The sequence below is a fragment of the Granulicella sp. L56 genome (assembly GCF_009765835.1).
Classification (GTDB): domain Bacteria; phylum Acidobacteriota; class Terriglobia; order Terriglobales; family Acidobacteriaceae; genus Edaphobacter.
Genome location: NZ_LMUS01000003.1, coordinates 1 through 56,541 on the forward strand (window position 1 = coordinate 1; position 56,541 = coordinate 56,541).

Here is a 56,541-nt window from a genome sequence, read left to right on the forward strand (position 1 = left end):
GCGGCGACCACCGAGACGATCTGAATGACGGTTTTGAGCTTGCCGATCTCGCTGGCCTGAATGGTGAAGCCTTCGGTCGCGGCGATCGAACGCAACCCGGAGACGAGAAACTCTCGCCCTATGACCAGAACGGCGATCCACGGCGGAACGACGCGCGGATTGTAAGCGACCAAAATAATAAAGGCCGCGCTGACCATGAGCTTATCGGCGAGCGGGTCAAGCAGCATTCCCGTCGTCGTGATCTGCTGGCGCCGCCGCGCGAGGTAGCCGTCGAGCCCGTCGGTAATGCTCGCCAAAATAAAGACGATGGAGGCAATCACTTCCTGCTCGCCGCCACGCAGGCCCACGGCTCCATGACCACCCGTCCACGGAAAAGCGGGCGAGAGTATCCAGAGCAGAAGGGGCACGCAGGCAACGCGGCTCATCGTGATGGAGTTGGGCAAATTCATGCGCAGACGGTCGAAAACGGCGTGGGAGGATATACCGCCCAATGATAGTAATTCTGCCACATCGGGGATAGCAGCGGCGTAAAAGCCATGCAGACCTCTTATCTGGAAGACGACCCTCGCGGCGAAATTGTTGCCCCCTTTACCGATTCTTCTTTAAATCTCAGCTCGCTTCGACAATAAATCTCCTGCATTCAACATCTCTCTCGTATTCCCCCTGAAATGCCGATAAAGAGACCGTACGCCACGACGGCTCAAAGAGTGTCCCAAATGTCGATTCAAAGCTTCGCCCTGAAGACGATCACCCTTATCGCATTGATATCTGTGTCTCTCCCGGCGGCGACGCAACAGCTTTCGACCGACCAGACCACGAAGAATGAAGTCAAGACAGTCGCGACATCCCAGACAACAGCCGTCGCAACCAGTGTCGTCCTCACGATCTCTACAGCGTCTACGATCTCCTATGGCGAGGACGTTGGCGGCTACGCGCTGGTCAGCTCCAGCGATGGCACCCCCTTATCGGGGACAGTGACGTTTTACGACGGTGCAACAAACATCTGCACGATACCGGTGACCCAGACGACAAGCTGCCCTGCCGGTGCCGGAACCGGATTTGTAGCCAGAACCCACATGCTGACGGCGGCATATTCCGGAGACTCCAACCATCTACGCTCAACTTCGAATGGTGTGCCGGTCGTGGTCTTACCCGACGTAACGACGCTAAGCCTGACCAGTTCCATGAATCCGGCAAGCTATGGGAACAACGTGGCGTTGACTGCCACCGCACGAGGAAACCATGCAGTTCCTTCAGGACAGATCGAATTTCTCGATGGAACAAATCTCATTGCAACCGCCACGCTGAACCCGTCCGGCACAGTGTCGATAACACAATCTGCATTAGCGTTGGGGACACACCCAATAACGGCCAGATATACGGCAACCCAGAACTTCGGAGCCGCCGCGAGCACCATTCTCAACCAGGTCATTCAGCCTTCAACGGGAATGGCGACAGCAACGACTCTGGCTTCCAACGTAAACCCTGTAGCAACGGGACAGAGCGTGACCTTCACCGCCGATGTCGCGACCGTGGGGCAAACGCTTGTGCCTACCGGGACTGTGACATTTCTGGATGGAAGTACGGTCCTGGGGATGGCGCCTCTAAACGGCTCTGGGCTGGCCACCTTAACCACCTCTTCCCTCGCGTCCGGCAGCCATACGATATCGGCTAACTATGTGGGTTCCAGCATTACCGCGGCAAGTTCATCCACTCCATTGACAGAGACAGTGAACGGCACCTCGTCGTCAGCCCCTTTTACGTTGACCGTAGCAGGCACACCAACCGTCATGACAGGACAAGGCGTGAATCTCGTGATTACCGTAGCGCCGCGAGTCGGCACCATTCAGCCGGTGCAACTCTCATGCGGCGGACTACCGGCAGAGTCTGCCTGCACCTTTGGCAGCACGACACTTCCCACAAACGGCGGCACCACCAGCCTGCAGATCAGCACCATGGCCCCGCATAGCTGCGAATCGGATACACCGTACTCGCAAAACGCAGGGATACCCTTCGCTGGCCCTGCACTTGCTGGTTTGATGCTGTTCTTTCTTCCGCGCCGCCGACGTAAATCGATGAAGAACCTGCTGATGGTTCTGGTCGCAATCTGCGGCATCGCGTCGCTCATGGGCTGCGGAAACTGCAGCGATCTGGGAACGCGCCCCGGCGACTATACCATTCAGATCGTCGGCACCTCAACGGGAGCCGCTACCAGTAAAGTCGTCACGAAGATCACGCTGCATGTAACCGTCCCGTAGCGCCTATGCGTACATACCGCGCTGCTTGGTCGTATAGGCCACGCGGTCGATGGCCAGCATATAGGCAGCGATGCGGTTGTTGACGTTGTGGGCCTTCGCATAGGCAAGTACGTCCTGAAAGCTGTCGGCCATAATGCGGTCGAGCCGCTGGTTCACCTCGGTCTCGGTCCAGAAATAGCCCATCCGGTCCTGCACCCACTCGAAGTAGCTGGTCGTGACACCGCCAGCGTTCGCGAGAATGTCGGGAATCACGAAAATACGCTTGTCGGCGAGGATGTCATCGGCAAGCGTCGTCGTCGGCCCATTCGCACCTTCGCAGAGGATGCGGCAGCGCAGCTTGTCTGTATTCCTGCTGGTGATGACGTTCTCTGTCGCCGCTGGAATAAGGATCTCGCAGGCATAGGTCAGCAGCTCATCCTTGTCTGCCGCCTCCGCTTCGGCAAAGCCGTTGATAGTGCCCGCGCGCTGGCGGTGCTCAATCAGCGCAACGATATCGATTCCGTTCGCGTTATAAAGTCCGCCATCGTATTCAGCGATGCCGATGATCTTGTAGCCCTTCGCCGCAAGAATGGCCGCCGCATTGGAGCCGACGTTGCCAAATCCCTGCACGATCACCCTGCAATCCTCGACAGACATGCCAAGATGTTTCAACGCCTCATCGCATACGACGGAGATGCCTCGCCCCGTAGCCTCGCGCCGCCCGCGAGAGCCGCCGATATTGACCGGCTTGCCCGTCACAACCGCGGTGCAGGTCTGCCGCGTGTGCATCGAATAGGTATCCATAATCCACGCCATCGTCTGCTCGTTGGTGCCCACGTCGGGGGCGGGAACATCCTTCTCCGGGCCGATGAACTCTATCAGCTCGGCGGTGTAGCGCCGGGTCATCCGCTCCAACTCTCCCTGCGACATCTTTCTAGGGTCGCAGATGATGCCGCCCTTGGCTCCGCCAAACGGAATATTGACCACAGCACACTTCCAGGTCATCCAACTGGCCAGCGCTCGCACCTCGTCGAGCGAGACATTAGGCGCATAGCGAACACCACCCTTGCCGGGGCCGCGCGCAATCGAGTGCTGAACGCGGTAGCCCGTGAAGACCTCAATCGATCCGTCGTCCATGCCTACGGGGATGTAAACCGTGATCTCGCGAACCGGCAAGCGCAGCACCTTCATAATGCCAGCATCAAGATTGAGCTTTGTAGCGGCAATATCGAATCGAGCGGCTTGCGCCTCCCACGGGTTGGTCTCCTGCTCGATAGTAAGCGTCTGCATGGCCGTAATCCTCTCCTTGGTTGGCAATCTCAGCGTTGCTCCAGCCAAACCCCGAGGAGTATAGGCTTAGCCGCTGAAATTGTGCAATCCAACCAATAGTTAGACGCAGACCAGCGGCAAACAAGAAAATCGGCCGCAGTTATGATGGAGGCAGCCATGCCGATTGCCGATACCAATTCCCTACCCTCTGCCAGCGACTTTCTAAAGCTGAGCCGCAAGCACTCGCTCGTGCCCGTCTACCGCACAGTAACGGCAGACCTCGAAACGCCGGTGTCGGCCTTTCTGCGCATCGCAGCCGAGGAGCCGGAGGCATTCCTGCTCGAATCGGTCGAAGGCGGCAAACACGTTGGCCGTTACACCTTCATCGGCATCCAGCCCTATAAAAAGATCGTCTCGCGCGGCACGCACATCACCGTACAAGAAGGTCGCCGCCAGCGCACCTTTACCGGCGACATCTTTCAGGAGCTAAAGGACGCGCTCAGCGGCCATATCCCGGCAAAGCTTCCCGGCCTTCCGCCCTTCACCGCAGGCGCAGTAGGTTTTTTCGCCTACGACGTCGTGCGCCAGATCGAAAAACTGCCCTCGCTCGCCAAAGACGACCTCGGCGTTCCCGACGCCTGCCTCATGTTCTTCGATCAGGTGCTCGCCTTCGACCACGTGAAGAAAGAGATTCACCTGATCGCGACGGTAGACCTCACACGCGAGGCCCGCGATGGCGCCTACCAGCGAGCAGTCCGTCGCTTGAACCGAATGGAACGGAGCCTCGCAAACGCGCTCCCCACAAAGCGTAAAAAGAAGCCTGCCGGAAAGTTTGTCCTGAGCCCACAGACATCGAAGGCCGCCTTCATCAAGTCCGTCAACAAGACCAAGGAGTACATCGCCTCAGGCGACGTCTTCCAATGCGTTCTGTCGCAGCGCTTCGACTGCGTGCCAGGAGTCGATGCCTTCGAGGTCTACCGTGCGCTCCGCATCGTAAATCCATCGCCCTACATGTACTTCTTGCGCTTTGGCATGGATGCCAAACCCGGCAAGAAGCCAACCGCAGCGCACATCGTAGGCTCTTCGCCTGAGTTGCTGGTGCGCGTGCACGGCCGCGAGGTCGAGTACCGCCCCATCGCCGGAACCCGTCCCCGCAGCGCCGACGAGGCCGAGGACGACGCCTTCGAAGCCGACCTTCGCTCCGACACCAAAGAGGTCGCCGAGCATATCATGCTGGTCGATCTTGGGCGCAACGACGTGGGCCGCGTCAGCGAGTACGGCTCCGTCAAAGTAAAAGACCTGATGTACGTGGAGAAGTACAGCCACGTCATGCACCTCGTCAGCACGCTCGAAGGAAAACTGAAGCCGGAGCTTGCGCCCATCGACGCCTTCCGTTCCTGCTTCCCCGCCGGAACCCTCAGCGGAGCGCCGAAGATCCGCGCCATGGAGATCATCGAAGAACTGGAACCCACACGGCGCGGCGTCTACGGCGGCAGCATCCTCTACGCCGACTTCAACGGCAACCTCGACTCCTGCATCGCCATCCGCACGCTCTACATGAACGGAGAGCAGGGGCACATTCAGGCCGGAGCCGGAATTGTCGCCGACTCCGTTCCTGAAAAAGAATTTGAGGAGTGCCGCAACAAGGCACAAGCAGTGGTTCGTGCGATCGAACGCGCCCGAAAAAGCTAATCCTCTTCCCTTTCGTGATGCAGCGCCCACCAGACGCCGCCAATAATCTGCGCTGCTCCAATGGCACGCGTCAAATTCGGTTTGTCGTGGAGCTTATGCATCATGTCTCGCCAGACCTTGGGGCCATGCTCCCAGGCCAAAGCATCATGACGAGGACAAACGACAGCCATGACGCCATCTCCAATCAGGGCCATGGCAGTGAAGTGTTTCCAGCGTTTTGGTGTAAGCAGCATTCGAATCACCTCTGCGGTTAGATGTTGCATCGCAACCGCTTGTTGTCCGGATTCTGGATTCGGCTCAAGGCTGGTAAAGGTAAACTCATCTTCGTGGACTCTTCGTACACGCTGAAGCAGCGCATCGCCCTCGCTATCGTGCCACGCCTTGCGAGCGCCATCATCTGCTGCCTCGGCGTCACTCTGCGTTATGAAGACGTCTGTGACCCCGACACCCTGCCCGGCTACGACACCGCGCCGCCCGCCGTCTATGCCTTCTGGCACCGCTGCCTGCTTGCCTCGGCATGGCGATTCCGCAACCACGGCGTCACCATCCTCATCAGCCGCAGCTTCGATGGCGAACTAATCGCCCGCACCGTCGAGCGTCTCGGCTTCATCGCCATCCGCGGCTCCAGCTCCCGCGACGGAGCCGCCGGTCTGCGCAACCTGCAACGCGCTTACGTTGCCGGACACTACTGCGCCATCACCGCCGACGGCCCTCGAGGCCCCGCACAGATCGCCAAACCCGGCGTCGTCCAACTAGCCAAGCTAGTCGACAGCACCGTCGGAGCCTTCTACGTTCATCCCCACAGCGCCTGGCATGCCAACTCCTGGGACCGCTTCCTCATCCCGAAGCCCTTCTCCCGAGTCACCGTAGCCTGGACCGCCCAGGTCCCCGCCGACCAAACCGCCGTCCAAACCGCCCTCGACCACTCCGTAGAACTAGCCCAATCCAGTTAATCCGGGTGCCCCATGTCCGGATTCTCGGACATGGGTGATAGCGCCTAACATTACCGATCTTGCAGTAACTAAAATAAAGCCAGTGCGTGTAACCGACTTCCATTTCGACCTCCCCGAAGAGCTCATCGCCCAATCGCCTCCACCGGTTCGCGGCACCAGCCGTATGCTCCGTCTCGACCGCCGCACCGGCGAATACAGCGACGACTTCTTCCGCAACCTCCCCGAAATCCTTCGCCCCGGCGACCTGCTCATCCTCAACGACAGCCGCGTCATCCCCGCGCGCCTCTACGCCACCCGCACCGGTCTCCACACCCCGCAAAGTTCTCCCAATCCCAGCGGACGCATCGAAGTCCTCCTCACCCAGCACCTCGGCGGCGAAGACTGGTCGGCCCTCGTCCGCCCCAGCCGCAAGGTCCAGCCCGGCGAGCATCTCCACTTCCACGACGCCAACGAAACCAAGCCACTCCTCACCGCCGAGATCCTCACCGCCGGAGAGTTCGGCGAACGCACCCTGCGCTTCGCCCCCACGTCAGACTTTCAAGCCGTCCTCGAAAAGATCGGCCACATGCCGCTGCCGCCCTACATCCACCGCAGCGACACCTCCGAAGACCGCGACCGCTACCAGACCGTCTTCTCCCACGAACCCGGCAGTGCAGCCGCCCCCACCGCCGGACTCCACTTCACACCGGAGATCCTCGAGCAACTTAAACAAAACGGCATCCAGATCGAGACCATCACCCTCCACGTAGGCCTCGGAACCTTCCAGCCCGTCCGTGCCGAAAATCTTGCCGACATCCATCTCCACGCCGAGCACTACACCCTCCCCGCCGCCACCGCCACAGCCATCAACGCGGCGCTGGCAGAGGGCCGCCGCATCATCGCCGCCGGAACCACCACCACCCGCACGCTCGAACACTGCGCACAACTGGCCAACACCGATCCCTTCGAGCCGCACACCGGACTTCGCCTTCATCCTCACTCCGGCTCCACCGAAATCTTCATCAGCCCCGGCCACAAATTCCGCGTCGTCAGTGGCCTGCTCACCAACTTCCACCTGCCGCAGTCCACGCTGCTGATGCTGGTAAGCGCCTTCGCCGGAAGAGAACAAGTCCTCGCCGCCTACGCCCACGCCGTCCGCGAGCGCTACCGCTTCTTCTCCTACGGCGACTGCATGTTGCTCCTCTAGAAAATCAATTCATCTACTTAGCCCTATAATCATCAGCCAGTGATCGAAAAGTATGAATCCAGACGAATCCGCGTCCAAATACGTCACGTCCTCTTGGATGTTTGGGATCCTATTGGAGTAAAAAACGTTTCGCATGCTCAAGATGAATATGACAGTTACATAGGAAGACTTTACGAACTGCTGGTAAGTAAATCTTCAGATGCAACGCTGATCGATTATCTTTTTGGGGTTGTCCACGACGAGATGGGACTGGGCGCTGCAAGAAAATCTGACATGGCGAGTACTGTGGAAGCGCTTCGACGAATTCAACTGCCATAGATTGAACTGACTGCTGCAGTCCGTGGTCGTATTTACGCCAACGCGCTACCATCAAACCACCATGCCTGACGCAAAAAATACCGCCGAAAAACCGCCCATCTATCTCCTCGACAGCATGGCCTTCATCTTCCGCGCCTACCACGCCATGCAGCGCCAGCGGCCCATGTCCACGCGCACCGGCATCCCCACCGCAGCGACCTATGTCTTCGTCAACATGATCAACAAGCTGCGCAAGGACTTCCAGCCCCACTACCTCGCCGCCGTCTACGACCTCTCCGGTCCCGTCTTCCGCGATGAGCGCGCCAAGGAGATGAAGGGCGTCAAAAAGTTCAACATCAAAACCCAGCAGTTCGAGGTCATCGACTACGCAGGCTACAAGGCCAATCGCGCCGAGATGCCGCAAGACCTCGCCCAGCAGCTTCCCTTCATCCGCCGCGCCCTCGAAGCCTTCCGCATCCCCATCCTCAGCTACGAGGGCTTCGAGGCCGACGACGTCATCGGCACGCTCTCCTGCAAGCTCTCCGAGCTCGGCCACAAGGTCTTCGTCGTCTCCTCCGACAAAGACATGATGCAGCTCGTCAACGACGGCGTCTCCATCCTCAACCCGACCAAGGACAACCTGATCCTCGATCCTGCGGGAGTCGAAAATATCCTCGGCGTCCCTCCAGCCCGCGTAATCGACGTAATGGCACTGCGCGGCGATGCCATCGATAACATCCCCGGCGCACCCGGTATCGGCGACAAAGGCTCCGTCGAACTCATCCAACAATTCGGCACCGTCGAAGCCGCGCTCGACCGCGCCGAAGAGGTCAAAAAGAAAACGTATCGCGAATCGTTACAAAATAATCGCGACAATATTTTGCTCTCCAAAGAGCTCGTCACCATCCACACCGGCGTCCCCATCGAATTCAGCATCGAGGACATGCTCACCCAGCCCATCGACAACGCCGCCAGCCGCGAGCTCTTCTCCGAACTCGAATTCACCACGCTGCTCAAAGAGCTGGCCCCCGCCGTCGACAACGCACCCATCACGTACATCACCAAGCCCACGCAAGAGCAGATCGCCGCCCTCCTCACCGAAGCCCGCACCATCGACAAGACCACCGGCAAACCCCACGGTCTCGCCATCGCCATCTTCGAAGACGCCCGCGCCATCGCCGAAGAAACAACCGCCGACCCCAGCGAAGAATCCGCCGAACCCGAGCCGCCGCCCGCCGAAAACCTCTCCCTCTTCGGCGCACCCGAACCAGCCGCAAATCCGGGTGCCCCAGGTCTCGATTCTGAGACCTGGGTTTCCGCCACCGGCGAATCCACAGACCCCGCCTGCAAGCTAGGCCTCGCCGTCGACTCGCACACCTCCATCGAAGTCTCCCTCGACGCTCCCGGCATCAAGGAAGCACTCCTCGACGCCACGCTCCCCAAAGACGTCCACGACCTCAAAGCTGTCCACCGCGCGCTCGAACCTCACGGCATCACGCTCGCCGGAGTCCGCAACGATGTCATGCTCCTCAGCTACCTCGTCAATCCAACCCACGGATCGCATACTCTAGCAGACGTCACCGCACGCTTCACTAACCGCGCCCTCGCACAAGTCACCAAGGGCATCGTCTCCAAAGACCTGCTACCCGAAGCCGCAAACGCAGTCCAGCGCCTCGCTCCGATTCTCCGCGCAGAGATTGAAACCTCTAAAGTTACAAATGTCTACGACACCATCGATCTCCCACTCGTAGCCGTCCTTCTGCGCATGGAGCAGGCCGGAGTCCGCATCGACCCCACCGTCCTCAACGACATGTCGAACCGCCTCGCCATCGAAATCGATAATCTGGCTGAACGAATTTATACCGAGTCCGGCCATCGCTTCAACATCAACTCCCCCAAGCAGCTAGGCGACGTTCTCTTCAACAAGATGCTTCTCCCCAAGCCGATGAAGTACGGCAAGGGCAAGGTAGTCTCCACCGCACAGGATGTCCTCGAAGAGCTGGCCGAACACCACACCACACCAGCGCTCGTCCTCGAATACCGCCAGCTAGCCAAGCTGAAAAATACCTACCTCGACCAACTCCCCAACCTCGCCGACCGCGAAGGCCGCATTCACACCACCTTCAATCAAGTCGGCACCGCAACCGGACGCCTCTCATCCACCAACCCAAACCTGCAAAACATTCCCGTCCGCACCGCGGTAGGTCGCGAGATCCGCGCCGCCTTCATCGCGGCTCCCGGCAACGTCCTCATGTCGGCGGACTACTCGCAGATCGAACTCCGCCTCATGGCCCACTTCTCGCAGGACCCGCTTCTGCTCGACGCCTACCGCACCGGCAAGGACATCCACACCCTCACCGCAGCCGAGGTCTTCGGTGTCGACGCCGCGACCATGGATAAAGAGACACGCAACCGCGCCAAAGCGGTCAACTTCGGCATCGTCTACGGCATCAGCCCCTTCGGGCTCAGCGCCCAGCTCGGCATCGACCAGAAGACCGCGAAGCAGTACATCGAAACCTACTTCGAGCGCTACGCCGGTGTCCGCCGCTTCATCGACGAGACCCTCGAGACCGTCCGCCGCGATCAGGCTGTCCGCACCCACTTCGGACGCGTCCGCCCCATCCCCGACATCCAGTCCCGCAATCCCAACATGCGCGGCTTCGCCGAGCGCACCGCAGTCAACACACCGCTGCAAGGCACCGCAGCCGACCTCATCAAGCTAGCCATGCTCCGCATCGATCAAATCATCCGCGACCGCAAGCTCAAATCGCAGATGACCCTCCAGGTCCACGACGAACTTCTCTTCGACGTAGTCCCCGAAGAGGCCGACGAACTACAAAAGCTGGTCAAGCAGGAGATGGAACAAGTAGCCGAATTCACCGTCCCCATCATCGCCGAGGTAGGCATCGGCCAGAACTGGCGCGACATCAAATAAGCCCGTCGAGAAAAATATCTACACTCGCGAAATTTCACGGGCGTCCCCGCGCAAGCCGGAGTAAGATGCTTCCCTATCAGGCATCGTGAGGCGCAATCGTGGGCAACTGGAACAACTTCTCGAATACGCTGAACGGATACGGTTACTCCGTCCAGATGCCCCTTGGTTTTATGTCCATGCCGCCTGATCCTATGAGCGGAGGAATCTTCGCATGGCCACCCGGCTCGACACCGCCGCCCAATAGTCCTGCGCTTATATGGATTCTTCCGGTGATGCCGCCCTACCTGCCCGGCCTGGTGCAGCACTATTACAACTTCGACAACCCTATGGTCGCCGCCTACAACGCCCAGAGCCTCGGTCTGCTGAGCGTATTGCGCATCACACCGTTGCGCCAGACCAGCCTGAACGGCGTTACGACCCTGGTGCGCGAGTTCGATGCTCTCTCCATGGATGGAAATTCCATACGCATGAGCGCCATGCTGCTGCAAGGCCCCTTCTCTGCTGTACAGTGCGTCGTCGGCATCAGCCTCTGTCGCTGGGTAGAATTCGCCGGTTCGACGCTTCAGTTCATAGCCAATCTTCAGTTGAATGGGACCTCGGCCGCTCCCGGCGAAGTCCGCACCCTGATCGACAAGAACAATCTGAACCATGTAGAAATGCAACTGGTCAACGCCGACAGTTCCGTAGTGACTCCCATCATGACCCTGCCTACCACCGTCGGCCAGTCACAGATATTCGAGATACACGTTGCGGCTGGGGGTTCCCTCTCTTTCGGAGACGTAAAAGGGACCAATGTTCAGATCGGGGACCACAACATCGTCCACACCTAACAAGGGCCGCGTACACGAGAACGAAGCGAGGAGATTTTTATATGTCGAATATCCAAATGGGTACCGTATCCGGAACCAACGTTCAGGTTGGCGACAACAACACCCAGAACGTCACCATGAATCAAGTTGACCGCGACCAGATTCTCAGCCTACTGGACTCGCTCCATCAGCAGATTCAACAAGCTCCTATTCCTGAAGAGGCCAAGCAGGCGATCACACAGCAGGTGCTGCCCAGCATGCAGGAGGCTGCCAAACAGCCCGATCCAAAACCCGGACTCGCCAAGGGCCTGGAGGATCTCAATAAAAATCTAACGAACGTCAACACCGCTGCCAGTTCCGTGTCTGAAATCGTAGGAACAGTATCTAAAATCGCAGGCATCATCGGTATCGGCGTCAAAGTAGTGGCTCCCTTTCTAGCTGCATTTTTGTAGAAGGCTCCTCATCGCATATGGCCTGACTGATACATGATCGTTTACACTGGCGAACTCGTTGCAAAGATGAAGAAATCGCCAACCTAATTTCACAAAGCATTTGGATAGGTAAATGAACAAAAGAGAATTCCTCAAAGCCTCAGGCGCTATCATCACCGGAACCATGCTGTCCCGCGTCGCCCCAGCCGAACCAACTACCAACGCCGCCGCCCACCGCACCAACTGGTCCGGCAATCTCACCTATCACACCGACCATTTGCTTCAGCCCACAACCGTGGAAGAGGTCCAGCAGGCGGTCAAGAGCTGCACCAAGGTCAGAGCCCTCGGCGCGCGCCACTCCTTCAACACCATCGCCGACAGCAACTTCAACCAGATCTCCGTCAAAGCCCTTCAGAACATGTCGGTCGATGCCAAGGCCCGCACCGTCACCGTCGGCGGCGGCGTCACCTACGGCGGCCTCTCGCCATGGCTCGACTCGCAAGGCTTCGCCGTCCCCAATCTCGCCTCGCTGCCCCACGTCTCGGTCGCCGGAGCCTGCGCCACCGCCACCCACGGCTCCGGCAACAAGAACGGCAACCTCTCCACCTCCGTCGCAGCCGTAGAGATCGTCACCGCCGACGGCAACCTCGTCCACATCTCCCGCGAAACAGACGGCGACCAGATCCTCGGCGCTGCCGTCGCCCTCGGCGGCCTCGGCGTCATCACCAGCACCACGCTCGACGTGATCCCGCGCTTCGATATGGCACAGGTCGTCTACGAAAATCTCTCCTTCGACCAGCTCGAGCACAACCTCGAAGCCATCTTCGGCAGCGGCTACAGCGTCAGCCTCTTCACCGACTGGCAAAAAAATCGCGCCACCCAGGTCTGGATTAAGAGCCGCCTCGCCCCCGGCGGCAAGGCCGACATGCCGGCCCAGTTCTACGGCGCAACCCTCGCCAAACAAAAGCTCCACCCCATCACCGGAGCCTCCGCCATCAACTGCACCGAGCAGCAAGGCATCCCCGGCCCCTGGTACGAGCGCATGCCACACTTCCGCATGAACTTCACCCCCAGCAGCGGCAACGAGCTGCAAACCGAATACTTCGTCCCCCGCGACAAGGGCTACGCCGCCATCCGCGCCGTCGAAGAGCTTCGCGACCACATCACGCCGCATCTCTTCGTCACCGAGTTCCGCACCATCGCCGCCGACAACATTTGGATGAGCACCTGCCACAACCGCGACGCTATGACGCTCCACTTCACCTGGAAGCCCGACTGGCCCTCGGTCAAAAAAGTCCTGCCGCTCATCGAAGCCAAGCTCGCACCCTTCGATGCCCGCCCGCACTGGGCCAAGATGTTCACCATGCAGCCCTCGCACATTCAGAAGCTCTACGAAAAGCTGCCCGACTATCAGGCCATGCTCAAGCACTACGACCCCAACGGAAAATTCCGCAACGACTTCCTCAACACCAACATCTTCAGCGCTTGAACGCCTCTACTGCTGTAATGCGCTGTTCTCGTTCCCTTGGCTTAATGTCTGGCTGCGGCTGGTGGGGGAGAAGTTGCAGGCGCCGTTGTTGGTGCGGTGGCTGGTGCAGACGGAGGGAATTGTTTCACGAAGTATGCATAGATGTTCGGACGTATCGTCTGCAGCAGCCCGGGGTCGTTCGTAAACAGCATGAACGACTCGGCAAATAGCTCCTTCCAGTTCGTGTTGCCATAATCTGTTTCAGAGCCCTTCAATGTCATCTTCACACCCAGGCTGTTCACTCGCGGAGTCCTCGATTGGTCCGCAGTGATGCCATCTTTCTTGCCGGCCTTCCGAAACTCCACAGTGTAGTCATCCGGGTCCATGTCCCCTCCAGACAGGGCGTGGGCCTGGTTCAGTGCTCTCTGGGCCGCGGCATCCTTTGCGCTCGCCTCAAATAGCGCGTTAGCTTCCATGACGGGGCGAAAATCGTATCCGTGCCCAAGCTCATGGTTCAAGGTATCCCTGACCTGACCCGGAGTCTGGTCGGTGAACGCCGTATCGAACACGGTCATTGTGTTGCTATCCGGATCGAAGACCGCTGCCTCGCCCGAGGCAGTCTTCTTGTCCGCTGTTTCGTCCTTCTTCGGGGTAGTCTTCTTCTCTTTGTCTTTATCTTTTACCTCAGGAGCATTAGCCCGGTTGAACTTCATGCCCTCATTCAATGCTGATGCCGGAAGCAGGGTTAGAGCCTGGAACAGAAGCTGCTTGTCGCTGGCTGACCATCCCGATCCGAACTTGCACTTCCTCGCCTTAAAGTTTGCCTCGCCCGGTGCGGTCTCTAGAGCCTGAATCGGCCCCAACCCTTCAATCAGGAACACTTTCTGTTTCCCATGCTGCAGGTAGGTCATCCGCACCCAACGTTTCATCGGCGCAACCGGAAAACTCGCCGTCTGGTTCAGCGGGAAATGCTTCGGAGCCTCTCCCAGCAGATAGTTCGAGAGCGAATCCAGTTGTTTGCGGTACTTCTGTTCGATGGTGTCGGCGAAGACGGTCTGTGTATCCGTTTCGCCCGTGTATCGTGCCGCATCAGGATCGAACGCGTCCGTAACCCTGTCCGCGATGTTGGAAGGCAGTTCCTGGAATAGGGTGACCTTCTGACGTTCCGCCTCCGGATAGTCGGCTAATGAGGTCGGCAACGGGGCCTCCTGTTTAGGCGGCGGTGGCTGTTTGTCCTTTGGCGCCTGCTTGGGCTGGCGCTGCAAAATCAGGCTGGGTGCCGACCGATGGGCTTCATATTCGAGCGGACTATGTATGTCCCCCACTGCCAATACTCGCGCTGGAAGCGCCGAACGTTGTTGCACAACGTGCATCATCTCGTGATCCAGCAAATCTTTTCCAGACGGTCTACGCGGCTCAAATTCTCCGGAGTCGAAGACAACATGATGGCCAACCGTGTAGGCGGCGGCACCGACGGCTCGGGCGGATTGCGCGGCTTGCGGATCAGTGTGAATCCTCACACGAGAAAAATCGAAGTCCTTCCGTGCTCTCAAGTCGGCCCCCACGTCAGCGTCGAGAGGCTGGCCCGAACTCTGCAAAACCTCGTGAACAATTGGCGGAGCTGCATTCCTTGAGGAAGCAGGTTGCGCTGTGGCTTTTCGTTCGGGCGGCCATAAGGGGATATCTGCAAACCGAGGCGCAGGGTGGCTCAGTACATGGGTGTCGGTAGATTGCGCTGGAGGATGGCGAAACACATCCGTGCTCGTCGGCTTGGGCGAGAGAGGCTTCAGGGAAGGGCGGAGCATGGACGCGAAGAGGGAAGGCATCAGCGACCTCCTACTAGAACAGGATCAACGAAAGCAAAGGGTGCCCAGGATCCCAGTAATCGTCATTCTGACGTTGCCGCGGTTCCGGTTATTGGACGTCTTTCCATTCAAAATAGCAAATCGATTGCCCACAAAGCGGGTTGTCCGCAACCGACACGGCAAGCTGACGTTCTATCCAGAACGAACACTAAGCTAAACCGTTTCTGTGGTAAGTTTGGCAGCGGAGAAATATCGATGCCCTCGCTGCAACTGAACCGCACCCTCGCGTCTTTTGCCACCCTTATGCTCTTTTCTCTTCCCGCCATGGCCGCCAACCCGCTTCAGGTCAAAACCGACAAAGGCAAAGTAGAAGGCGCCTACACCACCGACAAGCAGGTCATCGCCTTCAAAGGCATCCCTTACGCCGCGCCTCCCGTCGGCGATCTGCGCTGGCAACCGCCTACCCCCGCAGCCAAATGGAAGGGCGTCCGCTCCGCCGCCAACTTCGGCTCGCACTGCGTCCAGTCCGGCGGCTATCCCGACATGGTCTTCCACGACCCCGGCCCCAGCGAAGACTGCCTCACCCTCAACGTCTGGACCCCCGCCAACGCCAAACCCGATAGCAAGCTCCCCGTCATGGTCTGGATCTACGGTGGCGGCTTCACAACCGGGGGCACCTCGGAGGGCCGTCAGGACGGCCAGTTCCTCGCCCACCGCAACACCATCATCGTCTCCATGAACTACCGCCTCGGCATCTTCGGCTTCTTCGTCCATCCCGAGCTCACCGCCGAGTCGACCCACCACGCCTCCGGCAACTACGGCCTCATGGACCAGGCCGCCGCCATCGAGTGGGTCAAGCGCAACATCACCTCCTTCGGCGGAGACCCCTCCAACCTCACCATCTTTGGCGAATCCGCTGGCTCCTTCGCCGTCAGCACTCTCATGGCCTCCCCACAGACGAAGGGCCTCATCTCCAAGGCCATCGGCGAGAGCGGCGGAGCCTTCTACAGCGGCGGCCTCGGCTACCAGCCCCGCGCCGTGCTCGAACAGCGTAACGTCGAGTTCGCCCAGACCGCCTTCGGCACCTCCAAGCTGGCCGACCTGCGCAAGCTCTCCCCCGACGATCTGGTCAAAGCCGCCACCGCCAAGACCACACCACCGCCGCCACGCTTCGGCCCCGACGTCGACGGTTACTTCCTGCCCGAATCCGTTCCCGCCATCTACGCCGCCGGACAGCAGGCCCACGTTCCTCTCCTCGCCGGTTGGAACGCCGACGAGGTCCGCTCCGCCGTCCTCTTCGCCAAGCCACCCGTCACCGCCGAAAGCTTCACCGCCCAGGCCGACAAAGAGTTCGGCGACCGCTCCAAGGACTTCCTCGCCGTCTACCCCGCTACCACCGACGCGGAAGCACTCGCCTCCGCCGGAGACTTCGTCAGCGACCGCTTCATCGCCTTCTCCACCTGGCGCTGGATCGAGGCGCAGATCCAGACCGGCAACTCTCCCGTCTACCGCTACTTCTTCACCCTCGGCAACCCCGGCGATCAGAACCACACCCCAGCCATGGGCGCCTTCCACTCCGACGACATCGAGTACGTCTTCGGCACCCTCGACTCCCGCCCCGGAGTCGTCTTGCGCCCCGAAGACCGCAAGCTCTCCGACCAGATCGGCCAGTACTGGACCAACTTCGCCCGCACCGGCGACCCCAACGGAACCGGCCTGCCCAACTGGCCCACCAGCACCCCCGCCGACCAATATCAGGTCATGCACCTCAACGCCAACCCCGAGGCCAAACCCGACACCTTGCGCCCCCGCTACCTCTTCCTCGACTCAGTCTGGGGCAAACCAAAACCCTGACCAAAGAGTCAACGAAACACTGACCCAAGCCCTGTATTTCGTCCAAACCACAATCACCACGTCATCTCGACCGAAGCCGCGCGGTTTTATCGCGCGGCGTAGCGGAGAGACCCCTGTATTTCGCTTTTGCTCGTTGCGTTGACGCTGCAACCCGCCACAATAAATAGTTGAAACGCAACAACTTTGCTGCCGTCTCCAACACCACCCTCCAAAAACCCCCAAGATAATCACTCAACCCCTCGCAACCTCTTTCCCCCGCTGATAGACTTAAAGTTCTGCGTCGACCATTCGCGCAACCAGTTCTCTCAAAGCGGCCCAACCGCCGCGAGCCATAAAAAGGAAGACTCAACCCAGTGGATCAGCAGACCAAGCAAGCGCTCAAGCACGACCAGTTCATCGACACCACCCAGCACGGCATCGAGTGGGCCAGCGAAAACCGTCGCACCGTCATCGTCGCCGGTTCTATTCTGATCGCGCTCCTCATCATCGTCGTCGGCAGCTTCGTCCTCTACAACAACCGCAGCAATGCGGCCTCGGTCGCCTACGGCGCCGCCATGCAGGAGTACCAGACCCCGCTCGCCGAGCCCGGCCAGCAGGTCCCTCCCGGCATCAAGACCTACACCTCCGCCGCCGAGCGCGCCAAGGCCGCCAATCAACTTTTCATGGCCGCTGCCGATAAGTACAGCATGGAGCCTGACGGAAAGACGGCCCGCTACTTTGGCGGCCTCACCTATATCGAAGCCGGCAACAACGCTGCCGCCGAGAGCACGCTGAAGCAGGTCGCCAGCGGATGGAACGGCGAACTGGCCTCTCTCGCCAAGCTTTCGCTCGCAAACCTCTATCGCCAGACCGGCGAGGATGCCAAGGCCGTCGACCTCTACAACGAGCTGACCGCCAAGCCCACCACCTCGGTCCCCGCCGGTCTCGCCCAGCTCCAGTTAGCGGAGATGTACGAGTCGCAGGGCAAGCCTGACGACGCCAAGAAGATCTACGCTAAGCTCAAGGACAAGGACGGTAAGAGCGCCGTCGGCATGCTCGCCGCGCAGAAGCTGAACCCCTCAGCCGAGCCCGCCGCCCTTCAGCGGTAACTCTCCTCTAAACTCGCTTCATCCAGCGGAGGCCGCTTCGGTCTCCGCTTATTCCCCACACAAAATATCCGTATATTCATGGACAAATACACCTTTTTCGGCCTAAGGTGAAGGCAGTAGTTTGCACCCGGAAGGCAAATCAAAGGGAGATCACCATGCAACGAATTCTCGTCGTTGACGATGATCGTCTGGTCGCAGATACCCTTGCGCTCATCTTCGTCAAGAGCGGCTTCGAAGCCAGAACTGCCTATTCGGCGGACGAGGCTCTCGAATCTGCACGCGTCTTTAATCCTCACCTGCTTCTCTGTGATGTCACCATGCCCGGAAGGGATGGCCTCGCCCTGGTTTGTGACGTCACCCGCGAACTTCCCTCCTGCCGCATCATCGTGCTGACGGGCTTCTATTCGAACCTCAAGAGCGTGCGCGAGCAATCCAGCAAGCTCGCCCGCCCCGTAGGCATCCTCACCAAGCCCTGTCATCCCGCTGACCTGCTGCGCGAAGCCACCACCATGTTGGCCGCCGCAAGCTAGCGGCTCATATCCGACTTCGGTCGCATCCTTATCTTCATCTTCCTTGGTCTCCTCCTCATCGTGACGGGGCTGGTCGTGCTCGGCCTTAATCGCAATTCGCCTAGAGGTGTAACTCTTTATCGAATCAGCTTTGCCCTATTTTGTTGTCATTCCCGAAGGGAATCTGCGTTTCTTCGGTGCCTGCATCACTACCCTCGGAGGGGAGCAGCCTAAATCGCCTCAATATCCCGCTGGGGCCGCCTCCCCGGAGACTTCAACTGGCGCGGCCGCGGCTGGTCGATCTCCTTCCCACTCGTTACCTGCCTCCTGCTCAGCGTCCTCCTCAGACTGATCCTCTGGGTCATAAACCACCTCCGCCGCTAACTTCAATCACCCCCACCCACGATGCTAGACTCGGCCAATGGGCGAAAAAGAAGAGAAGCCGCCAACCCTGGCAAACCTGCGCGCAGGCCGGGGAAAGCCGCGCACTGCAAAGCGCACCCCCATACAAGCCAACCTCCTCTTCACTCCAGAACCGGTTAAAGCAGGCACTAAATCGGGTGCCCCACGTCCGGCCTTTGAGGACGTGGGCGGAAGCAGCACAATCCTCAAACCAATCGACGAACCAACACCCACTCTTCCCACCCAGCGCCGCATCTGGACCGTCCGCGATCTCGTCATCGACATCCGTCAGCAGGTCGAAGGCGGCTATCCCGACCTCTGGGTCGAGGGCGAGATCTCCAACTACCGCCCCGCCCCCTCCGGCCACGTCTACTTCACGCTCAAGGACGGCGAAGCCCAGTTGCCCGTAGTCCTCTTCCGCCGCCAGTCCACCCTCCTCCGCTTCCGCCCTGCTGATGGTCTTGCGGTTCTCGTCCGTGGCCGCATCTCCATCTACGAAAGCCGGGGCCAACTCCAGCTCATCGCCGAAACCCTCGAGCCCCGCGGAGCCGGAGCCCTCCAACTAGCCTTCGAGCAGCTCAAAGCCCGTCTGCTCGCCGAAGGGCTCTTCGACGCGGACAGCAAACGTCCCCTCCCAGCCTTCCCGCGCTGCGTAGGCATCATTACCTCGCCCACCGGTGCCGTCATCCGCGACATCGTCAACGTCGCTCGCCGCCGCCACGCCCGTCTTAACCTGCTCGTCTACCCAGCCACCATGCAAGGCACGACTTGCTGCACCACGGTAGCCGCCGGAATCCGCTACTTCAACGAAAACCCCTCGCTCGTCGATGTCATTATCCTCGCCCGCGGCGGCGGCTCCATCGAAGACCTCTCCGGCTTCAACGACGAGTCCCTCGCCCGCGCCATCGCCGCCTCTCAGATCCCCATCGTCTCCGCCATCGGCCACGAGACCGACTTCACCATCGCCGACTTTGTAGCCGACCTCCGCGCCCCTACTCCGTCCGCCGCCGCCGAGCTCGTCACCGCCGCCCAGCACCGCATCGAAGAACGCATCGACGCCCTCACCGCCCGCGTCCACCGTGCCGGACGCTTCCACCTCATCTCCGCCCGCCAGCGCTACGCTCGCCTCTCCTCCGAGTCCGTCCTCAACCGTCTCCGCGACACCATCAGCCGACGCGACCAGCGCATCGACGAGCTAAGCCTTCGCCTCGAAGCCGCAGCCTCGCGCCGTCTCCGCGTCAACACCCAGCTCTTAGGCACGCTCACCGACCGCCTCCGCCACCAGAACATCTCCATCCGTATCGCAACAACGCAGCGCCGTTTGCAGACAGTGACCGATCGCCTGCTTCGCACCGCAACCCGAACCATCTCTGCCAATCAAGCTCGCCTCGATCGCTCCACTACACGCCTCGAAGCACTCTCGCCGCTGGCCGTCCTCTCCCGTGGCTACGCGCTCGTCTATGCTGAAAACGGCATCTTATTAAGATCGGCTGCGGGCACCTCCCCGGGAGAAACCATTCGCGCCCGTCTGGCCGAAGGCACACTCACCGCAAAAGTATCGGACAATAAAAACAACGGAGATTTGTAACTCATGAAGAAGCTCTTTGGAACCGACGGCATCCGTGGCGTTGCCGGTCAGCCACCCCTCGACGGCCCTACCGTCTACGCCATCGGCCTCGCCCTCGCGCACACGCTCAAAGCCACGACGCACTCCCCCCGCGTCCTGCTCGGCATGGACACCCGCGAATCCAGCGACTCCATCGCAGCTATCCTCACCGCCGGACTCACCGCCGGAGGAGCCACCGTCGAAAGCGCAGGCGTCATCACCACGCCAGCCATCGCCTTCCTCACCCACACCCATCGCTTCGCCACCGGCATCGTCATCTCGGCCTCGCACAATCCCTGGCAGGACAACGGCATCAAGCTCTTCGGCCCCGACGGCTTCAAGCTTCCCGACACCACCGAGCTCGCCATCGAAGACGAGATCTTCCGCCACCTCGAAACCGCTGCCGCACCCTCGAACTCAAATCCGCAAGCTCCACCAGTCAACGAAGCCGACCGCGCCGAATACATCCGCTTCCTCCTCGCTGCCGTTCCCGACCTCTCGCTCGACAACAAGCGCATCGTCGTCGACTGCGCCAACGGAGCCGCCTCTTCCGTCGCTCCTCAACTCTTTGCCGGACTCGGAGGCGAAGTCGTCATCACCCACGCCAGCCCCGACGGCTTCAACATCAACGAGTTCTGCGGAGCTCTCCACCCCGACGTCGTAGCCGCCGAAGTCGTCAACCAGAAGGCATCCATAGGCATCACCTTCGACGGCGACGCCGACCGTGCCCTCTTCGCCGACGAGAACGGCCGCGTCGTCAACGGCGACGCCGTCCTTCTGCTCGCCGCCCGCGACCTCCAACTCCGCGGCCTGCTCACCAACGACACCGTCGTCGCCACCACAATGTCCAACATGGGCCTCGAAGCCGCGCTCAAGCGCAGCGGCATCGCCATGCTCCGCGCCAACGTCGGCGACAAGTACGTCCTCGAGCAGATGCTCTCCACCGGAGCGGCGCTCGGCGGCGAACAGTCCGGCCACATCATCTTCAACGGCCGCAGCACCACCGGCGACGGCCTGCTCACCGCGCTACTTGTCCTCGATACCGTCCACCGCAGCGGCAAAACCCTCAGTGAGCTGGTCGCCGATCTCAAGGTCTTCCCCCAGGTCATCGTCAACGTCAAGGTCCGCGAAAAAAAGCCCCTCGAAGCCATTCCCACAGTGGCCGAAGCCATCCGCGCCGCCGAGCAGGAGCTTGCCGACTCCGGTCGCGTCGTCATCCGCTACAGCGGCACCGAAGCCCTCTGCCGCGTCATGATCGAAGCCGAATCCGAACCGCTCATGCGCCACCACGCCAACACCATCGCCGACGCCATCCGCGCCGAGCTTGGCGTCTGAAGCCTTCACACAGTCCATCGAAGTCGAAGGCTATTTCCTCCCAGGTGTAGCTTCCTTCATTTGTCATTCCCGAAGGGAATCTGCGTTTTGCCCGAGTCACCAAAACTACATCTGGAGGAGAACCCCTCTAAAGAAACTCTGATTAAGTCCTCGCTTTGAAGGGACGCGGCTTCAGCCGCGTCGTAAGTCCTTCTTATGCAAAAGAGGCTTTACAGGCTGCGGAAAACCCCATCTTTGGTGCTAATGGGATTTTGTGGGGCTGCAGCCCCACAAAATAAATTCAAAATAATCGCCATCCCTGTCGATTTCCCCACACCTCCTTCGACGTATCAGTAGAGCAAGCAAATATGCTCTAAAAGACAAAAGGACATTCATTCCAATTCAAAGAGGATAAAGAAAATGCGATTCATGGTTATCGTCAAAGCAACCGCAGAGTCAGAAAAAGAAGGCGCCCTCCCCGATCCACAGCTCCTGGCCGAGATGGGCAAGTACAACGAAGAGCTCATCAAGGCCGGCATCGTGCTCGCCATGGATGGTCTCCAGCCCAGTTCCAAAGGCGCCCGCGTCAAATTCTCCGGCAAGTCTCGTACCGTCGTCGATGGCCCCTTCGCCGAAACCAAGGAGCTCATCGCCGGCTTCTGGCTCTGGCAGGTCAAATCGCTCGAAGAGGCCGTCGAGTGGGTCAAGCGTTGCCCTAACCCCCACGGCGGCGACTCCGAGATCGAAATCCGCCAGGTCTTTGAGATGGAGGACTTTGCACCCATCCTGTCCCAGGAGGAGATCCAGTACAAAGTAGCGAAACGGGCTGAGCTGCCGAATCAGACCTCCAACAAATAGCGCACTTGCGCTCCCCGTTTGAAGCTGGTGTGATCGGTAGCAGTGTCCGCTACCGATCCACATCCCGCCGCACATCACGCCACACACCGCACCATCGAAGCTGTCTGGCGCATCGAGTCCGCGCGCGTCATCGCAGGCCTCACGCGCCTCACCCGTGACGTTGGCTTGGCCGAAGACCTGGCACAGGAGGCGCTCCTCGCCGCACTCGAACAGTGGCCGCAAACCGGAGTACCCGAGAACCCCGGCGCATGGCTTACCGCTACCGCCAAACGCCGCGCCATCGATCTCTTCCGCCGCAACACCGTTGCCGAGCGCAAACACCAGGATCTCGCCCGCGACCTGGCCACGCTTGAGCAGACCGTGCCCGACCTCAACTCCAACCTCGACGACCCCATCGGCGATGACCTGCTCCGTCTCGTCTTCATCTCCTGCCACCCCGTCCTCTCCACCGAGTCCCGCGCCGCCCTCACCCTCCGTCTTCTCGGCGGCCTTACCACCCCCGAGATCGCCCGCGCCTTCCTCACCCCCGAATCCACCATCGCCCAGCGCATCGTCCGCGCCAAACGCATCCTCGCCGACAAACACATCCCCTTCGAAGTCCCCCGAGGCCCCGAGCTGGCCGCCCGCCTCGCCTCCGTCCTCGAGGTCATCTACCTCCTCTTCAACGAGGGCTACTCCGCAACCGCCGGCGACGACCTCATGCGCCCCGCCCTCTGCGAAGAAGCCCTCCGCCTCGGCCGCATCCTTGCCGAACTCACCCCCAACGAGCCTGAAGTCCACGGCCTTGTAGCCCTCATGGAGATCCAGACCTCCCGCACGCGGGCCCGCATTGGCCCCACCGGGGAACCCATCCTCCTGTTCGAACAAAACCGAGCTCACTGGGACCTTCTGCTCATCCAGCGAGGTCTCGCCGCCATCGACCGTGCCCACACGATCGGCAAACCCCGAGGCCCCTACCTCCTGCAAGCCGAGCTGGCCGCATGCCACGCCCGAGCCCGCACCCCCGAAGAGACCGACTGGCCCCGCATCGTGTCCCTCTACACCGACCTCGCCCACCTAACCCCATCCCCTGTCATCGAGCTTAACCGAGCTGTAGCCGTCTCCATGGTCCACGGCCCCCAGGCCGCCCTCGACCTCGTCGAAGCCCTCGCCACGGACCCATCCCTGGCCCACTACCACCTGCTCCCCAGCGTCCGCGCTGACCTCCTGCTCAAACTAAACCGCCCCGCCGAAGCCCGCCACCACTTCGAACAAGCCGCCGCGCTCACCCAACACCCCCGCGAACGCGCCCTCCTCCTAAACCGCGCCGCCGCCTGCCAAACCAAGTAAAATTCCTTCCAACATAGAGATTGTCATCCTCGCCATCGGCAGGGCCTGCCTCCGTGACGTGCCACGAGTAACGATATGTCTTAGATGTTTAGTCCCACACTGTGCGCGGGACTAAACACCTGGCTTCCTTTATTTGTCATTCCCGATATTTGTCATTCCCGAAGGAAATCTGCGTTTTGCTCGAGTCACCAAAACTACATCTGGAGGAAAACCCGTCTATAGTAATTTTTCTAAGGGGGTAACTCTTTATCGGATCATCTTTGCCCTATTTTGTTGTCATTCCCGAAGGGAATCTGCGTTTCTTCGGTGCTTGCATCACTACACCCGGAGGAGAACCCTCTAAAGCTTTAAACCCCGCGCTCAGACCAGCGATGATCAAGATAGTTGCAAAACTCTACGCCCAAATCCTGATCATCGCTGCTCCAGGCCGCAAGTCGCGATAAGCCGGAATCAGCCCCCCCCGGCAAATTCACATAAGCGCGTTTATGGGGAGTTGAGTCAGAAAAAATCTTGACAAATAGTTTCCATAGAAAGTAAAACTATTTCCATGGAAACTACTGCAGCGAACGAAAGGCCTGCACCTAAGCTAGAGAGCCACCTGGGCTACTGGCTCAGACGCGTTTCGAATGCTGTTTCAGGCACGTTTGCCCGCGCCCTCCAGCAGAAGCAGACTTCGGTTGCGGAATGGGTGCTTCTGCGTGAGCTTCACGAGCGCGGACAGGCAGCACCAGGGGAGTTAGCCGACCGTCTGGGATTGACTCGTGGTGCAGTTTCTAAAATCGTCGACAAACTCGACGCCAAGGGCTGGGTTCAGACGGATGCAAAAGAGGGGGACAGCCGGTTCCGGCTCCTTTCCGTCACACGGGCGGGACGGCGCAGCCTGCCTGTGCTCGCTACGATTGCCGATCAAAACGATGCACGCTACTTCGATTGTCTGAGTGCAAGAGAGAAGAACGTTCTTCGGAAACTGCTGATCAAACTTGCAGATCACAACCACATCCACGATGTTCCGACCGAATAAGGAGAGATCTTATGAGCAAGGCTATCGACACTCTGATGAAAGCGATGCAAGCAGCACAAGCGGGCCGTCCCCGTGTGGATGGATTCCCCTATCTCGCCGAGGTTTTGCGGAGAGCTGGCGTCACTCGTAATATCTGGTCGCTCCCATCCTGCCAGAGCCTCTACGTGACGCAGGAAGGGTCAGTCGTCATGCAGAACTCACCTCTGGTCAACGGCGCCGTCGATGTACCGGCCTTTGATGAGGGGGCCTTAATCAAGGCGCTTCGCGTGGATCAGGCCGGTGAAAGTACATTCCCGGAGTTTCTGGATACCACCTGGCGAGCTGGGGTCGTGCGCTATGACGTAGACCTGGAAGCACGCACGGTGGCCTACCAGGGTTGCAATGGCGAGGAATACATTGAAGCCTATCCTGCAGTCACTCTCGCTTAACACGAGCAGTGAGTTCCAACATGACACTGTCCGTGCACTGCGCAATGTTTCTACGCTCGGTGCAAGGTGATTCTTAAGAGTTTTCTGGAGGCTGTATGTTCCAAGTGATTTTTACACTCATCGCGGTTGTGGGAGCGTCGATTCACCTTGCAGTCTCACCCAAACGGCGGAGCAGCGGAGCAACAATTGCCGGAACATATCTGCTGTATCTGTTCTTCTTCTATGTTGGCCTGATGGGAGTGCTCACCGCCTATGCACACGTCTTCCGTCCGGTTGAGACATCGGCATCCATAGGATGGTCAACAAGCCCTTACGAATACGAAGTCGGGATGGCAGACCTGACGGTTGGCATTTTAGGCGTTTTGTGTCTGAAGTTTCGGGGCAACTTCTGGTTGGCGACAGCCATCGCAAACGCAGTCTGGTTGTTGGGCGATGCCATAGGGCACATTCGGCAGATGACACTTAACAACAATCACGCTTCTAACAACTCAGGCATCTTCCTGGTCACCGAAATCATCATGCCGCTCGTAATTCTGGCTTTAACTCTCTACCACCGTCGGGAGGGCAAAGTCACCTGACATCGGAAACCAAATTTATTTTTGGCGTTTTTGGCCCAGAAATACGATGTCAAGCCCCAAAACCTCCTAAATCCATGAGACCAAAGGTGATATTAATTGCAGGTTAGTTTCGCGCAATTCACTAAAATCAATTAATAGAGATCAAAAACAAGAAAGCCTCGGCAAACGTCGGGGCTTTCCCTTTTTAAATCAATATTTTAGCTGTAACTACCGTGTTTGCAATATTTTAGCTAGTACTATTTCGCCAACTCATTGCAGCCATTCGACTTATGACCAAGGTACCCCCCGGGGGTACCCCACCAAGGAGCAGAGTATGCCAACGCCTTTATGCCGTCATGTCCGCACCAATGGAACCCGCTGTGGCTCTCCATCGTTGTCCGGCGATCAGTGGTGCTACTTCCACCACCGCCTTCATCAGCGGCACCGCAAATTCCGCTATACCGATGCCACGCGCGGCTATCTCATCCCCGGCACGCACCTCGAACTACTCGCGCTCGAAGACTCCGAATCGATCCAGCTCGCGCTCTCGATGGTCATCAACGCGCTCGCCACCAGCAGCCTTGACACCAAACGCGCCTCCACGCTTCTCTACGGCCTCCAGCTCGCCTCCGCCAACGCCGCGAGACTCCAATCCCGCCCCAAACCCACCGACGTCGTCCGTGACTTCGCCACCTCCCCCGACGGCCTCGATTTCGCCGTCACGGACTACTCCAGCCCCGACGAAAACAATACTGAGCAAGAGCACCCTTCCCGGAAAGCGCTGGGTCGAGGATCTGTTTAGAGCACTTTTCCTACATGTGTAACTCTTGATCGGATCATCTTTGCCCCGTTTTGTTGTCATTCCCGGAGGGAATCTGCGTTTCTTCCGGGCTTACAGGACTACACCTGGAGACGAACAGCTATCGAGGATCATGGGCAAGGCAAAGCCAGCCGCGCCTTGCCCATACCCCCACCGTGAACTAATCTAGAAACAGCTATGTATGAAGACTTCAAAGTAACCGACCGCTGGACCGGAGAAGAGCTCCGCTGCATGTGGAAAGGCACCGTCGTTGCTATCGCCACACGCCACGCCGACGCCACCGATATCCGCTTCTCCGTCAACGGCAAGCCCGTCTGGATCGCCATGCCCAACGTCGCCTGGGTCGAGCAGAAGCGCCGCAACGGCCACGTCATCACCGACTACCTCGCCGCCCAGACCGCTGGCCGCTATCTCAAGCACGCTATCGAGTCCGGCTACGACAACGGCCGCGAGATGTACACCATGACCGTGGAGGAAGTCCTTACCCACGCCGACGCCGTCGTCCGCGAAGCTGGACGTACTGACAATCTGCCCAGCCTTCCCGTCATCAACGAGGACATCCAGCCCGAACTTGAGCTGGGTCGTCTCCCCGGCGACAACCAAGGCCCCGTACAGATTCCACCCGACCACATGGTCCTCTAGCAGCGATGGTCTGTCACTACCTCGTCAAAGGCCGCGTGCAGGGCGTCGGTTTCCGCTGGTTCGTCCATCGCGAGGCCGCTGAGATCGGCCTCAAGGGCTGGGTGCGCAACACCGACGAAGGCCACGTCGAGATCGTCGCAGCAGGCGACACCAAAGATTTAGCGGAATTAAAAGATGCGCTCCGCAAAGGTTCACGCGGCAGCCGCGTCGATGCCGTCATCGAACACGAGCTCGACGAGAGCGAAGGTACAAATCTCGGAGAGTTCAACATTGAAGGAGCCTGGTAAAAACGATGTCCCATAACTGCGAACCATTGAAAGAACTTGTCCGCACCGTTCCCGACTTTCCCAAGCCGGGAATCCTCTTCTACGACATCACCACGCTGCTCAAGGACAAGGCAGGCTTTGCCCAGCTCATCGACGCCTTCGCTGCGTACTACATCGGCAAAGACATCGATCTGGTTCTCGGCATCGAGGCCCGCGGCTTCATCTTCGGCCCCGCGCTCGCCTACCGTCTCAACGCGGGCTTCGTCCCCGTACGCAAGCCCAACAAGCTGCCCGCAAAGGCTGCCCGCGTCACCTACGACCTCGAGTACGGCAGCGACTCCCTCGAAATCCACCTCGACGCCATCCAGCCCGGACAGCGCGTCGTCATCGTCGACGACCTGCTCGCCACCGGCGGCACGATGCAAGCTACCGTTCAGCTCGTCCGTCAGCTCGGCGGCGAGATCGCAGGCTTAGGCTTCGCCGTCGAGCTCGACTTCCTCAAGGGCCGCGAAAAGTTTCAGGAATACGACGTCCTCAGCCTCTTGCACTACGACGAATAGTTCGGTGCTGTCTGGTATGAAGGAGGAGTTGCGTAACTCCGCAGACTGTTTGCGCGAAATGATCTATTCTGCAACCCGGAGCGCTGAATGACTTTCTCGATTGGCAGGTACTTGGTTGCAGGAGCGTTGCTGGTCTCTTTCGGAAGATTACACGCGGAAGATGGAGCAGCAATTTCTGCTCGACTGCAAAGTGCGGATGCTACAACCGCATTGGACGATGCGACACTACGGCCATGGCATCTGAAGGTAAGCTTCCAACTCTTTGATGCCAAGGGCCAGCCGACGGAACAAGGAACTCTAGAAGAGTGGTGGGCAGGCCAGGACAAAGATAAACGCATCTTCACCAGCCCTTCATACACGGCCACAGAGATTCAGACCAAGGATGGCCTTTATAGAAGTACCGGGGTCGGTGCAGCACCTGAAATGTTGGATACAGTACGCGAACAGGTTGTGCATCCCATGCCAAGCAAAGATGATGAAGCTGGTGCGAAACCCGAACTGCGCCAACAGAATTTCGGGAAGGTCCCACTCGACTGCATCATGTTGAGCCAGCCGATTAAAGATGCGCCATTTGCACCTCTCGGCCTCTTTCCGACCTATTGCCTTGATCGCGATAAAGATACACTGCGGGCGAGTTTTGACTTCGGCTCATTGCTGATTATTCGCAACAGTCTTGGTGTATTTCAAACGCGTACTGTCGCAACCGCGATCACTGCGAAGATGAACGATGTGACCGTCATGAGTTCACACGTTGAGAAGCTGGATACCGCCAGCCTCCCGGACATTGATTTTATGCCCGCAACCAAACTGGAAAAGATAACGAATGCCGTTCGTGTGGGTAGCGGAGTGATCGCAGGGCAACGATTAAGCAGTACGCCACCCCACTATCCCGAGGGAGCAAGGGCGCGACATGCAACTGGTACTGTTGTGATGCGTGCCTTGATAAGCAGCGACGGACACATTTACAGGTTGAGGTTAGTTTCGGTTCCAGATCCAGAATTGGCCATAGCTGCGCTGGCGGCTGTCCGTCAATGGACATATAAGCCATATCTTCTGAATGGTGAGCCCGTGACAGTAGACACCACAATTACAGTCAACTTTGCTATAAGCAACTAACTGAGTTCTGCATCTGATGCAATGAAAGCAATTGGAGAAAACAATGAAGTCGCATGGATACGCCGCACACGATAAGAAGTCGCCACTGGTTCCATTCAACTTCGACCGCAGAGAGCCTGGCCCGAACGATGTCGTCGTAGAGATCGCCTATTCCGGCATCTGCCACTCCGACATTCACCAGGTCCGCGACGAGTGGAACCAGTCCATCTATCCCATGGTTCCCGGCCACGAGATCGTCGGCCACGTCACCGCAGTCGGCTCGGCAGTGACCAAGTTCAAGAAGGGCGATCTGGCCGGCGTTGGCGTCATGGTCGACTCCTGTCGTATCTGCGAGAACTGCAAGGCCGAAGCGCAGCCCTACTGCGTCAAAGGCATGGTGGGAACCTACAACGCGCGCGACTACAAGGGCGAACTCACCTTTGGCGGCTACGCGAACAATATCGTCGTCGATGAGAAATACACACATACCATCTCGCCGAAGCTGAATCTTGCCGCCGTTGCGCCGCTGCTGTGCGCGGGCATCACGACCTACTCGCCCCTGCGCCACTGGAAAGCCGGTAAAGGTAAGAAGGTCGGCGTAGTCGGTCTCGGCGGTCTGGGACACATGGGCTTGAAGTTCGCCCACTCCTTCGGAGCGCACGTCGTCCAGTTCACAACGTCCGAGAGCAAGATCGAGGACGCAAAGAAGCTGGGAGCCGATGAAGTCGTCATCAGCAAAGATGCCAGTGCCATGGCAAAACATGCAGGCAGCTTCGACTTCATTTTGGATTGCGTCGCCGCCGAGCACAACCTGAATGACTATCTCAATCTTCTGCGGCTCGATGGCACGCTCTGCTCGGTCGGCCTGCCGGAGCAGCCACTGTCCATCACTCCCTTCGCCATTCTCGCCAATCGCCGTTCGCTCTCGGGATCAATGATCGGCGGCATGGCTGAGACGCAGGATATGCTGGACTATTGCGCCGAGCACAACATCGTCTCCGACATCGAGCTGACACCCATCCAGAATCTTCCGGAAGCCTACGAGCGCGTCGTCAAGGGCGATGTGAAGTACCGCTTCGTGATAGACATGGCAACGCTTCCCGCGCAATAAAGCAGTCCCAGCGGAAATCAATCGTCAAACAAATGGCCGTTTCCTAAAGAGGAATCGGCCATTTTCACATCTCGGCTCTCCATCTTGCCATAACTACACGTCATCTCGACCGAAGCGAAGCGCAGTGGAGAGACCCCTGTATTTCGCCGTTGTTCTAAGGCGCTGCCGCAGCTTACGCGCGGCTCATGTAAGCGCCTTCAGCGGTATCCACGCGAATCTTTTCGCCTTCATTGATAAACGGAGGCACCTGCACCACAAGTCCCGTCTCCAGCTTGGCAGGCTTGGTGACGGAAGACGCAGTCGCCGACTTGATGCCCGGCTCGGTCTCCACCACGGTCATCTCGACCACCAGCGGAAGCTCGATGCCGACCGCCTTGCCATCGTGGTAGCTCACGCCAATCGTCAGGTTGGGCAGCAGGTAATCGACCGCATCGCCCAGGGTCTCGCGCTTCAGCATGGTCTGCTCGAAGCTCTCGTCCATGAAGTAGTAGTCATCGCCATCGTTGTAAAGGAACTCCATCTTGATCTCGTCGACGAAGACGCGCTCGATGGGATCAGGCGAACGGAAACGCTCGGTGAACATCGCTCCGGTGCGGACGTTACGCAGCTTGGCCTGGATGAAGGCGCGAAGGTTACCCGGCGTGCGGTGTTCGACGGAGAAGACCGAATGAAGGTCGTCTTTATACTTGATAACCATGCCCGGTCGCATCTGCGTGGCGGGAATCGACATAAGGAAAACCCCTGATTTCTATGCTGTATTTGGAAGTGGCAGAGTGGGTGCGGAATCGCTGCCGACTCGCCCACAACCCTTTAATTGTAGCTCAGGGAGCTGCCCGTCCGCCTTAGCCGCGGCCAAACAGCCGCTTAAAGAAGTGGCCAATCCAGTGGCCAACGTCCGAATGATGCTGCGGTGTTGGAGCCGAGGATTCTGTAGCCGCTGCCGACGGTGATACCGAACCTGTCGCTGGCGTATTGGCCTCCGCCGCCTCGCTGGGTAGCGGCGGGCTGGCTGCGTTTCCATTGGCGTCGTAGCTCAACGTCGTCGCGACCTGCGCGTGGACTACGCCCTCTGGGGCTTGCGGAACCGACGCCACAGGTGCGAGTCCATTACTGATGGCGGCGGGAAAAGGATGTTGCGCCTCCACCGTCTGCTTTGTGCCGCCAGCTTTCACGGCTGCATCCGCCAAAGAGAGTCCCGGCGCTGGAGCAGGAGGACAGCCGCAGGGAGAGCTCTCGTTGTCCACCACTTCCTTCAGGCTGCCATGCTCGAACAGAACATGCTGGCCGGGACGAAGGTTATAGCTCGATTCGCTAAACTGGTCAGCGCCAGTCAGAATCGGCGCGCTTGCGCCGCGATTCTCGACGCAGGTATCACCGTTGCTGGTGACGCGAAGACTCAGGTCAAGCGGTCCGTTGCTACCGATTCCGAAACGCAGGTCAGGCGTCATGATGACATCGCTGGTCGTCGCTGCCATGCGTACTTCAATGGCACCGCGATCGAGCGACAGCATCAGCGGCGCTGGCCCTGTCGCGCTCTTACCGGCAGTGATGTGCAGGCCGCTGGTGGCGCATACATGGATCGAGCCGCCGCGATTCAAGCTGACATCCGCGGTGTGGTCTTTTGCAGTAACGGTGGTGTTGGCGACCAGAACGGCGCGGCCATTGTTGACGGTAAGCTCGCCTGCCACAGTGGCGTCCTGCACGGCCACGTCGCCAATAGGCTGCTGAGCCTGTGCGGCTCCGCAAAGTACCGCGAACAAAATCGCCAACTGGAGCTTCATCTTCACCACGTTACATCTTCAGGAAATTCTGGATGATCTGCTTGCCATGCACGGTCAGCACACTCTCGGGATGAAACTGCACGCCTTCAATGGGCAGCTCACGATGCCGCAGCGCCATGATGGTCTCGCCATCCGCAGTCCGCGCGGAGACCTCCAACTCTTCTGGGAAGCCGTCCTCGGCGACGATCAGCGAGTGATAGCGCGTGCAGGTCATCGCCGATGGAATGCCCTTGAAGATGGTCTTGCCGTCGTGCTCCACCTCGCTGGTCTTGCCATGCATCAACTTCGGAGCACGCACAACATTGCCGCCAAACGCTGCTCCAATGGCCTGATGACCCAGGCAGACACCGAGCAGCGGAACGCGATGCTTCGCCCTCGCAAAGTGCCGGATCAGCTCGATGCTGATGCCCGCGTCCTGCGGTGTGCAAGGCCCGGGCGAGATCAGGATGTGGTCCGGGTGCAGAGCTTCGACCTCGGCCGGGGTCAACTCGTCGTTGCGGCGAATCACCATCTCTGCGCCGAGTTCGCCCATGTACTGCACTAGGTTATAGGTAAAAGAGTCGTAGTTATCGAGCACGAAGACCATAGGATTTCTCTGATTTTACGCCTTTGCAAGGGCAAACCGTCCAAGCGCCTCTTCCCTGAGATTCCTGGTTGGATTTTGATTCCTAAAGAGCGGTAGACTCATCTCGTGAGTGTTCGAGTATGTTGATCGAGGTCGCCAAGCCGGTCGCCTTACTACTATGCCTGCTCTCCCTGTGCGCTGTATTCCACACGGCTTTTTTAATTCCCGCCAGTGACCTGCATCAGACGATCCTGGACTCTCTTGAACTGTTGTCCCTGGCTGCCGGAATCTCACTGATCAGTGGATTAATCTTTCGCGAATCCGTGCAAGAGACCTCTGCGGACAGTAAGCGGCTTATGACGACACTTCCCATTCAAGTCTTCTATTGGGCTTCGGGCATCATGCTGCTTCTCTTCCTCTGCTCCTGGTATCTGGAGAGCCATTGCGTCTTCTACCGGGATGTACGGCGCTTCTGATCTCTGAAGAATGTGCTTCAAAAAAATAAAAGGGCGGGATCGAAATCCCGCCCTTTGTGGATGCAGCTTCAGGCAATCGCTAGGCGTTGACCGAAGTTTCGTTCGCAGTTGCAGCGGCTTCGGCTGCGGCCCTTTCCTTCTCGGCCTTCTCTGCCTTGCGTGCTACGGCTGAGTTCTGGCCAAGTTCGGCAGCGAGCGTCTCCGTGGTGAAAGACTCGATGACGTCGCCTGCCTTGATGTCCTTGAAGCCGGCGAGATCGATACCGCACTCGACGCCCTGACGGACCTCGGAGACGTCTTCCTTGACGCGCTTGAGGCTGGAGATCTTGCCCTTCCAGACCTCGTTGCCGTCGCGCAGGACACGAACCTGAGCGTCGCGCTTGATGAGGCCGTCGGTGACGCGGCAACCTGCAATCTGGCCGACCTTGGTGATCTTGAAGACCTGCAGCACTTCGGCGCGACCTGCGTAGTTCTCCTTGTAGACCGGTTCGAGCAAGCCATACATCGCCTTGGTGATCTGGTCCTGAAGCTCGTAGATGATCGAGTGCAGACGAATCTCGACGTTCTCGCGCTCCGCAATCTCTGCGGCCTTACGGTCGGGACGGACGTTGAAGCCGATGATGACGGCATTGGATGCAGACGCGAGCAGAACGTCGGACTCGGTGATCGCGCCGACGCCGGAGTGCAGCACGCGAACGCGGACCTTCTCGGTGGACATGCGTTGCAGCGAGTCGGCCAGAACCTCGACCGAGCCCTGCACGTCGCCCTTGAGGATCAGGTTCAGGTCCTTCATACCGGCCTGCTTGATCTGTTCGGCGAGGCCCTCGAGCGAGACGCGGGAGCTCTTGGCCAGTTGCGCCTCGCGCTCCTTCATCTTGCGGTACTGGGCAATGCCCTTGGCCTTGTCGCGGTCAGCCATGACCAGGAAGGTATCGCCAGCATCCGGCATACTTTCGAGACCGAGGATTTCGACCGGTGTAGACGGTCCGGCTTCGGTGATTGAACGGCCACGGTCATCGAACATGGCGCGAATCTTGCCGAAAGTGTTGCCGACGATGTAGCTATCACCAAGACGCAACGTTCCATTCTGAACAAGGATCGATGCGACCGCACCGCGGCCACGATCAAGCTTGGCTTCGATGACAGTTCCGACTGCGGGACGGTCAAGAACAGCCTTGGGTGCGCTGATATCGGCTACGAGGCAGATCATCTCCTCGAGCAGATCGAGGCCGATGCGCTTCTTCGCCGAGACCTCGACGAATTCCGTGTCGCCGCCCTGGTTGGAAGGCTGAAGGCCACGAGCAGCAAGTTGCTGGATGACCTTCGCGGGGTTTGCGTCGGGCTTATCGATCTTGTTGACGGCGACGATGATCGGCACCTTGGCGGCGCGAGCGTGGTCGATGGCTTCGAGGGTCTGCGGCATGACGCCATCGTCTGCGGCAACGACGACGACGACGATGTCGGTGATCTTCGCTCCGCGAGCACGCATACGGGTGAAGGCCTCGTGACCGGGAGTGTCGAGGAAGACGATCTCGCGACCGAAGGCGGGGGAGTCGGGCTTGGTGACGTGGACCTTGTAGGCTCCGATGTGCTGCGTGATGCCGCCAGCCTCGCCTGAAGCTACGTCGGTGGAACGGATGGCGTCGAGTAGCGAGGTCTTACCGTGGTCGACGTGGCCCATGACTGTTACCACTGGCGACCGGGCGATCTCGACCATGCCCGTGGTGTCTTCGAGGAAGCCTTCGATGGCCTCGTTCTCCAACTGCTCTTCGACCGTGATGACCTGGGCATCGGCGCCGAACTGGCGAGCGACGTCCTTGACCAGTTCGCCTTCGAGCGACTGGTTGACGGTGACGAAGACGCCCTTCATCAGGAGGCTCGCGATAAGGTCCTTGCCGCGTACGTCAAGCTTCTCGGCGAGGTCCTTGACGCTGATGCCTTCGGTGACGGTGATGGTGCGGGTGATAGGCAGCGGCTCACGCGAGATGGGCGCTCCGCCGAAACGCGATGGCGGCTGGAAGCCCTTCATCGGGCCTTCTTTGCTCTTCTCGTAGCGCTGGTTGCCACGACGCGAGGCCGGACGTGCCGCCGGACGCATTCCTGGCTTCTCGCCGGGGCCGAGCGGTGCTCCGGGAGCCGCACCGGGGGCTCCGGGACGCGCGCCGAAGCCAGGACGAGCACCAAAGCCGGGGCGCGGGGCTCCGGGAGCGAATCCGGGACGTCCGGGGGCTCCGCCGGGACCGCCTGGGCCACCGGGATAGGTGCGTGTCGGGTGCATGGGACGGCGTGCGCCGGGAGCCATGGAGGAGGTGGGACGAGAACCAGGAGCGCCGGGGGCCTGGGGCCGTGGGCGCTCGAAGATGGGACGGCTGCGCGCCGGTGCTCCGGGAGCGACAGGGGGAGCAGTGTAGATGGGGCGCGGGCCGGTCTGCGGCATGATAACGCGGCGAGGCGGAGGGCCTGCTGGTACTACTGGTGCCGGAGGAGCAGCGGCCTCGACTGGAGCTTCAGGGGCAGCGGCGGCGACCGATTCCGGTGCAGGGGCGGGCGCAGTAGTTGCGGCTGCGGGCTGCGTGACCGCGGCCGTTGGAGCAGCAGCAACAGATGGCGTTGAGGCCGTGGGCTTCGCGGCGAGAGGCGCAGCCACGACCGAAGGTGCGACGACCACAGGCTGGGCCGACACAGGAGCTGTGGCGGGTGGGCGCGCGATCACCGGGCCGACCGGCGGCTTGCTTGCAATCGCCGGGGGGGCAGGAGGCGTGGGAGTAATGATGTTCGCAGCCTGACGAGGTTGCGGGACAATGCGGCGCGGCGCAGGTGGCACTCCCGGGGTCGGAGCTGGTGTGGCTGCCGAGGCGGAGATCGAGACCGCAGGGGCTGCGGGCCGCGACGCTACTGGAGCGGCATGAGCCGTAGGCGGAGGCGCGGCGACAACTGCCGTGGGGCGTGGCGGCGCGGCCTTGGCAGCAGCATCGGCCTGCTTGCGCTCGAGGATGGCCTTGAGGGCGTCGCCGGGCTTGGAGACCTTGGAGAGGTCAAACTTCGGCTTGGCCTCGACGGCCTGTCTCCCTGCGCTCGCGGTGCGGCTTCCACCGTTAAAATAGTTGCGCACCTTCTCGGCCTGATCGGCCTCGATGGAGCTGGAGTGCGTCTTTCCAGTGACGCCGATCGCTTCCAGCGCATCGAGAATCGGCCTGCTCTTTACTTCCAGTTCTCGTGCCAGATCGTTGATTCGAACTTTGCTCATCCGTCCCTTTTCGCTTCCCTGCGCCCTTAGCTGTTCATATCAGCCTCATTGAGGTAGGAATCTTTGGTTGTATGTATTATCGCCGAAACGCCTTTGGGGCGATTCAGCGAAGAATGGGTTGCATGGCTGATACGGCTAGCCACGGTCTGGTCCATCGCTATCGATGCCTTCGTCGGAGATCTCCTGGCTCTCGTTCACCAGGGAATCCACGCTGTCGTTATCTGACTCAATCTGTTCTTCGCGAGCATCAGCATCGCTGAATGCGTCGCTTGCCTCATCTTCAGCTTCGGCAATCTCCTCGGAGGAGGTATCGTCCACCTCTTCGGCGGTGCCGGTTTCTGCTGCTTCAGCGAGAATTGCCTCTGGGGTCTTGTTCACAGTATCTGCCTCCGCTTCTTCGTTTTCAGATGCGGCTTCGGCGGCTGCGGGAGCTTGAACGGCAGGACGCTCCTCGCCTTCTTCGTACTGGCCGAAGTAGTGGCGAACGGCCACGGAGATCTTTTCCACAGTCTTCTCACCGATGCCCGGGACCTCTTCGAGCTGCTCGGGGGTCATGTCGGCGAGCGCTTCGACCGTGGTGATGCCTGCGGCGATGAGCTTCTCGAGGACAGCTTCGCCGAGCTCTGTGACCTGTTCGATCGGTGTGGTGGGGCCGCCGGACATGGCCTGCATCTGCTGCTCGACCTCCTGGCGTTTCTCCTCTTCGCTCTTGATGTCGATCTTCCACTGCAACAGCTTGGCGGCAAGGCGAACGTTCTGCCCCTTCTTGCCGATGGCGAGCGAGAGCTGGGTGTCATCGACGATGACCTCGATCTGCTTCTCGCCAAGATCGGTGATGGAGACGCGGCTGACCTTGGCAGGCTGCAGCGCCTTTTCGGCGAAGGTGGTGATCTCTTCGGAGAACTCGATAATGTCGATCTTCTCGCCGCGCAGCTCGCGGATGATGGACTGCACGCGCATGCCCTTCATGCCAACGCAGGCGCCGACCGGGTCGACGTCCTTGTCGCGGGACTGTACGGCAATCTTGGTGCGCTCGCCGGCTTCGCGGGCGATGGCGCGAATCGTGACCGTACCGTCGTAGATCTCGGGGACTTCGGACTGGAAGAGGTTCTGCACCAGCCCAGGCGCGGCGCGGGAGACGATGACCTGCGGGCCTTTGGCGGCGCGATCCACGCGAAGCAGGACGACGCGAACGCGCTCGCCCACGGCAAATTGCTCAAGGCGGGACTGCTCGCGCTTGGGCATACGAGCTTCGGCCTTGCCCAGATCGAAGATGACGTCCATCGGTTCGAGGCGCTTCACAGTAGCGTTGAGGACCTCGCCGGCGCGGTGGTTGTACTCGTTGAAGACAGTGTCGCGCTCGGCCTCGCGGACCTTCTGGAAGATGACCTGCTTGGCCATCTGCGCAGCGATGCGGCCAAGAGGGGTGGTGTCCTTGTAGAAGCGGAGTTCGCCGCCGACTTCGACCTCGGGTGCGAGTTCGCGGGCCTGATCGAGAGTCAGTTGATTGATGTCGTCTTCGACCTGTTCAGGGGTCTCGACTACGGTCTTGTAGACGTAGGCGCGGATCTCACCGGTGTCGCGGTCCATCTCGGCGCGCATGTTCTCCTGCGTCTTGTAATACTTGCGGGTGGCGAGGGCGATAGCGTCTTCAACGGCGCCTACAACGATCTCGGGTTCGATTCCCTTGTCCCGGCTTAACGTCTCAATGGATTGATACAAAACACTTGCCATCGGTCACTTGTCCTTCACTGCCCAGACTGCGGGCTTCCTGCTGCTTATCGTTACTTTGATGCGGGTACTTAGATCTCCGCGACCAGGTTTGCCTTTTCGATATTCGCCAAAGGAATATCGACGGTTTGTTCGGTTGCGGCCTTCTTTGCCTTGCCCTTTTGCTTGATGGCGGAGAGGTCGACGGTCGCTGTGTTGTCCGCGAATTTCACCAGCCTGCCCTGCCATTGCCGATTGTTGTTGATCGGCGTGAATGTCTGAACCTTTACGAGGTTGCCCTGAAATCTGGTGAAATCCTCTGCGCTGTACAGCTTGCGCTCGAGGCCGGGAGAGGAGACTTCGAGGGTGTACTCGGCTCCGGGGATGAGGTCTTCTACGTCGAGAACTGTGCCAAAGTCCCGGGCGAACTGGGAGCAATCCTCGTGGGTGACGCCGGAGAGCATCTCTACGGGGACGCCCTTGGGCAGCTCGTCGGGATTAGCGGTTTCAGCCAGCTTGGCGCGCTCAGCCGCGTTCTTTTCAAGAAAAATGCGGAGCGTGCGAAACTTGCCGCCGCCCTGAAACTCGATATCGACGAGGTCAAGGTCATGCGACGCGGCAACGCGTTGTGCGGCGGCTCGAATTGTGTCCAATTTCAACGACATAGCGGTTTTTCAGGATCGTTTTTAAAGCAAATAAAAAGTGGGTTCTCACCCACTCATCTCTTCCGTCAATTTGCCGGTGCGGTCACGGCTGTTCGAACAACGGAACAAAAGCGTTCTTTTTGATGATACATCTCCTGTATAGGGATTTCAATGCTTGAATGAGGCTCTCATGAAGTTCTTCATAACTGGACGGATTAAGCGCAGTTCGTACCTCTTGGCTGCGATCGTTGGCCTGATGAGCATGACTTTCGCCTATGGCCAGAATCAGGATAAGGACAAGCCGGGGCGATTGACCTTCGACGTAGCGGCGATCCGGCGATCCGACCCGAACGTGCGCGACGGCCGCATCAAAGCGACGCCCGGAGGCAATGGATATTCGGCACAGAACATCCCGGTAAAGCTGATGATCAGCCTGATGTACAAGGTGCCCATGCGCCAGATCAAGGGCGCGCCGGACTGGCTTGCCAGCGACGGCTACGATGTCGAGGCCAAGGTGGACCATCCCTACAGCGTCGACGATTTGCATGTGATGTTTCAGAACCTGCTGGCCGACCGGTTCAACCTGAAGTTCCACAAAGAGATCAAGGAAGGCCCAGTCTATGCCCTGATGGTGGATAAATCGGGATCGAAGATGAAGGTCGACGAGAGTAAGCAGGACTTCAGTATTCCGATGAACGACAACGAGGATGGCGTCACGGTCGGCAAGAGGGTCAACATGGAGTACTTCTGCTGGTGGCTGGGGCGCGTGCTGCATCAGGATGAGCGTCCGGTAATCGACAGGACCGGGCTGACCCAGAGCTACGACTTCACGCTGTCGTTTGCGCCGGTATTGCCACCCAACGTCCCGCAAGAGAAGCTCCCTGCCGGATTGCTGGATCGTCCGTCGATCTTTGACGCATTGAAGCAGCAGCTTGGCTTAAAGCTTGAGGCGGAGAAAGGGCCAGTCGTGTATTACGTGATCGACCATGTCGAAAGGCCTTCGGATAACTAGCGCCTTTCGAAGAATGGCAGCAGAAACGAGGAGAGCAGAAAGAGCGAGGATTTGCTCTGCCGGGTGGGCGACTCTACAATCTAGGATAATCCTTTGGTTTTTAGGCGCAGCTCTCACTCTGGCTTATCTGCCGGGACACATAAAAACATGATTACTTCCCCGATTCCTGAAGCTCTCACCTTTGACGATGTTCTCCTCGTTCCGGCCTATAGCGACATCATCCCCACCCAGGTAAGCACCCAGACGCAACTGACCAGGAACATCGTTCTGAATACGCCGCTGGTCTCTGCGGCGATGGATACGGTGACCGAGTCGCGTCTGGCGATTGCCATGGCGCAGCAGGGAGGGCTGGGGGTCGTCCACCGCAATCTCAGCATCGAGCAACAGGCAGGAGAGATCGACAAGGTCAAGCGGTCGGAGAGCGGGATGATCGTCGATCCGGTGACCATCGACCCGGAGCAGACGATTGCGGCAGCGCTCGATGTGATGCGGCGGTACAAGATCTCAGGCGTGCCGGTGACCAAGAACAAGAAGCTGGTCGGCATTCTTACCAACCGCGACCTGCGGTTTGTCTCGCGCACCGATCTGACCATCGATTCGGTGATGACCAAGAAGAACCTGATTACGGTTCCGGTGGGGACAACGCTGGAGCAGGCGGAGCAGATCCTGCATGAGCACCGCGTAGAGAAGCTGCTGGTCGTCAACGACGACTTTGAGCTGAAGGGCCTGATCACGGTCAAGGACATTCAAAAGAAGCTGAAGTATCCCAACGCGTCGAAGGACAGCCAGGGCAGGTTGCGGGTGGCGGGCGCGATTGGAGCGACGGGAGACTTTCTGGAGCGCGCGGCGGAGCTGGTAAAGGCACGAGTGGACGCTCTGGCGATTGACTCCGCACATGGGCACTCTTCGCGTGTTCTCGAAGCGGTTGCCGCGGTCAAGAAACACTTCCCTGACGTCGATCTGATGGCGGGCAATATCGCGACCTACGAGGGTGCGATGGCGCTCATTAATGCTGGGGCGGACGCAATCAAGGTTGGGATTGGACCGGGCTCGATCTGCACGACACGCATGGTGACGGGCGCGGGAATGCCGCAGATTACGGCCATCTCGGAGGCATATCGCGCGGCCAGCCAGCATGGGATTCCGGTGATTGCCGATGGCGGCATCAAGTACTCGGGCGACGTGGCCAAGGCGATTGCCGCCGGAGCAAGCGTGGTGATGATCGGGTCGCTGTTTGCTGGGGTGGATGAAAGCCCGGGCGAGACGATTCTGTACCAGGGCCGGTCGTTCAAGGCGTATCGCGGAATGGGTTCGCTGTCGGCGATGTCGCAGGGCTCGGGCGAGCGATACTTCCAGGGCAAGGAAGACATCGACGAGGCGGCGAGCACGGAGAAGCCTGATCTGACGGCGCGTGAGGGATCTTCCTCGAACCGGTTAGGCAAGTTCGTACCCGAAGGGATTGAAGGCCGGGTGCCTCATCGCGGGCCGCTGGAGGCGATGGTCTATCAGTTAGTGGGTGGATTGCGGTCGGGCATGGGATATCTGGGATGCGGGACGATTGCAGACTTGCAGACGAATTCCCGGTTTATCCGAATCTCCAACGCCGGGCTGCGCGAGAGCCATGTGCACGACGTGATCATCACGCGGGAAGCTCCGAATTATCACGTCGAGTAGGGGAAGACCAACGATGAGCGCCAAGGATTAGCAGCCGACTGACGATTTGGTGAGGATTTATTCGGGTTCGGCTGGCCACTGTTGCGCTCCGTGAAGGACCCGCAGGATGCGAATCGTGAACCGGCGATACGGTAGACGATGATATAAGGAGTGCGGTTGACGACAAGTTCCCTTGTGCCTTCGACTCGGCCAGGACGGCCACTTTCAGGAAACCGGATCAGTCTGGCGGCTTGTACGCCGATCCGTTCGTCGATGGAGACGGCTGCACGCGGGTTGTCAGTTTCGATGTAATCGAATATCAGGTCTCGATCTCTTTGGGCAAAGACCGTCCACTCCAACCTCAAGCTTTGACCTTCTCAGCTTTGCGGAGCGCCGCAGACCGTCGCCGTGCAAAGTGCGCTTCCACCTTATCGTGAGAGATGCCTGGCTTGCGGTCATCCAGGGCCTCCCGCACCCGGGCGCGAAACCAAGCGTCATGCTCAGAAGTGTTGTCGGTCAAAGAGAACGGAACCTCTCCTTCATTCGCGGTTCGGGTCAGGACGATACGCACCACGTCGGAGACGGTAAGGCCGATGTCCGACAGAACTGCCGTGGCCCGTTCTTTTATACCGGCATCGATCCGGGTTTGTACAAGCGCGTTTGCCGCCATGATCACACCTCAACCTAATACGATATTAGAACATCTTGCAATTCAATTGAATTACAAGATAGAAGATAAGTCGCTTGTAATGCGTACTGAAAGGAATTCATGGAACGAGGGCAAGGCCTGACGCGTCCAATGGATATGGCCACGGATCGAGGGCGGGAGCTTATTTTATGAGAGATTTGCAGAGTTCGCGGGTGGGTACTACCGGACCGACGCTGCCGATGGCATGGCTGCCGGCGATCTTTGGGCTGGTGGTGATTTCGGTAGAATCGACGACCCTGATGCGCGGCGCCAATACTGGCCGATGGCTGATGGACCTGTGCGAATCGGTCTGAGGCTACTCCGATGGCTCGACCGTTGCGACGGCAAACCTCGTGCTGCGGAAGGTAGGGCACTTTACCGGGTATGGGACGCTGGGCCTGCTGTTTCGCAGGGGATGGCTTGCCAGCCTGCGGCGTCGATGGAAGGGGACACGAGGCGGTCTGCGCGCGGCGGCGATGGCGCTGGCGGTGCTAAGCACGTTTCTTGTGGCCAGCATGGATGAGTGGCATCAAGCATTCCTGGCCGGGCGGGTAAGCAGCCGGTATGACGTGCTGCTCGATACGACGGGGGCGATCTTGTTCAATCTGGCGATGCTGAAGTTTCTGGCGTGGCGGCGAAGTCGCATGGTTGGGTAATTCAGGCCTTGGCCAGAACCATGGCATCAAAACGATGGCGGGTGAGGAAGCCGAGGTCTTCGTAGAGCCGGACGGCTTGATGGTTGGCTTCGGTGACGGTCAGGGTGATGGCCTTGAATCTGGATTGGGCCAACTGGGCCATGCAGTGTTGCAGAAGCGCTCTGCCGAGATGTTGGCCGCGCCAGCCTCGTGCGATGCAGAGCTGGGTGATGTGGGCGACATCGTCGGCTACGCGAGAACAGAGAACCATGCCGATGAGAGCTCCAGTGCGATTGTCGCGGAGTATCCACGAGCTGGTGGCGTCGAAGATGCCGCAACCGGGAAAGCGCACGATGTTATGCAGAAAACGGAGCGAGCCGTGGAGCGAACAGTACTGGTCGTTGATACGGGCGTCGATGTGGCCGGTATAAGCCTCGTGGATAAGCTCGGCAGCGGCTTGGTAGTGGTCGGGTGACCAGCGGTAGATCTGGACGTCCTGCGGGAGGTTGAGCGGAGGGCTGGCTGCGGTGGGAGCAGACGGCTCGAAGTTGTACTCCATGAAGAGACGCGGGTAGAGAGAGAAGCCTGCCTCGCGAAAGCTCTGGTCGACAGAGCCAGCCTCGTAGAGGAGGAGTTGCGACTCGACGCGGTTGATGCCGGGAGAGTGCAGCAGCAGGTCGAGGAGATGCTGCAGAAGGGTGTGGGTGATGTGGAGCGCCTGCTGCTGATCTGCGGCCACGGCGTACGCATCGCCGACTACGGCTTTGTTGCCCTCGTAGACGCAGAAGGTGAACCCGCAGACGCGCCCCCGGTCAAGTGCGACGAAGCCGGGGAGGATGCGGGAGTCGAGATATTGCAGGAGGAGTTCAGTCGACCCGCGGTAGTTCCAGCGGAGACGCTGCTGCCAGACTTCTGCCTCAGACTCAAGCAATGGCCGGAGCTGGCGCGCGGAAAAGTGCCGCAGGTCGAGGATCTCGAGTTGGGTGGCGACAGGCATTTAAGCTTTTGTCGAGCTTATAGGAATTTCGCGAGGGTGGGGAGTGCCGGGGGTGTTCGACTTGGCTTACCACCGATCTGCACCGATTAGAAAAACAGGCAACGGCGAAATACAGGGGTCTCTCCACTGCGGCGGCAAAAGCGCCGCCTCCGGTCGAGATGACGTGTTTTAGGCGTGTCCTTAGAGGGAACGGCGAAGCAACAACTTACTGGCGGGCATAAACCTTGTAGACTTCGAGGCCCTGGGTGTCGTAGAGGAAGAGCGGCTTATAGATGCGGTCGGCGAGGCATTGGTTCAGCTCTGCCATGTCCTTGGTGGGAATCACGAGGACATGTTCTTCGGCGGGGACGCTGGCGGGGCAGTCTTCAGCGTCGTAGTGAACCGTGGGGGTATTGCGGTAGAAGGCGAGGCCGTAATCGAGGTCGCGGCGCACCTCGTAGACGGCCAGGGTTTCCTCGTTGGGGGCAAGACGTTGGATCTCGCGAGCCAGAGGCCGGGCAGAGTAGTTGAGGTCGAGGTCTTTGCCGTGGAAGCCGAGAAGGAAGACCAGCGCGACGACGATGGGGATGAAGGTCGCATTGACGAGCTGCGGCACTCCCCAGCGGCGGATGATGAGGAAGACAGCCGCGCCGATGACGAGCGCGGAGCCTCCGGCGATCAGGAGCCACTGCGCGGAGGGAACGAGGGTCTCGTACTTCATGTGCTGGGGAGCGAGAATGAGGACGAAGACGAGGATGGCGCAGACGGCGGCGTGCGACCAGACGAGCCAGTTGGGCAATCCGTCGCGGCGGTTGCGGTGAAGATAGTCGGCCGTGAGGATGGTGAGCGGTGGAATAGAGGGAAGAATATAGCCGGGGAGTTTGGAGCCGGAGAAGGAGAAGAAGACGATGGGAAAGAGCGCCCAGAGGACAAGGAACTCTGGGAAGGCATCGCCGGCGCGGGAGTGGCCCAGATAGCGCTGGGGGTTATGGCGGACCTTCCACTCCGCGATGGAGACGTCAATGGAGTCGACCAGGGCGCGGAGGGAGAGGATGGTCCAGGGCATGAGGCCAAGGATCAGAACAGCGAAATAGAACCAGAAGGGCTGGTGGTGCTGGTAGCGGTTGGTGGCGAAGCGTTCGAGATTATGTTCGAGGAAGAAGAGACGGTAGAAGGTCGGGTTCTTCCACTGAACAGCGATGTACCAGGGCAACACCATCACGATGTAGAGAAGGATGCCGGGCCACCAGATGGTACGGCGGAGCAGCGACCACTCACGGCGGAGTCCGGCGAAGAGAAGGATGATGACCAGCGCGAGGAAGGGCGCTACCGGGCCTTTGGCCAGCGTGGCCGCGGCACCGAAGAAGTAGAGGTCGAAGAGCCAGAATTTTTTGCCGGTCTCGTACCAGGCGTACCAGCCAAGCATCCCGATACAAAAGGGCGCGGCTAACTGCATGTCGGTGGACGCGCCTCGGGCGAAGGCGAAGACGGCGAGGCTGGAGGCGGTGATGAGCGCGGCGTTGAGGTGGCCTCCAGGACGGAATCGCCGCATGTGGAGGAAGATCAGAAAGAAGAGAGCAAAGGCTCCGGAGGACGACGGCAGCCGGGCGGACCAGTCTGAGACGCCGAACTCGCGGAAGAAGCTCATGGCGCGCCAATAGTAGAGCGCGGGTTTCTCAAGCCAGGGCTTGCCATAGAGGATCGGCGTGATGGTCCCGCCGATGAGGCAGTGGAAGGAGTCGTCGATGGCCTTGGGGGTAAGGCTATGGGGAACCATCTCTGCGTGGAGCTGGGTGCAGACCTCGTTATGTTGCGCGAGCATCTCGCGGGCGATCTGGGCGTAGCGCGGCTCGTCTGCGCCGACGAGGCCGAGCTGGTCGCCACCGATGAGGGGAACCAGACCGTAGAGCAGCAGGAAACCCGTCACAACACAGAGGACGAGGAACTCGTGCGGCGACTCGGCGGCGAACCCCTTCCAGATGCCATGCAGCCAGGCGATGGGTGTGCGTTCTTTCCATGCGCCGGGTGCGGCGGATTTTTGCAGATCACTCATTGGGTCAGGTGAAGGAGACAAGGCTAGCAGAGTCCGGTGCGAAGTTGTGTGAGGATGCGTTCAGTCGCCACATCGAGCGGGCCTTGAATGGTACATCCGCTGGCGCTGCGGTGACCGCCGCCGCCGAAGGACTCCGCGATACGGGCGACATCGACCTTGCCTTTGCTGCGAATGCTCAGGCGGAACTCGTTGATGTCGGGAAGCTCGCGGAGGAAGACGGCGGACTCGATACCGGCGATGCTGATGAGATAGTTGACGACGCCTTCGCAGTCCTCGGCATCGGCTCCAGTGAGCATCATGTCGTTACTGGTGACCCAGGACCACGCGACCGTGCCTTCGCAGTGAAGATTGGAGAGGGCTGCGCCGAGGAGCCGGATTTTGCTGATCGAGTTAGAGAAGTAAACGTCTCGAGCGATCTTTGCGGGATTTGCCCCACGGACAGCAAGGTCGTGGGCGACGGCAAAGGTCTCCGCGTTGGTGCTGGCGTAAGTAAAACCACCGGTATCAGACAGGATCGCGGTGTAAAGACAGGTAGCCATACTGGGCGTGATCTCGACCCCGGCGGCAATCGCGATGCGGTAGACCATCGCGCCGACGGCGCAGGCATGCTCGTCGATCCAGTTGACGGCGGCGAAGCGGCGTCCGCTGGCGTGGTGGTCGATGTTGATGAGGGGACGGTCTTCGTCGAGGCCAAGCAGGCCGGTGCGGGCAATGCCGTCGCACTCCAGCAGGATAGCTGGAACGCTATGGTCGGCGATGTCCGCAGCGGAGGGAGTGTGGTGGATGCGGCCAACGTTGGGCATCGTTCGATAGATGACAGGCACGGGGTCGGCAAAGACGACGTCGGTCTGAAGACCCATCTGGTCGAGGATCTCGGCCAATGCGAGCACCGAGCCGAGGGCATCGCCATCGGGACGGGAGTGCGAGGTCAGGATGAAACGTGGACTGGCGCGAAAAGCTTCGAGGAGCGCTTCAATCTGAGCTTCATGCGTCAATTCGCCGATCGGTTCATGCGTCATATGCGTCATGGTTGAGATGGGGCCGCCTTCTTTTCGCGTTTGCGCATACGGGCCAGAAGCTCATCCATGCGGCCAGTCATCTTTTTGGAGCGGTCGATGGCGAAGCTGAGCTCGGGAACATGGCGGACACCCATGCGGTCGCGGAGCTGTGTGCGGATGTAGGCGCGGGCCGTGGTGAGCGCTTCAAGGGTGGAGTCTTCCTCCTGCTCGTTGCCGTGGACCGCGATGAAGACGCGCGCGGATTTGCCGCCAGGGGCGAGGACAACGTCGGTGACGTAGCTGGGTGCGATACGGGGGTCAGAGAGTTCACCTTCCAGCATGGCGCCGATCTCTTCGGAGAAGGTGTTGGCTACTCGGTTGCGGTGGTACGTTCTGGCTCGTTGCTCGGGCATATATTTCTACGGGGGTGAACGGTTGAGGATATCAAAGTTCAAGCGTTTGACCTAGCCCCTTCTCGATAAAGAGGGGAACGGGCGGTTATTCGGGCAGAATTTCGGCATAGGAATCCACGATTTCAGCGCCCAGGCCTGTGGCCAGACGCAGCACTGCGGCGTCGATGAGCTGAATCTGCCCAGTAAGATACTGGGTCGAGGAGGAGATGGACGCGACGCCGAGGGTTGCACGGTTCCAGACGATTCCATCGTCGAGCTCGGCAATGGAGAGATTGAAGCCGTGGCGAAGCTTATCCTTGATGGAGCGGACGACCTGGCGGCGGTCCTTGAGAGACTGCGCGTGGGGAATCTCCAGTTCGATGGTCAGTCTCGCTATTGGCATTATTCCGGGGCCCCACTCTTCTACGACATAGCGAGAAGACGAGGATTGAACCGCTGGCTTTATTGTAGAAGTGTGAGCGAAATAAATCCTGCGCGAGGGGGCACCCAAGAGCTCATAAGTGGAGAAAAAACTAAAGTAACTTTAATTTCGGCAAATGATAGTTACTCTCGTAAGCTTACGAAAAAGCTTGTGCATCAGCGTTGCCGTGGCAGATATCCTTACTGTTGACCTTACGGTGACAGATGAGTATACGGCTAGCTGAGAACGAAAATGCCAGTCTCAAAGAGATTTGGACGCAGGAGTTACTAGACTCGCAACCGGAGCAGGAGTGCGACGAGTTGGTGAAGCTTGCCGCTTCAATCTGCGGGACACCGGTGGGACTGGTGACCCTGCTGGATGAGCGGCATCAATGGTTTCGATCGACCGATTGGCTGAAGCGGCGGGAGACCCCGCGGGAGGCGGCGTTTTGCGCGCATGTGGTGCGGCAGCGTGGATTGCTGGTAGTCACCGACTCGTTTACCGATCCAAGGTTTGCGTCGAACCCGCTGGTAACAAATGAACCTGGGTTGAGGTTTTTTGCCGGCGTTCCTTTGCAGACAGTGGAGGGAGACCCGTTGGGGACGCTCTCCGTCATCGATATTGTGCCGCGACTGCTGACCGAAGAGCAGGGACACACGCTGGAGGTCCTGGGCAGGCAGGTGAGCGCACGATTGGAGCTGCTGTTGCAGCGCACCGCACTGGAGCAGGCCCTGAAGGAAAAGGAAGAAGCCGCCGCTGGGTTGAGGGCCAGCGAAGAACTGTTTCGCGCCTTCATGAACGCCAGCCCTTTTATGAGCTATATCAAAGACTCGGCGGGGCGGCTGCTCTTCTACAACCGCAGCTTCGCGCAACGGTTCGGCATAAGCGAATATGCGTGGCTGGGACGCACCGACGAGCAGTTATGGCCACGCAATCTAATCAAATCAGACCGTATGCACGATCTTGAAGTGATGGTCGGCGACCGGATTATCGAGAACGAGGAGCAGGTTCGCGGAGCAGATGGTGTGATCCAGTCGCTGCGCTCTTTCAAGTTTCCCTGCCATGATTCGGCAGGAAACATCCTGCTGGCAGGAGTGGCCGTGGACGTCTCCGAAGAAGCGGCGCACAAGGCTGAGCTGGAACGCTACCATCGCGAGCTGGAAGAGGCCAACAACCGTCTGCGCAAGCTGGCAGTCACCGATGAACTGACGGGGCTAAGGAATCGCCGCGCGTTTGAGGAGCGGCTGGCGATGGAGTTTTCGATGGCCCGGCGCCGGAACCGGGAGCTGTCCGTACTACTGCTTGATGTAGATGACTTCAAGAAGGTAAACGACCGCTGGGGCCATGCTGCCGGTGACGAGGTGCTGCGTCGCCTGGCAACGATCCTGCAGACGACGGTTCGACTGCCCGACCTGCCGGCACGGTATGGCGGCGAAGAGTTTGTAGTGCTGCTGCCGGAAAGTGGCCAGGAGAGCGCCCTGGGGCTGGCCAAGCGCGTGATGGCAAGGGTAGCGGTTGAGAAGTGGGAGAATGCTCCGCTGACCATCAGTATCGGGATGGCGGCGATGGACGACTCTCTGGCCAATGGCTATCAGTTGGTGGAGAGAGCAGATGAGGCCCTGTATGCCGCCAAGCACGCGGGCAAGAATCGCGTCGTCGTATACAACGGCTGAGCCTGCCATGATGGCGATACATAGGGCTCGCTAAATATTGGAGAGCCGGTCGAGGTACGCCTGCAGAACGTCGCGGCGAAGCGTGTAATTGACGAACTTGCCTTCGCGCTGAACATCGACCAGACCGGCGTTTTCCAGCTCCTTCATGTGGTGAGAGAGCGTCGCAGGGCTGATAGGAAGACAGCTTCGGATATCGCCACAGGCACACGAGGCGTCGCTTCCGCCGATCTTCTGGAGGATCTCGTAGCGGTGTGGATCTGCCAGCGCGCGGGCGATGAGAATAAATTGCCGGCCTGTGAGAGTCGTGCGCTTTGTCTCTGTCACTTGACCTCTACTGTAATCGATATGCCATGCGACGTGAGCGGATGCTCGATATACAAGAGAAAAGGCGCACCTTTTGGGGTGCGCCTCTAAGTTTGATGATGCTGGTCTATGGCTCGGCGTTGGGATCGGGAGCTTCGCCGGGCTTGCGCTCTTCCATCTGCTTGGCGAGCTCTTCACGTCGCTTGGTGCGAGCATCGGCACGCTTCTGGGCCTTCTCATTCAGCTCGTGCTCAGCACCGAGAAGCTCGATGAACGCCATCTCGGCTGCGTCGCCCTTGCGGGGTCCGCTGCGAATGATGCGGAGATAGCCGCCGTTACGTGCTCCGTAACGCGGGGCCACCGTTGCGAAGAGGCGATCAACAGCCTCGGGAGTCATGAGGTAGGCAGCAGCCTGACGACGGGCGTGGACATCGCCGCGCTTGCCGAGAGTAATCATCTTCTCGACCAAGGGACGGGTGGCCTTGCACTTGGTGATGGTGGTCTCGACCCGGTCCATCAGGATGATGGAGGTGACGAGGTTACGCAACATGGCGCGGCGGTGGCTGGTATTGCGGCCTAGTTTGAATCCTGCATTACGGTGGCGCATTTTGATCTCCTTCGACTGGGCTATGAGCCGTGAGTCGGGACTACAGTTTGAATGCGGAGGGATCGACTTGAGCGATCCCTCCGCTATGGGTGGTGCTGTTAGAAGTTTTCGGGCTCGGCGGCAACATCGAAGTCGTCATCTTCATCTTCGTCCTCATCGTCGTCGAAGTTGCCGAAGCTGGCGGCGAGGGTAGCTGCGGGCAGCACAGAGGTTGGTCCGGGCTGCGGGTTGCCGTGCTCGTCGATCTTCATGCCCAGCGAGAGGCCCATCTGCGCGAGGATTTCCTTGATCTCGTTCAGGGACTTGCGACCAAAGTTCTTGGTCTTGAGCATCTCGGCTTCGGTCTTCTGGATGAGCTCGCCGATGGTGATGATGTTGGCGTTCTTGAGGCAGTTGTAGCTGCGGACGGAGAGCTCGAGCTCTTCGACAGAACGGTTGAGATTGTCGTTTTGCAGCGCAGGGCCATCGTGCAGGCCGTCATGACCGGCTTCGAGCTCTTCTTCGAAGTTGATGAAGATGGTCATGTGGTCCTTGAGCAGCTTGGCGGAGAGGCCAAGTGCATCCGCAGGAAGCACAGTTCCGTTGGTCCAGATCTCGACGGTGAGCTTGTCGTAGTCGGTGATCTGGCCGAGACGGGCGGCCTCGACGAGGTAGTTGACCTTGCGGACAGGCGAGTGGACGGAGTCGACCGGAATAAAGCCAAGGCCGAGATCGCTGTCGAAGTTCTTGTCGGCAGAGATATAGCCACGGCCGCGCTTCAGGCGCATCTCCATGTCGATCTTGCCGCCTTCGGAGATGGTGCAGATGTAAACGTCCTTGTCGAGAATCTCGACGTCGCCATCGGCCTCGATGGAACCCGAGGTAACTACACCGGCCTGGTCGGCGCGGAGATAGAGAGCCTTGGGGCCTTCGCCGTTGAGCTTGAAGGGAATCTGCTTCAGGTTGAGGATGATGTCGGTCGCGTCCTCAACGATGCCGGTGATCGACTGGAACTCGTGCAGCACGCCTTCGATACGAACGGCGGTGACAGCAGCGCCTTCGATGGACGAAAGCAAAGTGCGGCGGAGTGCGTTGCCGATGGTGGTACCGAAGCCGCGCTCAAAGGGCTGCGCGGAAAACTTGCCGTACTTGTCGGTGAGTGTTTCGGTTTCGACTGCGAGGCGCTTGGGTTTTTGAAATCCTCTCCAAAGCATGTGTTTCTCCTTTATCCGTCCTGGCCGCGATGCACTTTGCGGACCGGCGGGTGGTTCGGTTGCGGTTAGGTTGTGGTGTTGCTGGGAAGAACCCATGTCCCAGCAGCGGGACATGGGGCACCCAATGTTTTGTAACAGCTAGAGTTACTTGCTGTAGAGTTCGACGATCAACTGCTCGTTGACGGGCAGGTTGACATCTTCGCGCTTCGGCAGAGCGAGGACCTTGCCGGAGAGATTGTCGCGGTTAATATCGAGCCACTGGACAGTGTGCTGGCCACTGGCAAAGTTCTTCGACTCTTCGAGAATAATAAGGGCCTTGGAACCTTCACGGATAGCGATCTCGTCTCCAACCTTGCATTGGAAGGACGGGATGTTGACCTTGCGGCCATTGACCTGAATATGGCCGTGGCGCACGATCTGACGGGCCTGACGGCGGCTCATCGCGAAACCGAGACGGTAAACCACGTTGTCGAGGCGGGTCTCAAGCTGCTGGAGCAGGAGTTCGCCGGTGACACCGGTGCGGTTCGAGGCCTTCTGGTAGTAGGCGCGGAACTGGGTCTCGAGCGTGAAGTAGATGCGCTTGGCCTTCTGCTTCTCACGAAGCTGCAGACCGTAGCCGACGACCTTCTTCTGCTTCTTGGACTGGCCATGCTGGCCGGGAGGAAAGTTGCGCTTCTCGACGGGGCATTTTTCTGAGAAGCACTTGGCTCCCTTGAGGAAGAGCTTGGTGCCGTCGCGGCGGCAGAGGCGGCAGACGGGTCCTGTATAACGTGCCATTTCTTTCTATCTCCTGAGTTCGGTTGTCGATCGCTTTACACGCTGGCTGCGCTTCAGTCACGATCCGGTTGAAAAGTTAGCCCCGGCTTCCAGTCTTTACCAAGAACTGGAAGCCGGTAGCTGATTGCTTACACGCGGCGGCGCTTCGGCGGACGGCAGCCGTTGTGCGGCATCGGCGTAACGTCGCGAATGCTGCGGACCTCGATACCGGTCGTGGCGAGAGCGCGGATCGCGGACTCACGGCCGGAGCCGGGACCGGAGACGCGCACATCGACCGAGCGGAGACCGTGGTCGCGGGCTGCAGTAGCAGCACCGACAGCGGCCTGCTGCGCGGCAAACGGTGTTCCCTTGCGGGAGCCGCGGAAGCCGAGCGAACCGCTGCTCTTCCAGGAGAGCGTGTTGCCAGCCTGATCGGTGATGGTGACGATCGTGTTGTTGAACGTGGCTTGAATAAATACGAGGCCAAATGGAACGTTCTTGCGCTCGCGCTTCTTGAACTTCTTGTTCTTGCCAGTCTTGGCTGCGCCTTTGGTGTTCTGTGTCTTCGCCATTTATTTCGTCGCTTTCTTCTTACCGGCAACGGTGCCCTTGCGGGGGCCTTTGCGGGTGCGAGCGTTGGTGTGGGTACGTTGGCCGCGAACCGGCAGGCTGCGGCGATGGCGGAGGCCACGGTAGGACTGAATTTCGATGAGGCGCTTGATGTTGAGCGAGATGTCTTTGCGGAGATCGCCTTCGATATGGCCCTCTGCTTCGATGACCTGACGAATGCGGTTCAACTGGTCCTCGTCGAGAGTCGCGATCTTTGCGATGGGATCGACGTCCGCCTTCGCGAGGATCTTCGCCGCGCGGGAGTCGCCAATGCCGAAGATATAGGTGAGACCGATGCGCGCCTGTTTGTTATTAGGGACATCGACTCCAGCAATACGTGCCATGGGGTTCCTTTTCGGTTAGGCTCCGGGAACTGGTCGGGGAGCGGGTGGATGGTCTTCGGTTGGTCCGGCGGGTTCAACGCAAGCCTTGACTTCGGCTAACTAGCCCGCAGGGGCCGAGTGGGGCTTGAAAAGATAAACAAGACTTCTGCTTATTTTTCTTTATCCCTGGCGCTGCTTGTGCTTGGCGTTCTCGCAGATGACACGAACGACGCCGCGGCGGTGAATGACCTTGCACTTATCGCAAATCTTCTTTACTGATGCTCGAACCTTCATTTGATTCCCTTCTAAGTCGTGCCTTGGAGGCGAAAGCCTCTTTGGCGTGATACATGCGCGACACGGCCTAAGCCCATGTCGACAACAGATGGTTACGGCCAGGATTGCCTACTTGTAGCGGTAGACGATGCGACCACGGTTGAGATCGTACGGGCTGAGCTCAATCGCGACACGGTCGCCGGGGAGGATGCGGATGAAGTTTTTACGCATACGTCCGGAGACGTGCGCAAGGGCCTGGTGCTTGTTCTCAAGCTCGACCTTGAACATCGCGTTCGGCAGCGTCTCGACGACGACTGCCATCACTTCAATTGCATCTTCCTTCGACAAACGATCTCCTCTGGAAAGCCCGGGATTGAGCCCCGAATTTCCGCAATTGCTTCAGCGTTTTGCAAACCGCTGATCAAACTTCTTTTAGTGGAAAGATAGCCACTGGTGCCGCAACTGCTCGTTACACACGCAGCATCTCTTATCATACCTCGAAATGAGGGTATTTCCTAGCGGGTAAGCACACGGGGGCCATCTTTTGTGATGGCTACCGTGTGCTCGAAGTGGGCACTGTAGCTTCCGTCGATGGTCACGGCAGTCCAGCCATCTTTGAGGACCCGAACTTCGGGACCACCCGCATTGATCATCGGTTCAATGGCGAGGACCATGCCCGCCTTGAGCCGAGGGCCTTTTCCGGCAGCACCAAAGTTGGGAAGCTGGGGGTCTTCGTGCATGGATTTACCAATACCATGGCCGACAAAGTCACGGACGACCCCAAAACCAGCGGCCTCACACATCTGCTGAACGGCAGCAGAGATATCGAAGAGGCGCCCACCCACCTGGCATTGTTGGATGGCAGCTTCAAGGGAGGCGAGGGTTACGTCGAGGAGTTTTTGCGTCTCGGGGCTGACCTTGCCGACTGCATAGGTCACAGCCGCATCGGAATAAAAGCCGTCGATGATGACGCCACAGTCGATGGAGACGATATCTCCTTCGTTGAGAACGCGCTTCTCATTGGGCATCCCATGAACTACCTCATTGTTGATCGAGGTGCAGAGCGCCGCGGGATAGCCGTGGTAGCCCTTGAAAGCGGCAATCGCGCCGAGTTCGGCAATCTTGCGGACAGCGACATTCTCGAGGTCCATCGTGGTCGCGCCTGGCTTAACGAAAGGCGCAATGGCGTCGTGGACCTGGCGGAGGGCCTTGCCGGAGATCCGCATCTTCTCGATCTCTGCGGGCGATTTGATGAGTATGGCCATTTTTAGGACTTAGGGTTTGATTCGCGCAACGCCTTCAGTGCAGCAACAATAGTTTGTGATACTTCCTCTACCGACGGCTCGCCGCTGACCTCGCGGAAGCGATTGCTCGCGCGATAGTGTTCGATCACCGGGGCCGTCAGAGACTCATACGCCTTCATTCGTTCTGTAAAAGCCTCTTCCGTATCGTCGCTGCGATGCAGGAGCGGGCTTCCATCGAGATCGCAGGCGCCCGGCTTCGTAGGTGGATGCGAGTAGATGTTATAGATGTGTCTGCAGGCCGAACAGATGCGGCGCCCGGTAATACGGCGGAGCAGCTCAGCCTCATCGACGCGAATATTGACAGCCACCAATGGCGGCGTCTCACGGAAGATGGGGAGATGCGCGTCCAGCCAAGTCGCCTGAGCCAGCGTCCGGGGGAAGCCATCGAGGATGTAACCGGCGTGAACATCGGCGGCCGTGAGGCGGCCCTGCACCATATCGTTGACAATCTGGTCCGGAACGAGCTGTCCCTTATCCATCAATCCCTTGGCCGTCTTTCCCAGCTCGGTCCCTTTGGCGATGTTCTCGCGAAGAATATCGCCGGTAGAGATCTGCGGAATGCCGAAGGTGGCCATCAGCAACTGGGCCTGGGTTCCCTTACCTACGCCGGGAGCCCCTAAAAGGAGTACCGGCCCAGGCAGAAAGGTGCTTTCTGCCTGGGCCTGAGAATGATGGGATGCGGAATCGGTGGTCAACGTTGGCACTTCCCTACCAGCTCTTGCGGCCACGAATACGACCGCTCCGCGGAGAGAAGCCCTCATAGTGGCGCATCACGAGCTGAGCTTCGATCTGCTGGACCGTATCCATTGCCACACCGACGACAATCAGAAGCGACGTACCGCCGAAATAGAAGCTGACGCCAAGACCATTCGTTACCCAGGTTGGCATCTTGTCGAAGATTCCGCCGATGAGCCACAGATGGTTGAAGTGAATACCACTGATGAGCAACATCGGAATCAGCGAGATGATCACCAGGTAGACGCCGCCGACCAAGGTGATGCGGGTCAGCACATCGTTGATAAAGTCAGCCGTGCGCTTGCCGGGGCGAATGCCGGGGATGAAGCCGCCGTACTTGCGCATATTGTCTGCGATATCGTCAGGGCGGAAGACAATCGAGATATAGAAGTAGGCGAAGAAGATAATAGAGACGCTATAGAGGAACACGTACCACGGTTCGCCGGGGCCGAGAGCGCGGAAGAGCGGGCCGAAGAACGGCGAATCGTGCAACGAGTAGCCGAAGATGCTCGCACCGGAAAACAGCAGCGGCGCCGAGAGGATCGACGCGGCAAAGATGACCGGCATCACACCACCAGAGTTGACCTTCAACGGAAGATGGGTCGACTGGCCGCCCATCATCTTGCGTCCGACGATACGCTTGGCGTACTGAACCGGGATGCGGCGCTCCGCCTTTTCAACGTAGACGATAAAGGTCACAACCGCGAGCATTCCGACGATGAGCACAAGGATCGCGAAGGGAGTAAAGGCACCCCAGGTCCTGTCCAGCGCCTTCTGCCAAAGATCGCCAATGCCGGCAGGAATACCGACAACAATACCGGCAAAGATAAGCAGACTCATTCCATTGCCGATGCCGCGCTCGGTGATCTGTTCCCCCAGCCACATGACGAAGCCGGTTCCAGCGGTCAGTGTCAGCACGCAGAGCGGAACGAACAAGCCTTTGGAGATGGTGACCATTGACTCGCCGGTGGA

The 56,541-nt window shown here is 59.3% G+C and carries 59 protein-coding genes (1 of these 59 only partly in view); 31 read left to right on the top strand and 28 right to left on the bottom strand.

Features of this window, described 5'->3' with window-relative positions; all coding sequences use genetic code 11:
- Positions 1-449 (bottom strand): CDP-diacylglycerol--glycerol-3-phosphate 3-phosphatidyltransferase (pgsA, locus tag GSQ81_RS06480; RefSeq protein WP_158909973.1); only part of this gene is annotated, 449 nt, incomplete at its 3' end.
- A 267-nt stretch (positions 450-716) separates the two neighbouring features.
- Here pgsA and GSQ81_RS06485 point away from each other — a divergent pair.
- Positions 717-2,258, top strand: a complete 1,542-nt coding sequence (locus GSQ81_RS06485; protein ID WP_158909974.1) for an Ig-like domain-containing protein — start codon at positions 717-719, stop codon at positions 2,256-2,258.
- A gap of 3 nt (positions 2,259-2,261) precedes the next feature.
- On the opposite strand, the gene GSQ81_RS06490 is transcribed toward GSQ81_RS06485, so the two are convergent.
- Complete coding sequence (locus GSQ81_RS06490) at positions 2,262-3,527, bottom strand: Glu/Leu/Phe/Val dehydrogenase (protein ID WP_158909975.1); 1,266 nt, start codon at positions 3,525-3,527, stop codon at positions 2,262-2,264.
- Positions 3,528-3,683: 156 nt separating this feature from the next.
- Here GSQ81_RS06490 and trpE point away from each other — a divergent pair, with 156 nt between their 5' ends.
- Positions 3,684-5,198 carry an anthranilate synthase component I gene (gene trpE, locus GSQ81_RS06495; protein WP_158909976.1) on the top strand — a complete coding sequence of 505 codons (1,515 nt, stop codon included), beginning with the start codon at positions 3,684-3,686 and terminating at the stop codon, positions 5,196-5,198.
- Here the strand turns inward: trpE and GSQ81_RS06500 are convergent.
- Entirely contained in the window at positions 5,195-5,431 is a 237-nt protein-coding gene (locus tag GSQ81_RS06500) for a hypothetical protein (RefSeq protein ID WP_158909977.1), read from the bottom strand. The two genes, trpE and GSQ81_RS06500, sit on opposite strands and share 4 nt — an antisense overlap.
- A gap of 21 nt (positions 5,432-5,452) precedes the next feature.
- Here GSQ81_RS06500 and GSQ81_RS06505 point away from each other — a divergent pair, with 21 nt between their 5' ends.
- The 6 genes from GSQ81_RS06505 to GSQ81_RS06530 all read left to right on the top strand — a co-directional run bounded on the left by GSQ81_RS06505 (position 5,453) and on the right by GSQ81_RS06530 (position 13,298).
- Positions 5,453-6,151 (top strand): lysophospholipid acyltransferase family protein, encoded by a 699-nt coding sequence (locus GSQ81_RS06505; protein WP_174237947.1) that lies wholly within the window; start codon positions 5,453-5,455, stop codon positions 6,149-6,151.
- 82 nt (positions 6,152-6,233) lie between these two features.
- Positions 6,234-7,337 (top strand): tRNA preQ1(34) S-adenosylmethionine ribosyltransferase-isomerase QueA, encoded by a 1,104-nt coding sequence (queA, locus tag GSQ81_RS06510; protein WP_158909978.1) that lies wholly within the window; start codon positions 6,234-6,236, stop codon positions 7,335-7,337.
- Positions 7,338-7,716: 379 nt separating this feature from the next.
- Positions 7,717-10,569 (top strand): DNA polymerase I, encoded by a 2,853-nt coding sequence (polA, locus tag GSQ81_RS06515; protein ID WP_158909979.1) that lies wholly within the window; start codon positions 7,717-7,719, stop codon positions 10,567-10,569.
- Between the two features lie 98 nt (positions 10,570-10,667).
- On the top strand, positions 10,668-11,399 hold the full coding sequence (locus tag GSQ81_RS06520; protein WP_158909980.1) for a hypothetical protein: 732 nt from the start codon (positions 10,668-10,670) through the stop codon (positions 11,397-11,399).
- A 41-nt stretch (positions 11,400-11,440) separates the two neighbouring features.
- A complete protein-coding gene (locus tag GSQ81_RS06525; RefSeq protein WP_158909981.1) occupies positions 11,441-11,830 on the top strand; it encodes a hypothetical protein in 390 nt (129 codons plus the stop codon).
- 112 nt (positions 11,831-11,942) lie between these two features.
- The gene (locus GSQ81_RS06530) at positions 11,943-13,298 is read left to right on the top strand and encodes an FAD-binding protein (protein WP_158909982.1); all 1,356 of its coding nucleotides are present in this window, start codon (positions 11,943-11,945) and stop codon (positions 13,296-13,298) included.
- 41 nt (positions 13,299-13,339) lie between these two features.
- On the opposite strand, the gene GSQ81_RS06535 is transcribed toward GSQ81_RS06530, so the two are convergent.
- The gene (locus tag GSQ81_RS06535) at positions 13,340-15,103 is read right to left on the bottom strand and encodes a DUF4157 domain-containing protein (protein WP_158909983.1); all 1,764 of its coding nucleotides are present in this window, start codon (positions 15,101-15,103) and stop codon (positions 13,340-13,342) included.
- 234 nt (positions 15,104-15,337) lie between these two features.
- Between GSQ81_RS06535 and GSQ81_RS06540 the strand changes: the two genes are divergently transcribed.
- The 17 genes from GSQ81_RS06540 (at position 15,338) to GSQ81_RS06620 (ending at position 30,542) form a co-directional block, all read left to right on the top strand.
- Positions 15,338-16,936 carry a carboxylesterase/lipase family protein gene (locus GSQ81_RS06540; protein ID WP_158909984.1) on the top strand — a complete coding sequence of 533 codons (1,599 nt, stop codon included), beginning with the start codon at positions 15,338-15,340 and terminating at the stop codon, positions 16,934-16,936.
- A 353-nt stretch (positions 16,937-17,289) separates the two neighbouring features.
- The gene (locus tag GSQ81_RS06545; RefSeq protein WP_158909985.1) at positions 17,290-18,024 is read left to right on the top strand and encodes a tol-pal system YbgF family protein; all 735 of its coding nucleotides are present in this window, start codon (positions 17,290-17,292) and stop codon (positions 18,022-18,024) included.
- A gap of 155 nt (positions 18,025-18,179) precedes the next feature.
- Positions 18,180-18,554, top strand: coding sequence for a response regulator (locus GSQ81_RS06550; protein ID WP_158909986.1), 375 nt, complete (start codon positions 18,180-18,182; stop codon positions 18,552-18,554).
- Between the two features lie 279 nt (positions 18,555-18,833).
- Positions 18,834-18,917 (top strand): DUF2905 family protein, encoded by an 84-nt coding sequence (locus GSQ81_RS19985; protein ID WP_254060058.1) that lies wholly within the window; start codon positions 18,834-18,836, stop codon positions 18,915-18,917.
- A gap of 37 nt (positions 18,918-18,954) precedes the next feature.
- Entirely contained in the window at positions 18,955-20,523 is a 1,569-nt protein-coding gene (gene xseA / locus GSQ81_RS06560; RefSeq protein WP_158909987.1) for an exodeoxyribonuclease VII large subunit, read from the top strand.
- Between the two features lie 3 nt (positions 20,524-20,526).
- Entirely contained in the window at positions 20,527-21,876 is a 1,350-nt protein-coding gene (gene glmM / locus GSQ81_RS06565) for a phosphoglucosamine mutase (protein WP_158909988.1), read from the top strand.
- Positions 21,877-22,275: 399 nt separating this feature from the next.
- Entirely contained in the window at positions 22,276-22,713 is a 438-nt protein-coding gene (locus GSQ81_RS06570; RefSeq protein WP_158909989.1) for a YciI family protein, read from the top strand.
- A gap of 42 nt (positions 22,714-22,755) precedes the next feature.
- Complete coding sequence (locus GSQ81_RS06575) at positions 22,756-24,042, top strand: RNA polymerase sigma factor (protein ID WP_158909990.1); 1,287 nt, start codon at positions 22,756-22,758, stop codon at positions 24,040-24,042.
- A gap of 547 nt (positions 24,043-24,589) precedes the next feature.
- Positions 24,590-25,063 (top strand): MarR family winged helix-turn-helix transcriptional regulator, encoded by a 474-nt coding sequence (locus tag GSQ81_RS06580; RefSeq protein ID WP_158909991.1) that lies wholly within the window; start codon positions 24,590-24,592, stop codon positions 25,061-25,063.
- Positions 25,064-25,107: 44 nt separating this feature from the next.
- On the top strand, positions 25,108-25,491 hold the full coding sequence (locus GSQ81_RS06585) for a DUF1398 domain-containing protein (RefSeq protein ID WP_216846391.1): 384 nt from the start codon (positions 25,108-25,110) through the stop codon (positions 25,489-25,491).
- A gap of 95 nt (positions 25,492-25,586) precedes the next feature.
- On the top strand, positions 25,587-26,069 hold the full coding sequence (locus GSQ81_RS06590) for a DUF6790 family protein (RefSeq protein ID WP_158909993.1): 483 nt from the start codon (positions 25,587-25,589) through the stop codon (positions 26,067-26,069).
- Between the two features lie 313 nt (positions 26,070-26,382).
- Entirely contained in the window at positions 26,383-26,850 is a 468-nt protein-coding gene (locus GSQ81_RS06595) for a hypothetical protein (protein WP_158909994.1), read from the top strand.
- Between the two features lie 195 nt (positions 26,851-27,045).
- A complete protein-coding gene (locus GSQ81_RS06600) occupies positions 27,046-27,510 on the top strand; it encodes a hypothetical protein (RefSeq protein ID WP_158909995.1) in 465 nt (154 codons plus the stop codon).
- A 5-nt stretch (positions 27,511-27,515) separates the two neighbouring features.
- Complete coding sequence (locus GSQ81_RS06605; protein ID WP_158909996.1) at positions 27,516-27,797, top strand: acylphosphatase; 282 nt, start codon at positions 27,516-27,518, stop codon at positions 27,795-27,797.
- Positions 27,798-27,802: 5 nt separating this feature from the next.
- On the top strand, positions 27,803-28,336 hold the full coding sequence (locus tag GSQ81_RS06610; protein WP_158909997.1) for an adenine phosphoribosyltransferase: 534 nt from the start codon (positions 27,803-27,805) through the stop codon (positions 28,334-28,336).
- Between the two features lie 87 nt (positions 28,337-28,423).
- Positions 28,424-29,452 carry an energy transducer TonB gene (locus GSQ81_RS06615; protein WP_158909998.1) on the top strand — a complete coding sequence of 343 codons (1,029 nt, stop codon included), beginning with the start codon at positions 28,424-28,426 and terminating at the stop codon, positions 29,450-29,452.
- Positions 29,453-29,495: 43 nt separating this feature from the next.
- A complete protein-coding gene (locus GSQ81_RS06620) occupies positions 29,496-30,542 on the top strand; it encodes an NAD(P)-dependent alcohol dehydrogenase (RefSeq protein WP_158909999.1) in 1,047 nt (348 codons plus the stop codon).
- Between the two features lie 172 nt (positions 30,543-30,714).
- On the opposite strand, the gene efp is transcribed toward GSQ81_RS06620, so the two are convergent.
- From efp to GSQ81_RS06635, 3 genes are all read right to left on the bottom strand, one after another.
- Positions 30,715-31,272, bottom strand: a complete 558-nt coding sequence (gene efp, locus GSQ81_RS06625) for an elongation factor P (RefSeq protein ID WP_158910000.1) — start codon at positions 31,270-31,272, stop codon at positions 30,715-30,717.
- A 112-nt stretch (positions 31,273-31,384) separates the two neighbouring features.
- Positions 31,385-32,329, bottom strand: coding sequence for a nuclease (locus GSQ81_RS06630; protein WP_158910001.1), 945 nt, complete (start codon positions 32,327-32,329; stop codon positions 31,385-31,387).
- A gap of 4 nt (positions 32,330-32,333) precedes the next feature.
- On the bottom strand, positions 32,334-32,909 hold the full coding sequence (locus tag GSQ81_RS06635; protein ID WP_158910002.1) for an aminodeoxychorismate/anthranilate synthase component II: 576 nt from the start codon (positions 32,907-32,909) through the stop codon (positions 32,334-32,336).
- A gap of 119 nt (positions 32,910-33,028) precedes the next feature.
- On the opposite strand from GSQ81_RS06635, the gene GSQ81_RS06640 reads away from it, so the two are divergent.
- On the top strand, positions 33,029-33,364 hold the full coding sequence (locus GSQ81_RS06640; RefSeq protein ID WP_158910003.1) for a hypothetical protein: 336 nt from the start codon (positions 33,029-33,031) through the stop codon (positions 33,362-33,364).
- 79 nt (positions 33,365-33,443) lie between these two features.
- Here GSQ81_RS06640 and infB read toward each other — a convergent pair whose 3' ends face one another.
- The 3 genes from infB to rimP form a co-directional block, all read right to left on the bottom strand.
- Positions 33,444-36,611 (bottom strand): translation initiation factor IF-2, encoded by a 3,168-nt coding sequence (gene infB, locus GSQ81_RS06645; protein WP_158910004.1) that lies wholly within the window; start codon positions 36,609-36,611, stop codon positions 33,444-33,446.
- Positions 36,612-36,746: 135 nt separating this feature from the next.
- The gene (gene nusA, locus GSQ81_RS06650) at positions 36,747-38,345 is read right to left on the bottom strand and encodes a transcription termination factor NusA (RefSeq protein WP_158910005.1); all 1,599 of its coding nucleotides are present in this window, start codon (positions 38,343-38,345) and stop codon (positions 36,747-36,749) included.
- 68 nt (positions 38,346-38,413) lie between these two features.
- Positions 38,414-38,986: a ribosome maturation factor RimP gene (rimP, locus tag GSQ81_RS06655; RefSeq protein WP_158910006.1), complete on the bottom strand. Its 573-nt coding sequence runs from the start codon at positions 38,984-38,986 to the stop codon at positions 38,414-38,416.
- Positions 38,987-39,155: 169 nt separating this feature from the next.
- Between rimP and GSQ81_RS06660 the strand changes: the two genes are divergently transcribed.
- Positions 39,156-39,977 carry a TIGR03435 family protein gene (locus GSQ81_RS06660; protein WP_158910007.1) on the top strand — a complete coding sequence of 274 codons (822 nt, stop codon included), beginning with the start codon at positions 39,156-39,158 and terminating at the stop codon, positions 39,975-39,977.
- A 147-nt stretch (positions 39,978-40,124) separates the two neighbouring features.
- On the top strand, positions 40,125-41,651 hold the full coding sequence (gene guaB, locus GSQ81_RS06665; RefSeq protein ID WP_158910008.1) for an IMP dehydrogenase: 1,527 nt from the start codon (positions 40,125-40,127) through the stop codon (positions 41,649-41,651).
- Here the strand turns inward: guaB and GSQ81_RS06670 are convergent.
- Together GSQ81_RS06670 and GSQ81_RS06675 are read right to left on the bottom strand one after the other, a co-directional pair.
- On the bottom strand, positions 41,639-41,995 hold the full coding sequence (locus GSQ81_RS06670; protein ID WP_254060054.1) for a type II toxin-antitoxin system RelE/ParE family toxin: 357 nt from the start codon (positions 41,993-41,995) through the stop codon (positions 41,639-41,641). The genes guaB and GSQ81_RS06670 overlap by 13 nt on opposite strands.
- A complete protein-coding gene (locus GSQ81_RS06675) occupies positions 41,992-42,300 on the bottom strand; it encodes a type II toxin-antitoxin system RelB/DinJ family antitoxin (protein ID WP_158910009.1) in 309 nt (102 codons plus the stop codon). Before GSQ81_RS06675 ends, GSQ81_RS06670 begins: the two co-directional genes overlap by 4 nt.
- A 167-nt stretch (positions 42,301-42,467) precedes the next feature.
- Here GSQ81_RS06675 and GSQ81_RS06680 point away from each other — a divergent pair, with 167 nt between their 5' ends.
- Together GSQ81_RS06680 and GSQ81_RS06685 are read left to right on the top strand one after the other, a co-directional pair.
- A complete protein-coding gene (locus GSQ81_RS06680; protein ID WP_158910010.1) occupies positions 42,468-42,632 on the top strand; it encodes a hypothetical protein in 165 nt (54 codons plus the stop codon).
- Between the two features lie 39 nt (positions 42,633-42,671).
- Positions 42,672-42,974, top strand: a complete 303-nt coding sequence (locus GSQ81_RS06685; RefSeq protein ID WP_158910011.1) for a VanZ family protein — start codon at positions 42,672-42,674, stop codon at positions 42,972-42,974.
- Position 42,975: 1 nt separating this feature from the next.
- On the opposite strand, the gene GSQ81_RS06690 is transcribed toward GSQ81_RS06685, so the two are convergent.
- From GSQ81_RS06690 to GSQ81_RS06710, 5 genes are all read right to left on the bottom strand, one after another.
- Complete coding sequence (locus GSQ81_RS06690) at positions 42,976-43,950, bottom strand: GNAT family N-acetyltransferase (protein WP_158910012.1); 975 nt, start codon at positions 43,948-43,950, stop codon at positions 42,976-42,978.
- A 205-nt stretch (positions 43,951-44,155) separates the two neighbouring features.
- Entirely contained in the window at positions 44,156-45,982 is a 1,827-nt protein-coding gene (locus GSQ81_RS06695) for a glycosyltransferase family 39 protein (RefSeq protein WP_158910013.1), read from the bottom strand.
- A 23-nt stretch (positions 45,983-46,005) separates the two neighbouring features.
- Positions 46,006-47,001, bottom strand: coding sequence for a bifunctional oligoribonuclease/PAP phosphatase NrnA (locus tag GSQ81_RS06700; RefSeq protein ID WP_254060055.1), 996 nt, complete (start codon positions 46,999-47,001; stop codon positions 46,006-46,008).
- Between the two features lie 5 nt (positions 47,002-47,006).
- Positions 47,007-47,393 carry a 30S ribosome-binding factor RbfA gene (rbfA, locus tag GSQ81_RS06705; protein ID WP_158910015.1) on the bottom strand — a complete coding sequence of 129 codons (387 nt, stop codon included), beginning with the start codon at positions 47,391-47,393 and terminating at the stop codon, positions 47,007-47,009.
- Between the two features lie 85 nt (positions 47,394-47,478).
- The gene (locus GSQ81_RS06710) at positions 47,479-47,775 is read right to left on the bottom strand and encodes a DUF503 domain-containing protein (RefSeq protein ID WP_158910016.1); all 297 of its coding nucleotides are present in this window, start codon (positions 47,773-47,775) and stop codon (positions 47,479-47,481) included.
- A 242-nt stretch (positions 47,776-48,017) separates the two neighbouring features.
- Here GSQ81_RS06710 and GSQ81_RS06715 point away from each other — a divergent pair, with 242 nt between their 5' ends.
- Positions 48,018-49,466 (top strand): diguanylate cyclase, encoded by a 1,449-nt coding sequence (locus GSQ81_RS06715; RefSeq protein ID WP_158910017.1) that lies wholly within the window; start codon positions 48,018-48,020, stop codon positions 49,464-49,466.
- Positions 49,467-49,496: 30 nt separating this feature from the next.
- Here GSQ81_RS06715 and GSQ81_RS19990 read toward each other — a convergent pair whose 3' ends face one another.
- The 11 genes from GSQ81_RS19990 to secY all read right to left on the bottom strand — a co-directional run.
- Positions 49,497-49,790, bottom strand: coding sequence for a helix-turn-helix transcriptional regulator (locus GSQ81_RS19990; protein WP_254060056.1), 294 nt, complete (start codon positions 49,788-49,790; stop codon positions 49,497-49,499).
- 106 nt (positions 49,791-49,896) lie between these two features.
- Complete coding sequence (gene rplQ / locus GSQ81_RS06725; protein ID WP_158910019.1) at positions 49,897-50,376, bottom strand: 50S ribosomal protein L17; 480 nt, start codon at positions 50,374-50,376, stop codon at positions 49,897-49,899.
- Positions 50,377-50,474: 98 nt separating this feature from the next.
- Complete coding sequence (locus GSQ81_RS06730; RefSeq protein ID WP_158910020.1) at positions 50,475-51,569, bottom strand: DNA-directed RNA polymerase subunit alpha; 1,095 nt, start codon at positions 51,567-51,569, stop codon at positions 50,475-50,477.
- 144 nt (positions 51,570-51,713) lie between these two features.
- Positions 51,714-52,346, bottom strand: a complete 633-nt coding sequence (rpsD, locus tag GSQ81_RS06735; RefSeq protein WP_158910021.1) for a 30S ribosomal protein S4 — start codon at positions 52,344-52,346, stop codon at positions 51,714-51,716.
- Positions 52,347-52,474: 128 nt separating this feature from the next.
- Positions 52,475-52,897: a 30S ribosomal protein S11 gene (rpsK, locus tag GSQ81_RS06740; RefSeq protein WP_158910022.1), complete on the bottom strand. Its 423-nt coding sequence runs from the start codon at positions 52,895-52,897 to the stop codon at positions 52,475-52,477.
- A complete protein-coding gene (gene rpsM, locus GSQ81_RS06745; RefSeq protein ID WP_158910023.1) occupies positions 52,898-53,278 on the bottom strand; it encodes a 30S ribosomal protein S13 in 381 nt (126 codons plus the stop codon).
- 159 nt (positions 53,279-53,437) lie between these two features.
- Positions 53,438-53,551: a 50S ribosomal protein L36 gene (gene rpmJ, locus GSQ81_RS06750; RefSeq protein WP_013581269.1), complete on the bottom strand. Its 114-nt coding sequence runs from the start codon at positions 53,549-53,551 to the stop codon at positions 53,438-53,440.
- Positions 53,552-53,659: 108 nt separating this feature from the next.
- Entirely contained in the window at positions 53,660-53,878 is a 219-nt protein-coding gene (gene infA, locus GSQ81_RS06755) for a translation initiation factor IF-1 (protein ID WP_013581270.1), read from the bottom strand.
- A 167-nt stretch (positions 53,879-54,045) separates the two neighbouring features.
- The gene (gene map / locus GSQ81_RS06760) at positions 54,046-54,795 is read right to left on the bottom strand and encodes a type I methionyl aminopeptidase (protein WP_158910024.1); all 750 of its coding nucleotides are present in this window, start codon (positions 54,793-54,795) and stop codon (positions 54,046-54,048) included.
- A 2-nt stretch (positions 54,796-54,797) separates the two neighbouring features.
- Positions 54,798-55,529 (bottom strand): adenylate kinase, encoded by a 732-nt coding sequence (locus tag GSQ81_RS06765; RefSeq protein WP_254060057.1) that lies wholly within the window; start codon positions 55,527-55,529, stop codon positions 54,798-54,800.
- Between the two features lie 13 nt (positions 55,530-55,542).
- Positions 55,543-56,541, bottom strand: partial view of a preprotein translocase subunit SecY gene (secY, locus tag GSQ81_RS06770; protein WP_158910026.1) — the 3' portion only. The gene runs 411 nt beyond the window's last position; only the last 999 of its 1,410 coding nucleotides appear in the window; its start codon lies beyond the right edge, outside the window — the gene reads right to left on this strand; the stop codon is at positions 55,543-55,545.

Bases quoted from the DNA above. Each gene is read 5' to 3' on its own strand.
- GSQ81_RS06485 (WP_158909974.1), top strand. From the start codon at position 717: ATGTCGATTCAAAGCTTCGCCCTGAAGACGATCACCCTTATCGCATTG.
- GSQ81_RS06490 (WP_158909975.1), bottom strand. From the start codon at position 3,527: ATGCAGACGCTTACTATCGAGCAGGAGACCAACCCGTGGGAGGCGCAA.
- trpE (WP_158909976.1), top strand. From the start codon at position 3,684: ATGCCGATTGCCGATACCAATTCCCTACCCTCTGCCAGCGACTTTCTA.
- GSQ81_RS06500 (WP_158909977.1), bottom strand. From the start codon at position 5,431: ATGCTGCTTACACCAAAACGCTGGAAACACTTCACTGCCATGGCCCTG.
- GSQ81_RS06505 (WP_174237947.1), top strand. From the start codon at position 5,453: ATGTTGCATCGCAACCGCTTGTTGTCCGGATTCTGGATTCGGCTCAAG.
- polA (WP_158909979.1), top strand. From the start codon at position 7,717: ATGCCTGACGCAAAAAATACCGCCGAAAAACCGCCCATCTATCTCCTC.
- GSQ81_RS06525 (WP_158909981.1), top strand. From the start codon at position 11,441: ATGTCGAATATCCAAATGGGTACCGTATCCGGAACCAACGTTCAGGTT.
- GSQ81_RS06530 (WP_158909982.1), top strand. From the start codon at position 11,943: ATGAACAAAAGAGAATTCCTCAAAGCCTCAGGCGCTATCATCACCGGA.
- GSQ81_RS06535 (WP_158909983.1), bottom strand. From the start codon at position 15,103: ATGCCTTCCCTCTTCGCGTCCATGCTCCGCCCTTCCCTGAAGCCTCTC.
- GSQ81_RS06540 (WP_158909984.1), top strand. From the start codon at position 15,338: ATGCCCTCGCTGCAACTGAACCGCACCCTCGCGTCTTTTGCCACCCTT.
- GSQ81_RS06550 (WP_158909986.1), top strand. From the start codon at position 18,180: ATGCAACGAATTCTCGTCGTTGACGATGATCGTCTGGTCGCAGATACC.
- xseA (WP_158909987.1), top strand. From the start codon at position 18,955: ATGGGCGAAAAAGAAGAGAAGCCGCCAACCCTGGCAAACCTGCGCGCA.
- glmM (WP_158909988.1), top strand. From the start codon at position 20,527: ATGAAGAAGCTCTTTGGAACCGACGGCATCCGTGGCGTTGCCGGTCAG.
- GSQ81_RS06570 (WP_158909989.1), top strand. From the start codon at position 22,276: ATGCGATTCATGGTTATCGTCAAAGCAACCGCAGAGTCAGAAAAAGAA.
- GSQ81_RS06580 (WP_158909991.1), top strand. From the start codon at position 24,590: ATGGAAACTACTGCAGCGAACGAAAGGCCTGCACCTAAGCTAGAGAGC.
- GSQ81_RS06585 (WP_216846391.1), top strand. From the start codon at position 25,108: ATGCAAGCAGCACAAGCGGGCCGTCCCCGTGTGGATGGATTCCCCTAT.
- GSQ81_RS06590 (WP_158909993.1), top strand. From the start codon at position 25,587: ATGTTCCAAGTGATTTTTACACTCATCGCGGTTGTGGGAGCGTCGATT.
- GSQ81_RS06595 (WP_158909994.1), top strand. From the start codon at position 26,383: ATGCCAACGCCTTTATGCCGTCATGTCCGCACCAATGGAACCCGCTGT.
- GSQ81_RS06600 (WP_158909995.1), top strand. From the start codon at position 27,046: ATGTATGAAGACTTCAAAGTAACCGACCGCTGGACCGGAGAAGAGCTC.
- GSQ81_RS06605 (WP_158909996.1), top strand. From the start codon at position 27,516: ATGGTCTGTCACTACCTCGTCAAAGGCCGCGTGCAGGGCGTCGGTTTC.
- GSQ81_RS06610 (WP_158909997.1), top strand. From the start codon at position 27,803: ATGTCCCATAACTGCGAACCATTGAAAGAACTTGTCCGCACCGTTCCC.
- GSQ81_RS06615 (WP_158909998.1), top strand. From the start codon at position 28,424: ATGACTTTCTCGATTGGCAGGTACTTGGTTGCAGGAGCGTTGCTGGTC.
- GSQ81_RS06620 (WP_158909999.1), top strand. From the start codon at position 29,496: ATGAAGTCGCATGGATACGCCGCACACGATAAGAAGTCGCCACTGGTT.
- efp (WP_158910000.1), bottom strand. From the start codon at position 31,272: ATGTCGATTCCCGCCACGCAGATGCGACCGGGCATGGTTATCAAGTAT.
- GSQ81_RS06635 (WP_158910002.1), bottom strand. From the start codon at position 32,909: ATGGTCTTCGTGCTCGATAACTACGACTCTTTTACCTATAACCTAGTG.
- GSQ81_RS06640 (WP_158910003.1), top strand. From the start codon at position 33,029: ATGTTGATCGAGGTCGCCAAGCCGGTCGCCTTACTACTATGCCTGCTC.
- infB (WP_158910004.1), bottom strand. From the start codon at position 36,611: ATGAGCAAAGTTCGAATCAACGATCTGGCACGAGAACTGGAAGTAAAG.
- nusA (WP_158910005.1), bottom strand. From the start codon at position 38,345: ATGGCAAGTGTTTTGTATCAATCCATTGAGACGTTAAGCCGGGACAAG.
- rimP (WP_158910006.1), bottom strand. From the start codon at position 38,986: ATGTCGTTGAAATTGGACACAATTCGAGCCGCCGCACAACGCGTTGCC.
- GSQ81_RS06660 (WP_158910007.1), top strand. From the start codon at position 39,156: ATGAAGTTCTTCATAACTGGACGGATTAAGCGCAGTTCGTACCTCTTG.
- guaB (WP_158910008.1), top strand. From the start codon at position 40,125: ATGATTACTTCCCCGATTCCTGAAGCTCTCACCTTTGACGATGTTCTC.
- GSQ81_RS06675 (WP_158910009.1), bottom strand. From the start codon at position 42,300: ATGGCGGCAAACGCGCTTGTACAAACCCGGATCGATGCCGGTATAAAA.
- GSQ81_RS06680 (WP_158910010.1), top strand. From the start codon at position 42,468: ATGAGAGATTTGCAGAGTTCGCGGGTGGGTACTACCGGACCGACGCTG.
- GSQ81_RS06690 (WP_158910012.1), bottom strand. From the start codon at position 43,950: ATGCCTGTCGCCACCCAACTCGAGATCCTCGACCTGCGGCACTTTTCC.
- GSQ81_RS06695 (WP_158910013.1), bottom strand. From the start codon at position 45,982: ATGAGTGATCTGCAAAAATCCGCCGCACCCGGCGCATGGAAAGAACGC.
- GSQ81_RS06700 (WP_254060055.1), bottom strand. From the start codon at position 47,001: ATGACGCATGAACCGATCGGCGAATTGACGCATGAAGCTCAGATTGAA.
- rbfA (WP_158910015.1), bottom strand. From the start codon at position 47,393: ATGCCCGAGCAACGAGCCAGAACGTACCACCGCAACCGAGTAGCCAAC.
- GSQ81_RS06710 (WP_158910016.1), bottom strand. From the start codon at position 47,775: ATGCCAATAGCGAGACTGACCATCGAACTGGAGATTCCCCACGCGCAG.
- GSQ81_RS06715 (WP_158910017.1), top strand. From the start codon at position 48,018: ATGAGTATACGGCTAGCTGAGAACGAAAATGCCAGTCTCAAAGAGATT.
- rplQ (WP_158910019.1), bottom strand. From the start codon at position 50,376: ATGCGCCACCGTAATGCAGGATTCAAACTAGGCCGCAATACCAGCCAC.
- GSQ81_RS06730 (WP_158910020.1), bottom strand. From the start codon at position 51,569: ATGCTTTGGAGAGGATTTCAAAAACCCAAGCGCCTCGCAGTCGAAACC.
- rpsD (WP_158910021.1), bottom strand. From the start codon at position 52,346: ATGGCACGTTATACAGGACCCGTCTGCCGCCTCTGCCGCCGCGACGGC.
- rpsK (WP_158910022.1), bottom strand. From the start codon at position 52,897: ATGGCGAAGACACAGAACACCAAAGGCGCAGCCAAGACTGGCAAGAAC.
- rpsM (WP_158910023.1), bottom strand. From the start codon at position 53,278: ATGGCACGTATTGCTGGAGTCGATGTCCCTAATAACAAACAGGCGCGC.
- rpmJ (WP_013581269.1), bottom strand. From the start codon at position 53,551: ATGAAGGTTCGAGCATCAGTAAAGAAGATTTGCGATAAGTGCAAGGTC.
- map (WP_158910024.1), bottom strand. From the start codon at position 54,795: ATGGCCATACTCATCAAATCGCCCGCAGAGATCGAGAAGATGCGGATC.